Below are 55,294 nucleotides of genomic sequence, written 5' to 3'. Positions count from 1 at the left end.
CGATCGCGGCGGGCAGCGAACTGCGGCTCTTGCCGGCATCGGCGACGAGCGCGCAGATCACGCAGTGGAAAACCGATGCGCTCGCCTATTTCACCGGCAACATGCCGTCGAAATACCTGGGCAGCTCGTTCGACCCGAAGACGTTCAGCGTCGCCTTGAGCGGAACCCCTTCCACCGGCCAGCGCGTGACGATGTCCGCCCAATTGAAGCTGCCGCTCGTGAGCGCGGGGCTCCTCAAGCTCACCTCGATCACGATCCCAGCGTCGAACGAGACCGTGCGCACGACGCGCAGCAATCTCGAAGTCGCGCTCGTGCTCGACAACACCGGGTCGATGAGCGAGAGCGGGAAGATCACGAATCTGATCGCGGCATCGAAGGCGCTCGTCAAGGAAATGTTCAATTCCACCAGCACGGCGACGAACTCGTATATGGGGCTGGTGCCGTTCGCGACGACTGTCAACGTCGGCAATTCCGCGAGAACGCGGGCCTGGATGTCGAGCGCCGCGCCGGCCGCGTGGTCCGGCACGGGATACGGATGGTCGAACTGGGGCGGCTGCACCGTCGAGCCGCGCGCGTCCAACGGCGACATCGTGCTCCAGCCCGGCACGCCGTCCGGCCACAAGTTCAAGCCGTACTACTACCCTTACAGCGGCAAGGTCTATAACTGGGGTTGCGTCGCCCATCCGGTGACGTTCCTCACCGCCAACACCAGTACGCTCAACAATGCACTGACGGCGCTCGACCCGCCGGCTTACTCGACTGTCATTCCCGAAGGGTTGATGTGGGGCTGGCGCATGCTGTCGCCGACATGGAAAGGCGCGGCCGGCTGGGGCAGCTCGACGCTGCCCCAAGACCCCGCTGCCAACCCGTATCTCACGCGCGTCGTCGTGCTGCTGAGCGACGGCGGCAACGAAGTGATTTCCGCATGGAATCCATCGGATGTGGCGGACTACCCCGATGCGATATCGCACAACGGCATGAGCGGCGTCGGGCGAGACGATATTCCGCCTTACGGGACGACCGATTCGGGTAAGGTGAAGGACTACATGGGCGATCCGACCGATTTCGACAACATGCAACGAGACCTGTGCACGGCGATGAAGAAGGACGGCATCATCATCTACACGATCCGCTACGGTGCGACCGATACGCACGATCCAAACGCGGCGAAGGTCATGACCGACTGCGCGAGTTCGCCTCAAAACGCATTCTTTTCGCCCGACCCGACGCAATTGGCGAACATCTTCAGCACGATCTCGGGGTCGCTCAGCGAATTGCGTCTCGTGAAGTAAAGGACGCCGCATGATGACGCGTCGATGAAATGTGTAACACGGCGATACACGCTCTCCCCACCCGAGGCGCATAAGTCATTTCTTTTCATACCCTTATCGATTTTCGACTTAGGGTGCAACACGCTGAGACGCCCCGCCTTTTAAGTTTGGCTTAAGGCGCCGTGCGCACCATCGTCGCGCTGCAATTCGCGATGGAGGGCCGGCCCGATGACTGACTCGAACGAACACGCCACGCCGCGCAAGCGCACGATGCTGCGGCGCATCCTAAGCCATCACGAGATCGCCACGCTGCTGCTGTTGCTGCACTGCCCGATCGACGTTTCCGCCAAGCCGGAAATTCCGATGCTGCAGGAAGCGGGGCTCGTCGAGAGCGTCACCTCGGAATCGGGTCACACGCGCTTTCAATTGACCGAAGACGGCAATGCCGTGCTCCGCGGCCTCGGCCTGAGCTGACCTTCCCCGCGTTCCCAGCCGCCCGCGTCGGCTCCGGCCGGATGGCGCGCCCCGCCCCATAGGTGGCAAATGCGCTCACGCAAAGTGAGCGGCTTGAGCATCGAAAGCGGCCCGGCCGCTGCCTACACTTCGTCGCGTAGTCCATCGGCATGAGCCGCATCGAGCCGCCCAGGGTGGGCGACGCCGCGTAATCGGCGTATCGTCGTCCATCGAAGAGCATTGAACGAGCGCGCGCAAGAACGCGCCGACATGGCCAAAGCGATCGCACTTCTTCGTATCGATCGGGCGTCATAGGAGACAGCAACATGACCGCAGCACAGCGCTTTCTGACCGCGCGCGATTTTCTTTTGCGGCATCGCAGCGACTACGACCGTGCCTATCGCGACTTCGCCTGGCCGGCGCTCGACGAGTTCAACTGGGCCCTCGATCATTTCGACGCCATGGCCCGCGGGAACGACGCGCCCGCCCTGCTGCTGGTCGACGCCGGCACCGGGCGGCAGGCGCGATTTTCGTTCGCACAGATGTCCGAGCGCTCCGCCCGAATCGCGAACCACCTGCGCGGGCTCGGCGTCGAGCGAGGCGATCGCATCTTGCTCATGCTGCCCAACCGCGTCGAACTCTGGGACGCCATGCTCGCCGCGATCAAGCTCGGCGCCGTGCTGATGCCGGCCACCACCCAGCTTTCAACGGAGGATTTGCGCGAGCGGATCGCCATCGGCCAGCCGAAGTTCGCGATCGTCGATGCGAGCGAATGCGGCAAATTCGATGCGATCGACGCCGCCATCGTCAAGATCGCAGTCGGCGGCGGCGAGGAAGCCGCCCCGGGCTGGCGCCGTCTCGAGGACGGCTATGCGGCTTCGCCCGATTTCGTTCCCTCGGGCGCGACGCATGCGCGCGATCCGCTGCTGCTCTACTTCACCTCGGGCACGACCTCCAAGCCCAAACTCGTCGAGCATACGCACGAGAGCTACCCGGTGGGCAGCTTGTCGACGATGTATTGGATCGGCCTGCAGCCGGGCGACATTCATTGGAACATCAGCTCCCCCGGTTGGGCGAAGCACGCTTGGAGCTGCTTTTTTGCACCGTGGAACGCCGGCGCATGCGTTTTTATCCTGAACTACGCCCGCTTCGACGCGAAGACGACGCTCGAGACCCTCGTTCGCCACAAGGTATCGACGCTCTGCGCGCCGCCCACGGTTTGGCGCATGCTCGTACAGGAGCCGCTCGCCTCGTATGCGGTTTCGTTGCGGGAAATCGTCGGCGCCGGGGAGCCGCTCAATCCGGAAATCATCGAGCGCGTGAAGGCGGGTTGGGGCATCACGATCCGCGATGGGTACGGCCAGACCGAAACGACCTGCCAAATCGGCAACTCGCCTGGGCAAAACGTGGTTCCGGGGTCGATGGGGCGGCCGATGCCCGGTTATCGCATAGTCCTTGTCGATCCCGACGGGCGCCCGGCCGAGGAAGGCGAAATCGCCCTACCGTTCGGCTCGGACGTGGGTGACACAGGCGCCGGAGCCGATGCGCCGGCCGGGGAACGAGCGCTCCACCCGCTGGGCCTGATGACGCGCTACGCCAACAATGCCGACGCCACCGCGCACGTCATGCGTCAAGGCCGCTATCACACGTCGGACATCGCCATGCGTCGTCATGACGGGTATTACGTCTACATCGGCCGGGCCGACGACGTCTTCAAGTCATCCGACTATCGCTTGAGCCCGTTCGAACTGGAAAGCGCATTGATCGAGCACGAGGCTGTCGCGGAAGCCGCGGTCGTGCCGAGTCCCGATCCGCTGCGGCTGTCGGTGCCGAAGGCCTACGTGATGCTGCGTCACGGCTACTCGTTCAGCCCCGAGCTGGCCAAGAGCATCTTCGCGTTCTCGCGCGAGCGCCTATCGCCTTACAAACGCATTCGCCGGCTCGAAGCCTACGAGTTGCCGAAGACGATCTCCGGCAAGATCCGCCGAGTGGAATTGCGACGGCGCGAAATCGAGCGCGGCGACGCGATCGAGCGGTTGCCCGGCGAGTATTGGGAAGAAGACTTCCCGGAACTGCGCTGAGCGAGCCGATCGCCGAACATGAGTTTGTCCCGACAACCGACACAACCGACAAACCCGACACAACCGACCAGGAGCCAATCGATGAGCGCAACGTCTGCTGCCGGCGCCAACCAACCGACCGTCAAGCTGCTGATCAACGGAGAATTCGTCGAATCCGCCACGACCGAGTGGCGCGACATCGTCAATCCCGCCACGCAAGAAGTGCTTGCCCGCGTGCCGTTCGCCACGCGCGCCGAGGTGGACGCGGCCGTCGCCGCCGCGCAAGCGGCGTTCGCCCAGTGGAAAACGACGCCCATCGGCGCTCGCGCCCGCATCATGTTGAAATATCAGGCGCTGATTCGCGAGCACATGCCGCGCATCGCCAAGATCCTGACGGCCGAGCAAGGCAAAACGCTGCCCGACGCCGAAGGCGACATCTTTCGCGGCTTGGAAGTCGTCGAGCATGCGGCGTCGATCGGCACGCTGCAACTGGGCGAATTCGCCGAAAACGTGGCCGGCGGCGTGGACACCTACACGCTGCGCCAGCCGATCGGCGTGTGCGCCGGCATCACGCCGTTCAACTTCCCGGCGATGATCCCGCTATGGATGTTCCCGATGGCGATCGTGTGCGGCAACACGTTCGTGCTCAAGCCCTCGGAGCAAGACCCGCTCTCGACCATGGCGCTCGTCGAGCTCGCGATCGAGGCGGGCATCCCGCGCGGCGTCCTGAACGTCGTGCACGGCGGCAAGGAAGTGGTCGATGCGCTGTGCACGCACGAACAGATCAAAGCGGTCTCCTTCGTCGGTTCGACGGCCGTCGGCACCCACGTCTACAACCTGGCGAGCCAGCACGGCAAACGCGTGCAGTCGATGATGGGCGCGAAGAATCACGCCGTCGTGCTGCACGACGCCAATCGCGAACAGACGCTCAACGCACTCGTCGGCGCCGGCTTCGGCGCGGCGGGCCAGCGCTGCATGGCCACGTCCGCCGTCGTGCTCGTCGGGCAGGCGCGCGAGTGGCTGCCCGAACTCGTGGCGCGCGCGAAGACGTTGAAGGTGAACGCAGGCACCGAACCGAACACCGATCTGGGCCCTGTCGTCTCGAAGGCGGCCAAGGCGCGCATCTTGTCGCTGATCGAAAAGGGCGTGGATGAAGGCGCGACGCTCGCGCTCGATGGGCGCGACATTCGCGTGCCCGGCTACGAAAGCGGCAACTTCATCGGCCCGACGATCTTCACGGGCGTGACGCCCGAGATGTCGGTCTACCGCACTGAAATTTTCGGCCCTGTGCTGGTGGTGCTCGAGGTCGCCACGCTCGACGACGCCATCGCGCTCGTCAATGCCAATCCCTTCGGCAACGGCGTCGGGCTCTTTACCCAAAGCGGCGCGGCGGCGCGCAAGTTCCAAAGCGAGATCGACATCGGCCAGGTCGGCATCAACATCCCGATTCCCGTGCCGGTGCCGTTCTTCAGCTTTACGGGTTCGCGGGGCTCGAAACTGGGCGATTTGGGGCCGTACGGCAAGCAAGTCGTTCAGTTCTATACCCAGACGAAGACCGTCACGGCGCGCTGGTTCGACGACGAAGCCTCGGCCGGCGGCGTCAATACCACGATCAGCCTGCGCTGACCGGCGCGATCGAACCGCATCGAACGGAACCGCAGAGGGAGAGACTCGCCATGAAGATCGGATTTATCGGCCTGGGCAACATGGGCGCGCCGATGGCGCGCAACCTACTGAAGCACGGACACGCCCTGCAGGTGTTCGATTTGAGCGCGGCGGCATGCGGCGCGTTGGCCGATGCCGGCGCGGCCGTATGCGCGTCGCCCAAGGCCGCGGCGGCCGACGCCGAGCTCGTCTTCACGATGCTGCCCGCGGCCGCGCACGTGCGCGGCGTGTTGGCCGGCGAGCAAGGCGTGCTGGCCGGTATCGCGCACGGCGTCACGATCGTGGATTCGAGCACGATCGATCCCGCCAGCGCGCAGGAATTCGCCCGGCTCGCGCAAGCGAACGGCAATGCATTCGTCGATGCCCCGGTGTCCGGCGGCACGGGCGGCGCGGCGGCCGGCACGCTGACGTTCATGGTCGGGGCGAGCGAAGCGCTGTTCGCGAGCGTCAGTCCCGCGCTCGGCGCGATGGGCAAGAACATCGTTCGCTGCGGCGACACGGGCATGGGCCAAGTGGCCAAGATCTGCAACAACCTGCTGCTCGGCATCACGATGGCGGGCGTGGCGGAGGCGATGTCGCTCGGCGCCACGCTCGGCATCGATCCGAAGGTGCTCGCCGGCATCGTCAATACATCGACGGGCCGATGCTGGAGCTCCGACACCTACAATCCGTATCCGGGCATCGTCGAAACCGCGCCCGCGTCGCGGGGCTATACGGGCGGGTTCGGCGCCGATCTCATGCTCAAGGACCTGGGCCTAGCGGCCGAGGCGGCCCGCACCGCCAAGCAGCCGATTTTTCTCGGCGCCCTCGCCCATCAGCTTTACCAGGCGCTGAGCGCAAGCGGCCGGGGCGGGCTCGATTTCTCGGCGATCATCTCGCTCTACGAGCGGCACGGCGCGCAGTCATGAGCGTCGCCGCCGTGGGCCCAATCACATCCTTTTACGCATGAACAGGAGTCCCCGATGAATGCACGTGTTCAAACCTCGCAGGCCGCAAGCGACGGCGCCGCTAGCGCCCCGCCGCCGGCGCAGGGGCGCGTGCTGTGTCACGTCGTCAACGGCGTCGCCATCCTGACGCTCGACCGGCCGCATGCGCTCAATGCGCTGTCGCACGAGATGATCCGCGCGCTCGCCGAGCATGTGGAACGCTGCCGGACCGATGACGGCATCGTCGCGCTGGTCCTGCGCGGCAGCGGCGAAAAAGGGTTTTGCGCGGGCGGCGACGTCCGCGCGCTCTACCACGCCGCATCGGCCGGGCGTGCCGACGAGGAAGACGGCTGGAGACGCTTCTTCATCGACGAATACCGGCTCGACTTCGCCCTGCACGCGTATCCGAAACCGATCGTTGCGCTGGCCGACGGCATCGCGATGGGCGGCGGCATGGGCCTCGCTCAAGCGGCGTCGCTGCGGGTCACGACCGAGCGCAGCAAGATCGCCATGCCCGAAACGCGGATCGGCTTCGTGCCCGATGTCGGCGCCACGCGATTTTTGAGCGTGATGCCGGTCGAACTCGCGCTTTACGTCGGCCTGACGGGCGCGGTGCTCTCGGGCGCCGACGCGGTGCGCTGCGGCCTTGCCGACGTTTGCGTGCCCAGCGAACGGCTGCACGGCTTCGAATCGCGTCTCGCGAGCTTGCCCCCCGAGCACGTATGCGAACGGCTGCGGGACGTATTCGTGCCGCCCGCCGCACCGGCCGCGGCCGCCGTCATCGAAGCGGTGCTGCCCGAGATCGAACGGCATTTCGACGCCCGGCTATCGGTCGACGAGATGGCCGCGTCGCTGGCGTCCGCGTTGATCTCCAATCCACCGGCGGCGCTGCGCGCCTGGCTGCAAACGGCGCTAGATGCTCTGCACGGCTATTCGCCGACGATGCTGCACGTCACCCGCGAGGCGATCTTGCGGGGGCGGGACATCACGCTGGCCGACGCCTACCGCATGGAACTTGGCATCGCCACACGGGCCATTGAGGAAGGCGACTTCCGCGAAGGCGTGCGCGCGCATCTCGTGGACAAGGACCGGGCGCCGCGCTGGCGACCGTCCTCGCTGGCCGAAGTCAACCCGGAGCGCGTCGCGCATTTCTTGAACTCGCCGTGGCCGAGCGACCGGCATCCGCTGGCGGATCTAGGCGCGCTGCCGAGCCCGCGTGCATCGCGGCTGCCGTCGTAAGGCCCGCGGCCATCAGCAGGAGGCGATCAGCCCCATGGCGATCGCCTTGACGACCGCCTGCACCTTGTTGGTGGCATTGAGCTTCAACAACACGTTATTGACGTGAAAGTTGACGGTGCGCTCCGAAATATTGAGGATCTGGCCGATTTCACAGGCCGTCTTCCCTTCCCCGGTCCAGCACAGCACTTCGCATTCTCGCGGGGTAAGCACGACGCTCGCCTCGGGCGCGAGCCGCGGCACGAGAAATTCGCTCATGAGCGAATGCGAAAGATTGGCAAGCCAGCTTCCTTGCAGCGTCAGCTCGTCGATCTCCGCACTCGTCAGCGCATCGTCGCGCCGCGCCATGGTGAGCAGACCGTACACGCCGTGGGCCGCCCAGCTCGAGTGGGCGACGCCCACCCGCAGGCCGAAATCGCGCGCATCGGCCCATAGCTTGGGGGCGTTCGCCGAGGCTTCGGGCCATACGATCAGCCGCGAACTGGACATGCCTTCGCGCACGGTCGGGTCGACGTCGATGAAGTGGTTGTCCTGATAGTGCTTCATCCACCCGGACGGGTAGGTGTCGAAAATGGCGACGGACGGGTTCGACACCGGCAGCGGCACGCGAATTCCGTAGCAGCAATACTCGAAACCGAGCCGTTTCGCGAACTGAGCGATCCGCTCAAACAATTGCCGTTCGTCGGGCGCCGAGCGCAGTAGTTCGTAACTTTCTTGCCATCGCAACGGCAAATCCATGGCTACCCCAAAAAAACAGTCATCGGCCCGGAACACAAGGCTGTCATAGTTGCCAGGTCTCACGGCCGCTGCGGACTGCTACAGTCCGGCGCATGAGACATCCTTCCACCATGCCGTCGAGCCCCGGCCTCGACGGCTACGTTCGTCTTCCCGAACAGGCGCTGGCCGAACTCCAGCTCGTTCATATCAGTTCGGCGCTCGACGAAGGCCTGCTCGAGGACCTGCGCGCGGAAGGCATCGACGCCTGTAGCGCAGGTTACACCGAATGGCAGCGCGCGCGCGGCCCGGGCGCCGCCCACGTCACCCTCGGCTGGGACTGGTATGTCGATCGCGCGTCCGGCGCCTTGATCGTCGCCTGGGGCGACATCCGCAGCAACGTCATGTGCGTCGATCCACGCGGCCTCGACCTCGGCATGGCCCATACCACGCGGGCGCTCCTGCGGCGCGTCGCCGGCCTGAACTGGCCGAACGCAGTCGCACGGGCCGCGCTGGCCGCCTGGACTCGCCCCGCGACGCCAGGGCCCACGCTCCAATAAGGCCGAGCGGGGGCCGCCAAAGCGCCGGCCCGCGCTCGATTGATCGACTCACTCACTCACAGTGCTCATTTATAAGCAAATCGTCGGCTCATTTCAATCTTCCCATTAGTTGCGATCGACATGCCCTGGAGCGCGCACGCCCGCTCCGGCAGGGCTGGGGTTCGTCCCTAGTCCTGTCAACGTTGACAGTTACCGCCCCTCGGAGCGCGCTGTGTAATGCGCTCATCAAAAAACACACGCGAGGGATCTCATGCGGACTTCTGTTCACGGTGACGGGCGCATGCCTGAAGACCTCGATGCCGCACTCGCACATTATCGGCACCGGATCTTCGTCGAACAGTTGGGATGGAGCCTGCCGTGCGCCGACGACCGCTTCGAGCGTGACCAATACGATCGCGACGACACCGTGTATGTCGTCGCCCATGATGAATCGGGGGCCATTTGCGGTTGCGCGAGGCTGTTGCCGACAACACACGCCTATCTGTTGCAAGAGCTCTTTCCATTCCTGCTGGCGGACGGGATGGAGCCGCCGCGCGCTTTCGACGTTTGGGAATTATCGCGCTTTGCGGCAAGTACCGCCGAAGGAGCATTCGGCGAGGACAGCGGCGCCTGGGCGGTGCAGCCTATGCTCGCGTCGGTCGTGGAATGCGCGGTCAAGCTGGGCGCCCGGCAGCTGATCGGCGTGACGTTTCTCAGCATGGAGCGGCTGTTCCGGCGCATCGGCGTGCATGCGCACCGGGCCGGTCCCGCGCAGCGGATCGACGGTCGCATGGTCGTCGCCTGTTGGATCGACCTGGATGTGCAAACGCTTACGGCGCTTGGCATCGATCCCGCGTTGATCGAACAGCGCGACGACGCCACGGCCGCGCTGGAAGTCTGATCCCAAGCGCGCCGCGTAACGCGGCCGGCTGTTCGGAGATGCGTTCATGACGCCCACCGCACCGCCACCCGACCTGTCTCCCGTTTTCGGCCCGGACAGCGCAGCGCCAGGCGACCCGTCTCGTCTATCGGGGGGCGCCCTTTTCGAGAACGAGGTCCTTGCCGCGCTCCCTGTGCTCGAGCGAGACACCGCCTGGGGCATCGACGTATCGCCGCCGCTGCGAACGCTGACCACCCGCCTCGTCCGCCCGCGTTCCCACGCCGCGCACGAACCCTACGTCGCCTGGCTGGAACGGCTGTGCTCGGCGCGCACGATGGCGTCCCTTTCCGGCGCGGCTCGGGACTTGGCGTCGTCTCGTCTGGCGGCAATTCGCACTCGGGGGCGCACGACGTTCGACGCCGTCCAAGAAGTCGCGCGGCCGCTGTGGCCCGACTTGCTTGCCGCTTGGGCCGGGCTGCCCGATCAGCAGCGGCGGCGTCTGCACCATCTTGGGCCAGTCGTGCATGCGTTCGCCGAGCCGTGCGAACTGCCTGCGCACCGTCTCGCGGGCTTGGTTACCGCACTTGACGAACTTCGCAGAATATTTACGCAGGCGTATCGGCACCCGCGCTACGAACACGGGCTGCCGAACCTGTTCGCCGCCCTGGAAACCGGATGGACTTCGCGCCTCGGGCCGATTGCCGAGGAAGCGGCCGCGGCCGCCATCCAACTGCTGGTGACGGGCGGACGCGCGGCGTGCGAATTGACAGGGCCCGCGATCGATACGCTGGCCTCGCAACCTGAACTTGTCGAGCGGCTGCGCGCCACGCCGGGTTCGGCCGCGGCGTTCGTCGCAAAGGTCCAGGGGGCGCTGGCACCGCCGCCGGCGACGCTTTACGGCACGCGGGCGCGGACAAGCGATGCGTTCGAGCCCCTATCGCGCTTGCTCGCGCCCATGTTGGCCACGGCGGTAGTCGACGCGCTCATTGCGTCGCGCGCGCCCATTGCGCGCGACGAGCAAGGCGCTGGAGTGCACCTGCAACGCGCAACGGTTACGCCCCTCGAACATCTTGCATTACGTGCCGGTCCATGACGCCCGAGACCGAATACACCGGCCCGCGCCGTCACCTGGCCAGCATCATTAGAAGGAGAATCATCGTGCAAACCACTCGCCGCGTCCTCGCGCCTGCTTCAGACGAATTCGCCGCATGGATGCGCATCGGCGTCATGCAGGCCGGCCAACCGCGGCCGCTGCCCGTCTCACGGTTGGATCGCCACGGGCTGACCGCGGCAGTCGACGAAGACGTCGACCTCGCGCCGATCGGCCTGCCTCGCCGCGCGATGATCGCCTGCGACGGCGCGCCGCTTTGCGAACTTCGGCTCGTGACTCGCTCGGTTGCCCGCACGCCGGGGCGTGCGACCGAAGTAACGATGCAACCATCGCGCGCCGACGACCACACCCTGCTTTGGCAGGCATTGCGCGCGCATCAACTGCATATGGGCTCGCCTCCGACCGTCGATTCCCCGGTGTGGCCGGAGCACGGCGAGCGCATGGCCGGGGCAGCGCCCCACGGCCACGGCGCCGCTGCGCCCAATGAAGCCGCTGCCGCCCGCGCCGCTCGTGCCCCGGACCCTTCGGGTGGCCGAATCGGCGATGCCCGTGCGCTCGTATGGTGCGACACGGCCTTCACGATGGCGACCCATGACGATGCGTGGTTTTTCTCGCACTGGCTCGAATATCACTTTGCCGAAGTGCGTGCACGCACGCGCATGTCTTGCGCGACGGCCGATCTGCGCGACATGCACACGCGGATCGTCGACCACGAGGTCGAGGTACGCTTCCTGTTCGAATCGAGCGAACCGATGGTTCGCGCGTGCACCGAAGCCGGCTGCCGGTGGATCGCGGCCGAGGCGGCGCGGCAGATCGGCATGGAGGTCGAGCATTGGCTTTCGGCCAGCCCGTCGGTCGCGCGCGAGCCGCTCGCGGGTTGGCCGCGGCGGGCGACGTTCGCTTCTGGCGCGCGCTATTCGTCTTGAGGCGAGACGCTTATTTCGCGAAGAGTTGGCCGATATCCTTGAACGCCTTGAATTCCAGGGCGTTGCCGCACGGGTCGAGCAGGAACATCGTGGCCTGCTCGCCCACTTGCCCCTTGAAGCGAACATACGGCTCGATCACGAACTGCGTACCGTACGCCTTCAAACGCTCCGCGAGCGCCTCCCATTGGCCCCACTCGAGCACGATGCCGAAGTGCGGCACCGGCACGTCGTGTCCGTCGACGGGGTTGCTGCGCGCGTGCTCCTGGTCCGCCGTCTTGGCATGCTCGTGGATGACGAGCTGATGGCCATAAAAGTTGAAATCGACCCACTTCGTATCGGAGCGGCCTTCCTCGAGGCCGAAGACCTCCCCGTAGAAACGCCGTGCAGCGGGCAGATCGTGAACGGGGATGGCCAGATGGAACGGGGAAAGACTCATCGAATGCTCCGACGTCGATTTCGAAGCCGTCATTGTATGTCAGGCGCCGGCAGCGCCCACGGCGGGCAGCGGGCGCCCCGCGCCTCGGTCGAAGCGGCGCCGTAACGACCGGCTGCCTAGCGCGCTTGTGCGCGCGGCAGGTAAGGCTGCATCCATCCCAAGCCGTCCGAGGTGCCTGCTTTCGGACGGTATTCACAGCCGATCCAACCACGGTAGCCGAGCGTATCGATACGCTCGAACAAATACGGATAGTTCAGCTCGCCTGTATCGGGCTCGTGTCGGTCGGGAACGCCTGCGATTTGGATATGGCCGATGCCCGGCATATCGCGCTCGAGCTTCTTTGCGATATCGCCCTCGACGATCTGACAGTGGTAGCAGTCGAACTGCACCTGCAAGTTCGGCGCGGCGATTTCGCGGCGGATCGCCTGCGCGTCGTCTTGCCGGTTCAGGAAGAAGCCCGGCATGTCGCGCGGATTGATCGGTTCGATGACGATCGCGATTCCATCCGCGCTCGCCGCCTGCGCGGCGTATTCGAGATTGCGCAGATACACGTCGCGATGCCGCGACCGATCCGCACCCGCCGGCAAAACACCCGCCATGACGTGCAGCTTGTCATTGCCGAGCACACGCGCGTAGGTGAGCGCCGTGTCGAGGCCGCGCCGAAATTCGTCTTCGCGGCCGGGCAGCGAGGCAAGACCGCGCTCGCCCGCGGCCCAATCGCCCGGAGGCGCGTTGAAGAGCACTTGCGTCAGGCCGTGTGCTTCGAGGCGGGACTTCAGCTCGGCGGCCGCGAATTCATACGGGAACAGGTACTCCACCGCTTCGAAGCCATCGCGCGCGGCGGCGCCAAAGCGGTCGAGGAACGCGTGCTCGTTGTACATCATCGTGAGATTGGCGGCGAAGCGTGGCATGGGGGCGGATACGGAGCGAAAAGTGAAAGCATAGCCCACGGACCTGCATCACAAGCTACTCGTCAAATGACCGCCATCCACGACAAGAACGGTTCCCGTCATGTAGCGCGAGTCGTCCGAACTCAGTAGAAGCATGGGCCCGTCGAGATCCTCCAGCCGACCGAGGCGCCGCTGGGGGATGCGCTTGATGAGCGCCTCGCCAGCGGACGTCTGCCAGAACGCCTGATTGAGTTCGGTTTCGATGTAACCCGGCGCGATGGCGTTGACACGAACGCCATGCCGCGCCCATTCCAGCGCAAGCGACTTCGTCAACTGCACCACGCCAGCCTTCGAGACGGCGTAGGGCAGTACGTTGCCGGCCTGCCGAAGCCCGAGAATCGACGCTACATTGACGATCGCGCCGCCTCTCGCCTTTAGTGCTGAAAGGAGATCGGCCGCAACGAAGAACATCGCTTTCAAGTTCGTGTCGACCACGGTATCCCAGTCAGACTCGGTCTGCTGTATCGCGGGCCGGTCGATCACGACGCCGGCATTGTTCACGAGGACGTCTAGCTCGCCGATCGAATCGGCCAATGCCTTCCTGGACGCAGCGTCGTTCACATCGACCTGTCTACATGACGCCATGCCGCCTTCCGACCGAATGCGCTCGGCTTTCTCCTCCAGCACACCGATCCGCCGGCCGGCCAGAATGACGTCGGCGCCGCACGCCGCGAACAGCGATGCGAAGTGTGCGCCAAGCCCGCTCGATGCACCGGTTACTAAAACACGCTTGCTCCGCAGGTCGCGGCTTGTCGTTAAAAGCATCTCGTCTCCGACGGTTCGTATGGCTCGTGCATGACTGTCGTCGAGCAGCGCGGATGTATTCATCCGATCAATGCCGGCTCGCGGTCGCACACATTGGTATCCTTTTTTGGGATACCAGAATATTATTCCTAAACATGGCGATCTGAATAGTCGACCTCGTGCAAGGCGTCGATGCTGTGGCCGTGTCATCGGGTCCCTCATCGAAAGTCTGCATACGTCGGGCCTATTTCTTCCGTTCTGCCCTAGTGCATTCCCTTACATACGGCTCAAATATATACAGGCAGACTGATCTAAACGAAATACAGGCAGACTGATCAGGAGGAAACACGAATGAGCGAGCCCGCTGCAACGAATTTCAAAGAGCGCGAACCGATCGGCGTCGCCCCGATGGCAAACCAAAGCCCGTCACGCTCGGTGATTTGGACAGTACTACCGATTCTTGCAATCATCATGGTTGGGGTGGCCGCCCATGCGACCTCGAGTCTCAAACCCCTCATCGTCCAGGCTTTCGTGCATTCCGCGGGCTTCGACAAAGCAACATCCGGCTATCTACTGACGGCGGAGATGATCTCGACGAGCCTCGGGAGCATCGTTGCAACCGCCTTTCCGTTTGCGCTGCGCAGACGCAAACATCTGTTCGCCGCACTGAGCCTCATGATGCTGGCGAACCTGGCGAGCATTCCGTTCCGAGCCGATGCCGGCGCCGTGCTCTATGGTTTGCGCTGTCTATCAGGATTGGGCGCGGGCTTTGGCCTGGGCCGGCTGGGCATTCTTATCGCGCTTTCGGGGTATCCGGGCAGAACCGCCGGCATTTACTCGATCACCACTCAGCTATACGGCGCCGTAGCCGCCTTTGCCATGCCGTGGATCGACCGGGCTCTCGGGGCAAGCTCGATTTTCGTGATTCTGGCCGGCACCGTCCCCCTCGCCTTGCTCGTCATGGCGTGGGTGCCCGAAAGCCGTCACCTGCCGACAAAGAAGGAGTCGGTGCGTCACGACACCGCTCAGGCCTTGAGCCGCGTCGACAAGATCGTATTGGCGGCCAGTTTCTTCGTCTTCTTTATAGGCATCGGCAACTTCTGGCCGTTCATTTCCGTCTTGGGCGAAACGGCCGATGTGAATCGACTTCAGATGTCGACGATTCTAGGCTGGGGGTCGATCGTTAGCGCAATCGGCTCGGGAACCTCTATCCTCGCCGGAGACAGGAAGTCGTCCGTGCCGGTTCTCACGCTGTTCCTGATCGCGGTGTGCCTATCCGTCATCATGCAACTCGCCTTCCCCCGATCGTTCGATGTATTCGTGGCGTCCGCTTTACTGTTTGCGTTCGCCTACTACGTGATCAGCCCAATGTTCCTCGGCGTGTTGTCGAAGCTGGACGGTACCGGGCAAATGAACGCCGTCTTCTACATTGTCGCAGTGGGTGGCATCGCGATCGGGCCCGCGCTTGCCGGATGGATTTTGACTCATCAGCCGGACCGGTTCGCTAGCGCCACCGTTTTGCGAATCGTCAGTATCGGCCTCTTGGCCATCTCGGCATCGGTGCAAACCTACTATTTCTTTCGCGCGCGCCGCCTTCCGGACTAGCTGCTAATCGCGCCCACGTTGAGAACGAACGCTCCTTTCTCGCTGGCGGCAAATAGACGCCCTTAGGCGGTCCGCGAGCCCTTTTCTCCGTCACCAGGCTTGCGGACGTCGGCACCGTCGTCGCGCATCGATCGTCCCGTTCGTCAGCGAATGACCGAGCCTCCATTTTCAGATCGATTCACACACAAAAACCTTGGAGATATTTGCAATGAGAAAATCGCTAATTGCCTTTGCAGCACTTTGCGCCATTTGTCATGCCGCTCACGCGCAGAGCAGCGTCACGCTGTACGGCATTGTCGATGCCGGTATTGCCTACACGAACAATGTCGGTGGTGCGCATAATTTCTTCGCGAACAGCGGCAATTTGCAAGGCAGCCGACTGGGTTTCAAAGGCGCCGAGGATCTTGGCGGCGGAATGAAAGCCCTCTTCGTACTGGAGAACGGATACAACCTGTACACCGGTGCCTTGGGACAAGGCGGCGGATTCTTCGGGCGTCAGGCGTACGTCGCACTGCAATCCGCTCGATTTGGCACGGTTGCGCTAGGGCGGCAATACGACTCGGTGGTCGACTTCACCGGCGCCCTCATGGTCGCGAGCCAATGGGCGTCCGGGTTCGCGGCTCACCCAGGCGACCTCGACAACATGAACAACTCCAACCGGACGAACAACGCGCTCAAGTACATCAGCCCGACCTATGCCGGCTTCACGCTGAGCGGCGTCTATAGCCTTGGAGGACAGCCCGGGCAATTCAATCGCAATCAGGTATGGTCCGTCGGCGTGGGCTATGCCCGCGGTCCGCTCGTGCTGGGCGCGGGCTACTTGAATGTCAAGGATCCGAACTATTCGTTCTGGGGAGACAACGCGAACGGTCGCGCCGCGACGGCCACGCCGTCGGCGTCCAACTTTCCGACGAGCCGCGTCATTTCCGGCTATGCATCGGCCCGGACGTTTCAGGTCATTGCCTTGGCTGCCGCCTACACCTACGGGGCCGCGACGTTTGGAGTCACGTACAGCAATTCGCAGTACAAAGATCTGGGATCCGAGCCAGGTGCGGGCCTGACTCCTCCGGGTGGGTTCTCGAGCGGGACCGGCAAGTTTCACAACGCCGAAGTGAGCGTCAAATATCAGTTGACGCCCGCTTTGGTCCTTGGCGCAGCCTACGACTACACGAAGGGATATGGTCTTGGCGACGCCAAGTATCATCAAGCGATGCTCGGCGCCGATTACTCCCTCTCCAAGCGAACAGACCTCTACATTGACGGCGTGTACCAGCATGCTGGCGGGACCGATTCGACCAACCGCCCCGCCGTGGCCAACATCAATCTTCTATCGCCCTCGGCGACTTCCAACCAGGTTGCGGCTGTGATCGGCATGCGCCACAAGTTCTGAATCCGAGGACAAGATGCCTGCGCAGATCGCTCCAAGGGCGGACGCGCCGGCCTCCCCCACCCCATCAATCAGTCACGAATATATGTCCAAGTCCGCAATCGTCACCGGTGCAGCTTCGGGAATCGGCAGACGCGCCGTCGAGCGACTACTCCTCGAAGGATGGTCGGTCATTGGCCTCGATCTGGCCGACGCCGCCCTTGCCGAGCGCGATGAGTTAGCCGAGTGTCGTGCACGCTACACGTCGTTCACATGCGACATAGGAATCGGCGCCGATGTTCATGATGTATTCCAAAAGATCGCCGCCAGGATGCCGAAGCTCGATGCGCTGATCTGCTCGGCGGGTGTGGTGCGCTTTGGCGCGCTCGAGAATCACGAGAGCGAAGAACTCGACCTGATGTTCAGCGTCAACGTCAAAGGGCCTTGGGCCTGCATTCGTTCGGCGCTTCCTTTGCTCAGAAACGGGTCCAGCCCGCACGACCCCGCGAGAGTCGTGGTCATCGGGTCGATTGGCGGGATTCGACCCAAGGTCGGCAGCGGCTTTTATAGCGTGACCAAAGCTGCGGTGCATGTCCTCGCAAGCGTATTCGCCGTCGAACTTGCCCCGTCGGGCGTGACCGTCAATGTAGTCGCGCCGGGGACGATAGAAACGCCCATGACTCAGGGGCCCAGAAGCCGGGACGATGGAAGCTACAATCGGTCCGCCATGTCGCCGCTCGGCCGGATCGGACGTCCGGACGACGTGGCGGACGCTGTGTTGTATCTGCTCGGAGACGGCGCCAAGTATGTCAACGGCGTCGTCCTGCCCGTTGACGGCGGATCGCGAGCCGCTTTCACGAAGACCTGATCGAGCGATGTTGCGCACCGGTTCGCTGAGCGGTGTCCCGCCTATGTTAAAGTCGGCCCTGACATTTAACACCCATGGCGGCATTCGCTCAAAGCCTATAACCATGCAGAAGAATCGGGACTCCGCAGCCAGGCTGGCATTCGACCTTCGTGAGACCTTGAGCCGCGGCGCTCGGCTCATCCGAGTCGAGTCTGGGCCCCCTCTGTCGCAACTCACGGTGCTGGGACATCTGCAACGCCAGGGTGCAATGAGCACCAATGATCTGGCAGCAGCGGAACGCGTGCGCCCTCAATCAATGTCGATCACCGTCCGGGCTTTGGAAGACGCCGGGCTCGTAGGTCGACGCCCCCACCCGACGGATGGGCGGACCGTGCTGATTCAGCTCACGCGTAAAGGCGTCAAGACGCTTGAAGACATCTTCGCTGTTCGAGAAGATTGGCTCCATGCGGTGATCGTCGAAAAGCTGACTGAAGAAGAGCGACGAGAACTGCAGCGCGGCTTGACGCTCATCAAGAAAATCGTCGACACGAGGGAGTAACGCGGTTACGCGTGGCTGACGGCCGAGCGACTCATACGTAGATCAGGGACCGGAACGGCCCCCTCACGTATGCGGGTGCGCTAGCTCCGCTCGTGCATCGCTTTTAGCGCAGCCGCAATGCTATCCGCGTCGCTTACCTCGAATTTGCCGGGCGCCTCGGCCGCGAGCAGCTTGACCACGCCGTCTTCGGCCACCATCGCGTAACGCTGAGACCGGATGCCCATGCCGCGCCTCGTCAAGTCCTGATCAAGCCCGAGTGCACGCGCGAAAGCAGCGTTGCCATCGGCGATCATCTTCACCTTGCCCGCGGTTCCCAAGCTCTGCCCCCACGCGCGCATCACGTGCGCATCGTTGACCGAAACACACCAGATTTCGTCGACGCCGGCGTCGAACAACGCCTGGCTCGTTTGCACATACCCGGGCACATGACTGGCGGAGCAAGTCGGCGTGAATGCACCCGGAACGCCGAATATGACGATCCGCTTGCCTTGCGCGCGCTCCCGAACCGAGAACTCGGTCGGCCCTACACTGCAACCTTCCGCCGCTACGTCCACGAATTCAAAAAGAGGCACGTCAGGCAGGGTCTTACCGACTTCGATCATGTTCACTCCATCCAAGGTTGAGTGAGAAAGGATGCCACAGAAAAGGCGCCATTTTGAACCGCGACGCGGCTTTGATTCGGCTGCGTGCATCGCTCATCATGCTTGTCATGAACCTACCGCGGCTCGAACTTACGAAGACATCGGCGCCTCGCGACGGATCTCCCGGTCGACTTCGCGAAAGACGCGGGTACCTCGCTGACATATACGGCCCCTTTCGAGTCGATAGCAATAGCGTGCGGCGCAAGGAATTCAACGCCCGCACACTCGATTCGCCCGAGTAAATCGCCGTCCGAACTCAGAACCGAGATTCTTCCGGGCAACTCGCGTTCCGCACGCCCCAAACGCCAGGACTTCAAATCCATCGGCCCCCTCGCCAGTTCAGTCACGTACGCGTTTCCGAAACGATCGAAGGCCAGATCAGTGGGCCTTTGGACGTTGTCCCAAATCCCCAGCAACACGCCATCAGTCGTGAAGATTTGGATCCGATCGTTCTCGCGGTCGCAGACAAAGACGCGTCCATCGCGACTCATCGTGACGCTATGCGGAATGACAAACGATCCGGGCTCGGAGCCGGTGCCGCCCCACGACGTCACAAGCTCGTGATTCGCTGAAAACCGGTGAATTCGGCAATTGCGATAGCCGTCGCTGACGAAGAATTCGCCCTGTTTCCAAGGCGCCACCTTCGTCGGGCGATTGAACGGTGCGCCGCCGGAAATCGCTTCGAACGCCGCCTCCCGACTCTGTGCCCCAGCGTCATAACCGGTTACCGACGGGTTGCCGCTCCCGACGGCGTGCAATAGACGTCCGTTTGCATCGAAGATGAAGACGCGATGCGCGCCATCGTCGGCGACGTACACGCGCTCGTCATCGCCCACCGTCAAGAGATGAGGACGCGCGGAGAAACGCTCGCTCCGCCAACGGTTCAACTCCATGCCGTTCGGATCGAAGACGGTTACGGATGCGTCCCCCCCTCGGAGGATATAGACGCGATCGGCGGCGTCCACCGCCACGCCCGTTACGTCCTCGTCCCAGGACTGTGCGCCCCAACCTTCCACTTCGGCGAAGTTCATCGGCATGATCACTTGCCGGACGCGTGCACCCAGCGCGGCATGAGCGTTTGAGGTTCCGATGGGGCATTCTCCAGAAGCGCCGGAACGGGATCGTCATCCATGAACCAATCGGAGTAATCGTAGGATTGCCAAGCGACGTCCTGTTTGTTCCACGACGAAATCTCCAGCGGGTTGCCGCTCGGATCCGAGAAATAAATGGACGAAATGAACCGGTGGGTATTGTTCGCCCCCTTGCGCTCGGACACATCAGAGACCGCGATGCCGTTCGAAAGAAGATGCTCGCGAAACCAGACGACGTCGGCCTGCGTGGGAACGTCGAACGCCATGTGGTCGAGCTTCTGAGGTTCGACCGGGCGCACCCACTGACTCGTGCCATGGGCCGGCCACAACACCGAAACGATCGGTGCAGGCGGTTGCTTGCTGACCGCCGGCGTCTCGTACAGCGAGAACAGCTCGCCGTTGCCCATTTCGAAGAACACTTGGCGCACCGTCATGTTGGCCGAAACCGAAGACGGATCCGCCGAGCTGACGGCAAGGCCGCTCGAGTGATGAGCCGCGGAGCGCAGCCCTTCGGGCGTGGGGGTGAAGCGAATCGTTCTCACCACACGAAGGCCGAGCAGGTCCCGATAGAAGCGGACCCCTTCGTTCATGTCTCTCGTGAAGAGGACAAGATGATTGATGCCGGAGATACGACCGGCTGCCGGGCCCGACTCCTGAAGCACTCTACGGTGACGGGGAAGCTCGACCGGCTCAAGTACCTGCTCGTTCCTAGATTGAATCGTCGACATAGTCCAAATTCCTCGAATAAGAATTCATAACGGCCGACGCGTCGAACGCGATGCCTCCATTCGACATGCCGCCGGACGTATCAAATGCGCGCCGAGCGTCGCGCGGCGCGGTTGACGCTCAGGCGTCGAGCACCAAGCGCGCCGTGCACGAGCGCGAAACACACACCATGATGCTGTGTCCTTCTGCCCGCTCTTTCGCCGTGAGAACAGAGTCGCGATGATCGGGACGGCCCGAAATAACGCTTGTCTCGCATGATCCGCAAACGCCCTCCTGGCAGGACGACTCGATTTCGACACCGTGCTCTTCCGCGATCTCCAAGATGGAGCGTTCCGGCGGAACCGTCGCGACCACGCCCGATTTGGCGAACTCCACCTCGAATGTCGTCCCGCTGTTCTCGGCGACATCCGAACGTCGCGAAAACCGTTCGAAGTGAACCGTCGCGATCGATCTCCTCGCGCAGATGTCCTGAACCGCATTGAGCAAGCTCTCCGGGCCACAGCAAAAAATCGCGGTCTCGGGATGGCTCGCCGCAATCAGCGAATCGATATCCGCCACGCCATTGCGATTGCTTTCGTGCAAAGTCACGTTGTCCGTGCCCAGCTGTCGGACCCGCTCCGTGAACGCCATCGACTCGAGCGAGCGGCCGCAATACAGAAGACGCCAGTCGGGGCCCTTCGAAGGCAGGCTTTCTATCATCGCCAATATCGGCGTAATGCCGATGCCCCCGGCAATGAACAGGTAGCGTTGAGCGCCAACCAGCGGGAAGTTATTGCGCGGCCCCGTCACCCGCACACCGAGCCCTTGCGCAAAGCGCTGATGGATGTGTGACGACCCTCCCCGGCTATCAGGCGCGCGGTGCACGGCAATTTGCCAGCGATGGCGATCGGATGCGGGCCCGCACAGGGAGTATTGCCTGACATAGTCGATGCCCCCCGATGAGAAGTGCAGGTCGATATGCGCACCGGCTGTCCAGACCGGCAACTCACCGCCGTCCGGACGGACGAGTGTCAGACTCACCACGCCCGTCGCTACCGTCTCCATTCGCTCGATCACGAGTTCGAGCCCGTTTCCAGACATCATCGTTCCTTGAAATTGCGCGAGCGTCCGGCCAAAGCCGGGGCTCGCCCCGCAAGCGCCGCCTGCGATGAAAATACGAGCTCAGACTTCGAGAACGATCGTCGCGCCCTCGACCGAAACCGGGACGGTCTCCACTCCGGACTTCAGTCGTTCGAGTTCCTCCGCTGTCTCGACGGACACGGGATAGCTGCGCACCTTCTGCCGCGACTCGAAGATGGTGCGTCCGGTCTTGATATCGAACTCCCAGTGATGCCAAGGACACGAGACGATCTCACCCTGCCGGACCCAGCGAACCTCGGGCTGACAGTCGGCCGGCAATGCGCCAGCCGTCGTGCCGCGAATGCGGCCGCGGCAAAGGGGACCGCCCATGTGGGGACATGTGTTTTTCAAAGCGAAGAATTCGCCGTCGACATTGAACACACCAACGCCGCTCTTGACCTTGTCGGGATAGACGATGGTGGAAGAACCGGGCGGAAGCTCGGCAACCGGACCTACGACATAGCGCATGTTGTATCTCCTCTTGATCTCGTCAGTTCATTGACTCAGCTCTGCCGAAACACGCGCGGCGAGACGCGGATAGAAATCGATGGCGTTCTGCGCAAGGCATCGCGCGCGATCGCTGTCGGACCAGGAAACGAAGGCATCCTCCGCGCGCGCGCCGTCCCAATACGGATGTCGGCTGCCGTACAGCACGAGCGAAGCATTGTCTCCGCCGATCGTTCCGCTCGTGCGATGGCTGTGCGGCGAGATTTCGTCCTCGGCCTGACTGACGAAGCGCACGTGACGCTCCAGATATGTCGTCGGATCCTTGCTGACCCAGGGCACCTCCACGCGATCCGATTGCCAGTCCTTGTCGGTCCGAATCAACATCGAACGGCCCGCATGAACGCTTACATCGCCGAAGATCACCCGTAGTTCAGGGAGGCGTTCGAACACGCCGGCCACGATGAAACTGGCGAGATGAACGATGCCCGACAGCGGCCGAAGTGCATGGATTTCCGCGAAATGGCTCGGAAATCCCACCTGCGTCAGCGGCGGTTCGCACAGACTGCCGATATCGTCGTGAATGAAAATCGCCAATCCTCTTTCCACCGCGGTCTTGAAGATCGGGAAGAAGCGCTGCTCGCCGTAAGTGCCGAGCGCGCGCCCCGGCAGCACGAGCTGCACGAATCGTTCGTCGTCGGCCCAGCGATCGATCTCGCGCAAAGCAACATCCACGTCGTTGAGGGCAACCCGGATGGAGCCAAGGAATTTTCCTTCCGACTCCGGGGCGTCCAGCCACTTTCGGGCGAAGAGCGAGTTCGCCGCACGCGCGACTGCCGCGGCCTGCTGCGGGTTGGGCCAATAGCCGCGCGTCGTGGGGCTCAGTACCGCGTAGTCGACGCCTCGGCTACGAAGATGTTCGGCGAGCGCCGCCGGGCTGCAGGCTTGCTCGCGCGGCACGGCGAACTGGTCGAACGGTGCACGATAGCGGTCGCCGAAGAGGGGCGGCAGCTTCAGCAGGTTCCACGGGCCGCCGATTTCCCGGTTGAACTCTTCGTCGTCGAGGACGGGGTGAATCGCGCAATCAATGATCATTTCAGGCCTCCTGCTGCAAGGTCGAAGCGGTCGAGCGGACGTGTTTTCGGCAGGTCGTACAGCATGCAGGCGTTTTCGGAAAGAATGCGCTTCTTGACCTCCGCGTCCAGCGAGCGCGGCAGCGCCTTGCTGGGTGGGTCGTAGTCGTAGTGCGGGTAGTCGCTCGAGAAAAGCAGAAGATCTTCGGCATTCGCCTCTTCGAAGAGCTCGGCGATTTTTTGAGGATCGGTGTTCTCTTCGATGGGCTGAGACGCGAAGCGGAAATGATCCAGCACGTATTGCATCGGCGTCTTGATTGCGGAAAGTTCCTGTCCGGTCATTTTCCAATGACGCGTCAGCCGATCCACGAGCGGTCGATACCACAGGAAGCCGCCTTCGACGAAGATCACTTTCATCCCGGGATGGCGATCGAGAACGCCATTGCAAATCCAGCTCATGAGGTGCGCCGCATAAGCCATCGGCGCGATGAGCGAGTGATATTCGACGAAATACTGGAGGGGCCCCGTCGACGTCCAACCCAGCGGCTGCGTGGCGCCGCCGCGAAAGTGCATCGCGATAGGAAGGTCATGGCGCGCCGCCGCCTCCCAGATCGGATCGTACGAGGGGTGCCCGAAGGGGCGCGGCCCATAGTGTCCGATCATCACTTGCCTGAACCCCGGATGACCACCCCATTTATCGATCTCCTTCGCCGCGCCGGCCGGATCGTCGACGGAGACCGTGATCGAACCTACATAGCGATTTTCCGCGTTGTATTTCGACAGCCATGTGTCGGCGAGCCAGGTGTTCACGGCGCCGGCAAGCGCTGTGTCGAGCTTCGGGTCGGTAGTCAGGCCGCGGAAGCTCCATGGCAGCAAAATCGCATAGTCGATCGGATCGTCGACGAAGAGCTGACGCCCCACCATCTCGGGATCGGAGCCGATATCCCCACTCTCGGGATAGGCGTCTTTACGGCCGCCTCCATCGAGCGTCTTGTACGTCGAGCGGCTCCAAGGTACGGCATCGATCAAATTCGCCCGGTCACGCCAAGGCGCGTCCAAATACGGTATCAGTTCATCGAACGATCGAGGTTCGACGTGGACATCGGTGTCGATCACTTTGACCTCTACCGTATCCTCCCGACGCACCGGCGATTCAGGGCGGCTGAGTGTTGCTGTGCTCATTTGATTCCTCCCGACAGGGTAAAGCCGTCGTTGATCATGTTTTCTCTGCGACGACATGAGGTGTCGTCTCAATATTCAGTCTGCCTGTATAGTTTTTCGATGTCAATTGATCCGAGATCAGGAAAATCCCGCACGGGCAGCGCAACCGTGCGCGGGCGTGAACAGTGCTTCCGGCTAGAAACTGAATAAATGAAAGGCCACGGCCGATCCATACCCGAAAGTCGGGGTCTGGAATGCGCCGTCTAGATAAGCAGGTTTTATGAACAGTTGGCCTGCATATATGCCAGCGGTTATACCGTGGCGAGCAATTGCCAAAGTAGTACGAGGTTGAGCGAAACAATGCTCACCACGGATGACCACGCCGCAAGCAGCGTGAAGCGCTTGAGCCGGAAGGGGCCCATCAGTTGCGTGTCGGAAGTGAAACGTGCGAGAGGGATAACCGCCAGAGGAAGTTGCAAACTCAGAACGACCTGGCTTGCGACAAGCAACCGGTTCGAACCGTTTTCGCCGAAGAATCCCACTGCCAGGAGGGCCGGCCCCATTGCGAGGCTTCGGGTGAGGATCGCTCTGGCCCACTTCGGACTTTTCAGTTCAAGGAAGCCCTCCATCACCACCTGCCCTGCTAAAGTCCCGGTCAACGTTGCGTTCAAGCCGCATGCGAGCAATGCGGACGCAAACAAGAGGCTGGCCCAATGGCTTCCGACCAATGGGGCAATCAGCCGGTAGGCCTCGGCAAGATCGTCGACGGCGAAATGCCCGCTGGCGTTGAACACCGCCGCCGCGACGACGAGCAACGATGCATTGACGACGAACGCCAAGGCGAGCGATGCGAACGTGTCGATGTTCACGCCCGCTATCACGTCGCGCAACGCATCCGCGTCTTTCCCTTTTCCAAAGTCCTTCACGAGCGCGGAATGGAGATAGAGGTTGTGCGGCATAACGGTTGCCCCAAGGATGCCGGCTGCGAGCCAGATCATTCCGGTATCGCGGAGCAGCGATGCGGACGGCGCTACATTCACGAAGACATCGGCCCAAGACGGCCGCGCGAACACGATCTCGACGACGAAACAGGCGCTGACGAACAGAATCAAGCCTGTGATGACTAGCTTGAGCGGTCCCTGCCCCCTGCGCTGCAGGCCGAGCATAGCGATCGTTCCAATCGCCGAGAGAAGAACGCCTACGCTCAATGACACCCCTAGCAACAGTTGCAGCGCAACGGCGCTACCTACGACCTCCGCAATGTCACATGCAATGATGGCTACTTCGCAAGTTGCCCAAAGGAACAGCGTCACTGGACGACCGAATTGCTGCCGGCATAGCTGCGCGAGATCCTTGCCTGTTACCAGCCCGACTTTGGAAGCCACGCACTGGAGCAGCATTCCCATGAGACTCGACAGCAGCACCACCGATAGCAGCGCGTAGCCATACTTCGCCCCTCCACTCAAAGCGGTCGCCCAGTTTCCGGGGTCCATATAGCCGACCGCAATCAACGCCCCGGCTCCCATAAATGAGAACCACGGCCCACGACGTCGTGGCGCCCCCTGAGGCGAATCGCCTCTGAGCTCGGCGGTTCGCGCGGGAATCGACTTCCGCGCAGCCTGTTCAGCAGAACTCGTGTCGTTCGAAGAAAGAAGACGTGATTGCATTTCTTTTTGGGGATGCAGAGAGAGCGCCGACGGTTGCATCGGAATCTAGGATATTTATTCAGTCTGCCTGTATATTTTGAGGGTGTCAATCCGTGGGGGGATGAGGGAATACCCGTTTGACGGTGAGCTTGGCGGATCGGCGCAAGCGTAGGTGTGGCTCCGACTCACACACGGTTGGTGTATGAGCCGGAACGTGGCGCTGTGAAGCGCCGGACGACGATCAGCGTGGGTTTCGTAGGCCTACGCGATTTCGCGAGAAACCAGCTTCCCTACGTACCGTCCGCCGTCGCGAACGAGTTCGACTCCGGCCCCATAAGGTTTCGACAGCTCGTCGAGCCGCGCGAGAATGCGAGCGCCGTCCTCCACCGAAGCCAGTTGAGGGCTGCCGCGGCGGCTGCGCGGCGCCTCCCGGTTAAGGGTAATGGGAAGGAATTCGCTGTCCGCGAGCTTTCCGTTCTCGAAGGTGAAGCGGGCCAGAACCGACTCCCAAAAGAGCGGCTGCTTGCCATAGCCGTTGACCACGTCGAACAGGTCAGCCGCCGAAGCGTTCAGCGGCATGCCTTGCTGCTCATACACCTCGACAGGAAACGCCGAGAACGTCTCGACGTTGAAAATGAAATTGCCCAGCGAATAGCAGATCGGCCGACCTGCGTAGATCTCGACGCCTCGCAGCATATGTGGTCCGTGCCCGAAGATGGCATGCGCGCCGGCGTCCACGAGCCGATGCGCGAGGGGCTGGAGGAATTCCGCCGCCACATCGGTGTTCCACCTTCCTTGCAGACCCTCGTGACAGTGAAGTCCGACGAACACGAGGTCCGCTTGCCGCGATGCTTCGGATACCGAGTCGACGAGCGCCTGCACGTCGCGCTCCAATGCGTCGGTCTGAATACGCGAGTGGTCAGCCGGAGCGAAGTTCACGCCCTCGACGGCGAATCCCCCGGGGGGCGGCGGGTCGTACACGCCTTTGTCGGGATAGGGAAAATGAATCCCTGGCGCGGTCGTTCCCGTTGCGGAAACATTGACGCCGGCTTCCGCCATCATTTCGCGCAGCTCGGCGAAACGCTCTTTCCTGATGAAGTGGGTCTTTTGCAGTCTGATGGGGGCGATTCCAGGGCGTCCGACGTCGCCGACGCTAGGATCGGCGGCAAGACAGAGCCTCGAATTGCTGGAACCCGCGGCGATAAAGGCGACGCGACAACCTGGCGCATTGAAGTAACGGGGAGCGCGTGCCTCTCGTAAGGTCCGCCCCACCCCCGCGTAGGTGAAACCTCGTGCTTCCAGCGCTTCGATGGAGGACACCAGCCCTCCTACGCCATAGTCGCTCGCATGGTTCTGGGCCATGCCGTATATGTCGATTCCGAGCCATTCGAATTCGTTCAGGACCTCGGGGTCGGCGCCCAGCGGAATCCCATGCATGGTGGTGGACGCCATGCGCCCCCTGCCCGGAAACACCATTTCCACGTTCGTAATGGCGACGTCGGCGCGACGGATGACCTCGACCAGATCGAGAAAGTCGGCCTCTGGGTTCGATGAAAGACGTTGCGTAAGTATCGCGTCGCCGGTCGCGATAACACTGGTTTTCGGCATGCTGACTCCTTTGTTTGGGATACCATTTCGGAATACCTTGCGGTACATTGTCCGAGTATCCGAAGCGTGTTGTCAATGCGGACCGGGCGACTCCCTCGTTTGACAGAGCAGCCACTGCGTTGATATTGTATCCCCGTTTGGTATCCCACCGCCTTGATCGAACGATGGCTTTCCACGGGTTGGGCCGTGTGTCCAGCGCGTGATCAGCGCCGGAGAAAAAGGCGCGTCGGAACGGGGTATCGCAAGCGCTCAACGCGTACTTTGATATAGAGGACAAGATGGCAAGCAGGCGGAAGGTCATCATCACGTGCGCACCGACAGGTGCGATTCATACACCTTCGATGTCACCGCATTTGCCCGTGACGCCGGAGCAAATCGCAGCGGCCTCGCTGGCTGCGGCAAGGGAAGGCGCGGCGATCGTTCATCTGCATGCGCGCGATCCTCGGGACGGTCGACCGACTCAGGATCCGGGCGTCTTCGCGCAGTTTCTGCCTCGCATCAAAGCGGAAACCGACGCCGTCATCAATCTGACGACGGGCGGCAGTCCTCACATGAGCGTGGCCGAGCGGCTCGAACCGGCCCTGCACTTTCAACCCGAAGTCGCTTCACTCAACATGGGGTCCATGAACTTCGGGCTTTATCCCATGCTTGATCGTTTCAAGGACTTCCGCTTCGAATGGGAACGCCAGCATCTCGAGAGCAGCCGAGATCTCGTCTTCAAGAATACGTTCGCGGATATCGAGTACATCCTGAGACATTGCGGCGCCAATGGCACTCGCTTCGAGTTCGAGTGCTACGACATCTCTCATCTGTATAGCCTGGCTCATTTCGTCGATCGCGGCCTTGTCAAAGCCCCCTTCTTCGTACAAAGCGTCTTCGGGCTGCTTGGCGGCATCGGCGCTCATCCGGAAGATTTGGCGCATATGCGCCGCACCGCAGACCGTCTTTTTGGCGACGAGTATGTGTGGTCGATCTTGGGCGCCGGCCGCAATCAGATGACCTTGGGCTCGATGGGCGTTGCCCAGGGATCGAACGTGCGCGTGGGGCTGGAAGATTCGCTATGGATCGAGCCGGGCAAGCTGGCCGATTCGAGCGCGGAGCAAGTGCGAAAAATCAGACAGATCATCGAAGGCCTGTCGCTCGACATCGCCACGCCGGCCGACGCCAGGCAAATGCTCCAGCTAAAAGGCGCAAGCGAAACGAATTTCTAGCGTCCGCCGCAACGCCAGGCGCCCAGCAAGAAAGCGGGGCGATCATCTCTTTTCACCGAGGAATTATCGTCAATGTCCAAGGTTATTCTGATCACCGGTGCAAGCCGTGGCATTGGTCGCTCAGCGGCCATCTTAGCGGGTGCGCGCGGCTGGTCCGTGGGCGTCAACTACACGTCGAATCGGGCGGCCGCGCAGGAGACGGTCGCCGCGGTCCAAGCAGCAGGAGGCGCCGCCGTTGCGGTTCACGGCGACGTCAGCGACGAATCGGCCATCATCGCCATGTTCGATTCGACCGAGCAGGCGTTCGGCAAGCTCGATGGCGTCGTGAACAATGCAGGTATCGTCGCGCCCGGATCGCGGCTCGCCGACATGGACGTGGCTCGCGTGAAACGGATGTTCGACGTCAATGTGCTGGGCGCCTACCTGTGCGCCCGCGAGGCAGCCAGACGCCTGTCGACGGCCCGAGGCGGCCGTGGCGGTTCGCTCGTCAACGTCTCGTCTATCGCGTCGCGGCTGGGAGGGGCCGGCGAATATGTCGACTATGCCGGCTCGAAGGGCGCGATGGACAGCTTGACCCTTGGCCTCGCACGAGAGCTGGGGCCCGAAGGCGTGCGCGTGAATGCCGTCCGCCCTGGCCTCATCGACACCGAAATCCATGCAAGCGGCGGGAAGCCGGATCGCGCGCAGGTACTGGGAACGAGCACACCGCTCGGGCGGGCTGGAACGGCGGACGAGGTGGCCGAGTCGATCGTCTGGTTGTTGTCGGACGCATCGTCCTATGTCACGGCGGCGTTGCTCGACGTCTCAGGAGGACGGTAACCATCGCTCGCCTCCGATGCGCCCGAGGGGCGATGCCGCGTCGCCGACATGGTGTAGCCCCTTAGGCCGCGCACTCGCGCGATCTACGTTTTCGGCTACATGAGCTCTCGCGCTTCCCCGACGACGATCCCGCTTGCCCGCAATGTTCGCCGGTTGCCGTTCAGTGTCTTCAACAGCCGCTCGCAACTTCCGCGGACATGATCGCTCATCAACTGCGCGGCCTTGTCGGCATCGCCTTTGCGCAACGCCGCGACGATGGCTTTATGCTCGCTCCATCCTTTATTTTCGGTGCCCGTGTCCAGGTATCGAGCCCGCGACAGGCGGGTCATCGAATCGGAGATAGCGCGCTTGATGAAGTCGTTGCCTGCGATTTCGGCCAGACACGTGTGGAATTCCGTGCCAGACCGATGCGATTCGCCGGTCGAAGCACGCGGCGCGCAGTGACTGGCGAGCGAACGGAGAATCGACGCGCCTTCCAAATTCACCCGGTTGGCTGCCAGCCTGACGGCGGCAACCTCGAGCACTTCGCGAAACACGTAGAGCTGCTCGATCTCCCGAATGTCCAATGGCGCAACCATCCAACCGCGTCCCTCCCGGCGGATGAGCCCATCCGCTTCGAGCCGCAGAAGCGCCGCACGAACCGGTGTTCGAGATGCGCCGAATTGGCTCTCCGCCCAACGCTCCGTGACACGCTCCCCCGGCCCGAGTTGCATCTCGAGAATCATTTCCCTGAGCATGGCTTCAACACCGTTTGCTTGCGTCATTGTTTCCTCGTCAATATCGAACGCTTGTCCGCGCGTCAGAGATTGTATACGAGGCCGGTATCCCATGAGGTTCGAGTGCGACTGCAGGCTTGCCGGCTGACGGCGGCGTGCCATATTTACGTTTCGTTATCATTTGTATCGCACCGGGTGATATTAGAACGGTGGGTTTATTGTCTGTGCTAGTGACAAAAGCCACCTGCGGGAGACCGTACCGCTTGGTTCCCCTTCGTAGATTTCACTGAGGCGGCGGCGACTGTAAGCTTCGCTCGTGCCAGCAACCCGTTCTGGATGGTCTGCGACCGTCCCCGATTCTCAACGATCACACGACACCGAGGTTCTTATGAGTGAGCCGAATCTGAGCAGCATTTACCAGAACTATCTGGATTGCCTGAACCGGCGGGACTGGTCGTCTCTCGACCAGTTCGTCGCCGACGACGTGATTCACAATGGTCGGCAGATCGGCGTGTCGGGCTACCGCGAAATGCTGGAGGAGGATGTTCGCAAGATCCCAGATCTGCGCTTCTCGATCGAGATGCTGATATGCGAGCCACCCGCCATTGCGAGTCGTCTTGCGTTCGACTGCAGACCTGCCGGCCGTTTCCTCGGACTCCCCATCAACGGGAAGCGTGTCGTCTTCGCGGAAAACGTGTTCTACGCCTTTCGTAATGGGAAAATCGCGCAGGTGTGGTCGGTGATCGACAAGTCTGCAATCGAAATGCAACTGCAATGACGCCGCCGTGCGTCATCTCGTCGTGCTGCCTGAGCGGAAGCGGATTTTCCGCTATTCGTTTTCTTCGAAGTAATGAATGGGCCTTGTGCAGCAGACTTGTTTGATGAGACTTACGCCAAAACCTACGCCACTATGCCGTGGAATTCGCCGCCAGCGCCGCACTCCGCTTAATCCTCTCCACGCGCACGCTTCAACTCGAGGTAGTTTTGGTTTGCAACGGGATCGTCTGCCCTGTACGCAACATTCGGAGCACTGCGTTCATCCTCTCCGTTGAGGCCTCGCAGCGACATGAGATCCTCACGGAGATCGCCCCCGGCAATGGGAGCGATTACCAATGGCAGGAGATATGCGTCCAGGTGCTCGCCCTGGGGATTTTCCAGTTCCTGAGTAAGCGTTTCCAGGTAACCGTCTTTCTGGGACGCATTCCAGTTGATGGCGAACCCTGCGCGATGGCAAAGCTCGGCATGAACGAGGAGCATGGTGCGACCGTTCCCGTCGAGAAAGGGATGCCCCCAGGCAAAAGCGCCCATGACCATCCCCGGTTTTTCACGCATCGTCTTTGGATTGTTGCCTACGGACAGTCCCCATTCGACGGCACGCTGACACAACTCCGAAGCTTCGAATTGTATTCGCTGCCCCTTCCCAACCAGTCGCCCAACACCGAGACTGTGGCGATCCTGGCCCGCCCACGGGTAGAACTCGCTGAACAAAATCCGATGAACTTCAAGGACGTGCACGTAGGCAATAGGACCCTTGACCGCGTGAAGGTACGCCAATGCCGCCTCGAGGTTCGACTCGAAGAACCCATGTTCGATGTACTAGAGTTCCTCGAGATCCTTGATGCCGTCAACGTTACGCAGGTAGCCCCTGGTTTCGTAGTCTCCGAACGGGTCGAACACGCTTGACCTCCCTTATGTGGTTCGCCATCAATCGGGCAAACTGCCGGCCGTTAATCCGATCGTGCTTCTTGAGTGCAACCAGCAGTTTCCCCGTGGGATCGAGTTCGACATCGTCGCCCGCGGCTCGCGTCACTGCCTCCGCGAAATCATCGAGGCCCGAGCGCCGGTATTGAATGCCGTAGGCTTGCGCGAGCCGCTCGACAAACTTGCCGACATTTCGAGTCGGCAGCCTGTCGACATCCGTTGGCAGCTTGGGCACTACTCCCATTCGCGGTCTTTCATGTTGGCCGACATACCGCACCGTGACGTTGCCCCACCCAAGCTTGCGAGAAATCCGGCTCTTGCCGGTGTCAACCAGACAAACGGAGCGACCGTTTTCCTGCGCAATTTTCACATCGAGCACCTCGACGCCCAGTTTCCCGAGAGCCTCGCGCAACAGTACCTCATTACCAACGGCCGATCGCGCGTTGCCCTCCAGATTCAGACCAGTCTTGGCATAAACGCCCGCGCCAAGTCGAATGATGCGTCCGTCGGCAACGAGATGCTGAAGCGCAGCGCTCAGGTGTGACGGACTCCCGAGGCCAGCCAGTTCACGTCGAAGCACGACGTTGCCCGAGCGCTTCTTCAACGACATCAAAAGCTTACTGTCAAGGTTCATCCATCACCTCCCACATCGGGCGTACAAGGTTCCGTTATAAACCGGATAAAAATCGTTATCTCACAATCAGTTAGCGACGCAAACACTGCCGAACGGACAGCATCCTTCGGTGGCTAGATACGCCAGCCTTTTCGCGCGGTTGTTCGTGATCAATTGAGGGATTCGCGAGCTCCCGGTTTCAACGATGGGTCCGATGCAACTCAGCCCAGCATCGCGGCGGCGCGCGGAAGATTGCAATCCGATCCCTGGCGTAGGTTTTGGCGGAAAAAGAGCACACGGCGTAGGTTTTTGCGAAACGAGGAAAAAACCTACGCCAGCGTCGTCCCTAAAGCATGGGATCATGAGCCGAAATCCATCGTCCAAGTGTTTGGATCTGAGCGACGAATCTCTTCTAAATCAACCAACGAAGAACGACGATCGCATCGCTTTTCACGAAGCGGGCATTACTGTCGGTCATTGTTGGAGTAGTCGGCCACGCCCGCGCCGCCAGATCACTCCGCGCCGAAGAAATTCGTTATATATCAAACGATTATGGCGCAACACCCAAGCGCAGATGGACTCTCTCCATCCAAGCCAAAACTACTCGTTTTCGTCGAAGTAATGCCCGAACTTGACCTGCTTGGTTCGGATATACCGCTCGTTTTCGTCGCGCACCGGAATCGCGAGCGCCACGCGCTCGCACACTGGAATACCGTGCTTGGCCAGCGTGTCGAACTTCTTGGGATTGTTGCTCATGAGCCGCACGGACGTGACGTTCAGTTCGCGCAGAATCGCGGCGGCCGAATCGTACTCGCGCGCGTCGTCGGGCAGCCCCAGCTCCAGATTCGCTTCGACCGTATCGAGCCCTTGCTCCTGCAGCGCATAGGCGCGGATCTTGTTCGACAAGCCGATACCGCGGCCCTCGTGTCCGCGTAGATAGACGAGCACGCCCCTGCCCTCCGCGGCGATATAGCGCAACGCCAGATCCAATTGCTCGCCGCAATCGCAGCGGTAGGAACCGAGGACGTCGCCGGTCACGCACTCCGAATGCAAGCGTGTGAGCACCGATGCCTGGCCGCTCACGTCGCCCATGACGAGCGCCAGATGTTCGGCATCCCCCGTCCCCACGCGGAAAGCATACGAGGTAAAGGCGCCGTACCGGGTGGGCAAAGTGGCCTTGGCGGCGAGCGTGACGCATTGCGTACTGTTGTCGCCGTCGAGCTGCGGCGGCTGGGAAGACGTGGGCATGACTTCGTGTGATTGTTTACGGTTCGTCCGCGCACCGACAGCCGGCGCGCGCACCAGGAGTTTACCGCTATTCGCCCTTCGCGGCCCGGCGCTCGCCCCGCCGGGCGCGCCGCCAACGCCTATACTGGAAGACAGCCCCGCGCCGCGCACGGTCGCGCGCGGGCGCCGATCCCCGCCCCCGAACGAGAAGACGGAGACTCACATGCCCAACGTAGCGCAGATCCTGAAGTCGAAGCTGGACGATCCCCAAGCGGCAAAACGGATTGCGGAGCAGCCGGTCATCACGATCGACGCCGACGCTTCGGTATTCGAGGCGGTCAAGACGATGTCGCAACATCAAATCGGCGCGCTAATCGTCACGGAGGGAAGTGAGAAGAAAATCGCGGGAATCATCACCGAGCGCGACTACGCCCGCAAGATCGTCCTCATGGACCGGTCGTCGAAATCGACGCGCATCGGTGAAATCATGACCAAGCAAGTGCTGCACGTTCGTATGAGCGACACGGCCGAAACCTGCATGGCCTTAATGACCGAGCACCGGATGCGCCACCTGCCGGTGATCGACAATGGCCGGCTAGTCGGCATGGTGTCGATCGGCGATCTGGTCAAAACCATCATTTCCGAACAGCAATTCACCATTCAGCAACTCGAACACTACATTTCGGGCGTTCATACCTGAGACGGCGCGTCGACAGCCGCCCCCGTCGCCGCCGCTGCTCTCTCAATCGTGGCGTTGCCGTGCGGCTGCGGTCATACGCCGAAGTAGATCGATGCGGGCCCTTTCGGCTCCCGCGCGCCGGACTCGCTCTGGGGGCCCCGTTGCGAGCCATAGCCGCTCGTGTCCGCCGGCGCCCCTCGCGCTTGCTGCTCGCCCGCGCGCAACTGCGCCGCTTGCACGTCCGACGGATAGGTCGTTTCGTCGCCTCTCCCGCGATAGCCGGCGTCGGCCAGTAGGCGCGCCTGAGCTTGCACCTGAGCGCGCGTCGGCGCTGTCGCTTCTTGAGCAAGCGACAACGCGGGCGCGGCGGTCGCGCCGACAATCAAGACGGCAGCCAGAATCGTTTTCATCATAGTGTCCTCCAGTATGGGTTCCGCTCGTCCGGCGCCAGCGCCGAACTCCGGAGGCAGTCTACGTTCGACAGCCAATCTCAAAAATGCCGATTTTGGCTAATCACTTTTGCAAGAGTCGCAAATATCGCGTGACGAACACCCACCTTCAATCCAGTTATTATCGCAATCGCGATCGAATGGAAACGGTTTGTCGCCCAGCCAACTACGATAAATGGGTATGGATATTTTCATTTACGCAACCATACCCACGCTTGATCGGAAATCGATTTCAAGCGCTCCCCCATCGAAGCTCTATTCCAAAATACACCATCGACCACGGATTGCATCGTCGTCCGTTAAAAACAAGCGGATAACATTTCAACCGTCTGTTATGATTTCAAAAAAAAGGGACTGCCCGAATTCACGTCAGGTAGCAAGGGCCGCTTACCTGATTCGGGCAAGTAATATTTTCGACACGTGAGGACATATGCCACGCCAATTTATTGAGTCGATGTCGCCACTATGGCGCGCGACCGACGAGCGATCATGGTTCGAGGCGCTTGCATTGCTTGGGAGGAAATACGGCTTCGACCACACGCTATTCGCGGTGGTCCCGCGTCCGGGCATGCGGTTTAGCGATGCCTACTTGCGCAGTACCTACGACGAGAGCTGGCGCCAGACATACGACGAGCGCGCGCTGTTTCGAATTGATCCCACGGTCGCGCATTGTCTCACGCAAACCTCGCCGCTGATTTGGACCTCCTCCCATTTTTCAGAAAGCGACCAGCAAGAAATGTATGAAGAGGCCTGCCAACACGGGCTTTGTACCGGCATCTCACTGCCGATCCATGGCCCCAAGCAAGAGGTCGGCATGCTGTGTTTCGTCCGCAGCGACGACACACAGCAAGCCCTCGATGCGCACGTGCAGCGCAGTTTGCCGATGCTGACGCTGCTGCGCGACGTCGCTTTCGATTCGAGCCAGCGGTTCCTCGACGGCTATACCGAAAGGCTTGTTCCCAAGCTGACGCCGCGCGAATACGAGTGCCTCAAATGGACGGCGCAGGGAAAATCGACCTGGGAAATCGCCAAAATCTTCGGCTGCTCCGAAGCCACCGTGAATTTTCATATGACAAACATTCGCAGCAAATTCGGGGTCAGTTCGAGGAGCGCGGCAGCCGTCAAGGCAACCCGAATGGGCTTGATAGATCCGGACTAGCCAAGGCCGACCGGAGCGCCGGCATTCGCTTTTGCGAGACACTGCGAATGTCGTCATCCGAAATGCGCGCCTCGAAATAGAGACGAAGCAGGATCATCACGGGTTTTGGGATATTTGCGCCCAGTTCGAAACGACTCCCGCGAGATTGCGTCACGCCAAAACGGGACCAGAAAGTCTTTTGACTTTCTTTCACTTGCTTTCGATAAGCCTGAATGAAGGCGCTGTCTATTTCTGCCCGAAGCGGCCGGATCGCATCTTCAGTTTGCGGCTGACGAATATCGGCGATTGACATGATTTTCACCTGAGTGGTGGGGGCGTACTCGATACCTGCATCATCCCAACTGTCGCCGATATTTTGTACCTATCTTGCTTGACAGTTACACCTAGCACGCAAACTGCATATGGTCTATGCCCCTTAGGTGAAGTAACAACCCTGGAGAGCGAGATGAATGCGAGGATCACGATCGACAAACAGCGCAGTTTCGATCTCGGCGCCCTGGCGCAGATGTACCGGCTGCGCGCCAAGGTTTTCGGCGAGCGTATGGGATGGGAGGTCGCCGTTCTGTCAGGCATGGAGATCGATTACTACGACGCACAGTCGCCCTATTACATGCTCATCCGCGACGAAGCGGGCGCACTGTGCGGCTGTTGGCGGCTGCTGCCGACCGAGGGGCCCTATATGCTGCGCGACACCTTCCCTGAACTGCTGCACGGCGGGCAAGCGCCGCAGTCGCCTCACGTCTGGGAATTGAGCCGATTTGCAATCGTGTCGCCCGAGCAAGCCGCGTACGGTTTCGGGGAGTTGGCGCTCGAGGCCATGCGCGCAGTGGTGGAATTTGCCGATCGCCACGGCCTGACGAGCTATGTGACCGTCACGACGACCGCCGTCGAGCGGCTGCTGGCCCGCGCTCGCATCGAGATGCGTCGCTTCGGTCCGCCGGTACGAATCGGCGCGGTCAACGCCGTCGCGTTGACGATCGATCTGGGCGAGCAAACGCACCGGGCGCTGTTCGGCCGAGCGCAGCGGTTCGCCTTAGCGCGCGAGGGGTTCGAGCAAGCGCTTGGGGCCGCTGACGAATGCGCTTCCGGGCTCGTAAAAGCGCAGCAGTTCGTGCATTTCTCGCGACAGGCCGATGCGCTTGGTCGCTGCGACGCGGGCGGCGGACGGATCGTTCCCGCTTAGCCGCCCTATCCAAAGCGCGCCGCCGGCGCACAGGTCCGCGCCGTCCCATTCCGGGCCGATGCCGAAGGCGGCGCACAGGCGCCCAGGGCCTCGGGCGAGATCGACCGGCTTTACGCCCGGCCGCCTCGCTTGCATGAGCGCCAGGCCGTCCAGGGGCTCCACCGAGCGAAAGAGCACGGCCGCGCCCTCGCCTTCGCGCTCGGCCGACATATTGATCATGTACGACGCGCCGTAGACGAGCCGAACATAGGCATGCCCTGGGGCCCGAAACAGCGCTCCGTTGTATGGACGCAGGCCGCGAAACGCATGGCTCGTCGAATCGCCTAGCGGATAGGCTTCGGTTTCCACCAGGCGCCCGCTCATGCGGCCTTGCGGCGTATCGTGCACGAGATATTTGCCGACCATGAATCGCGCGAGTTCGATGGTGTCGACGGGCAACTCGTCGCGCGTCAGGGCGCAAATGCACGATGAAAGATCGCTCATTAGCGTCGCGTCGAATCGATCATACCGATGGCATAGGCGCGGTCAGCGCAGCGTGGCGCGTGCGACGCGGCACGCCGCCAAATCCCACGCGGCGCATCCGACGGATTTGAAGACGACCGGGTTCGGCGGTTGGGCCTCGCCGGACGCGCTCCCCGCGCATACGCCATCCGCAAGCGACGCGACACGCGCCCAGTCGACCCCTGCCTGGATGAAGTCGCCGGCTTCGTGCCGAGCCCCGGGCAAATCGTCGACGTACAGCGCGCTTTCTCCGAGCGTGCGCGGACCGATCTCCGCCATCTCGGGCGTAAACGCGCCCACCCCGATGACGAGCCGATCGAGGCGTGCCGATTCGTCGTACACGGGCGCCCTACTCGTCGTCACCGTGATGACCGTATCGATCGAATCGGGAATCGCATCGCCCTCTTGCGGCTGCATCCGCATGCCCTGTGAATGCTCGGCGCAAAAGTCCCGTGCCCGCGCCGCCGAACTGCCCCGAACGATGACTCGAGCGTTCGGGTAGACCGCGGCCAGCGCCCGAGCGTGATGCACGGCCTGCGTACCCGTGCCGATAAGCAGAATGTCGCTTGGCGCCCGGCGCGAAAACGTACGAATCGCCAGCAGCGTGACAGCCGCCGTGCGGCGCCCGGTCAACGTGGGCCCGTCGAGCGCGAACAGCGCTTCCCCCGTATCGGGATCGCAAACGCTCACCTGTCCGTGAATGGTTGGCAGGGCGCGCGTCCGATTGGCCGGACATACCGTCACCAGCTTATGAATGGCCAAGTCGCGTGCCGCGGCGGGCATCGACAACATGGAGCCGCCTTGGTTGAGCGGCACGACGAGCCGGGCGGGGCTCGCGATCTCGCCGCGCGCCGCTTCGAGGCAGGCTTGCGCCAGCGCATCGACGAGCGCAGGGAAAGGCGTCAACCGCGCCGTTGCCTCGGCGTCGAAAAACTGCATGGTCATAGGGTTTTCTCCAATTCGCGGCACGCATACGGCCACGCGCCGCGCGCCACACTCATACTTTTGCCATTGACTACCAGTAACGAACGTAACCTGTCGATACACATTTGACGCGGGCGCGCGCCGTGTTGCCCGTTAAAATACGCCCGCCTACCCATTTTTAAACGCCGCGGCATGAGCGACGCGTCGGCGCGGGCCAAGCGCCAACGAGAGCCGCCTATCGCCGTGACCGCAGCCGACACCGAAGCGCCCAACGAGCAGCATGACCACTGAAGCCACCCTAGCGGACTCTCTCACCGTTGCCGATCGCGTGCGCGCGCTGATGGTTCGCCATGGCATCGGCAAGCGGCAACAGACCACCGAGCTTTGCCGCATCCTCGATCTGAGCTTCTCTCAAGGGCACCGCAAGTTGCGCGGCAGCAGCCCATGGACGCTCGCGCAGATCCGCAAGGTGGCCGAAGCCTTCGGCGAGCCGCCCACGCAGTTGTTCGGCACGCAAGAGAACGGGCTGGGAGCGACCGCTGCGCAGCCGCGCGAAGCCATGCTCAACATGGGCGCGTTCGAAGGGCCGTGCGTCGCATGGATCGGCGAGCCGCTCGGGCCTTACGAGCGCGCGGAATTCGTCGCGTACGGAGAGGGCGATCGATGGCGTATCGTCCGGTGCGACGGCGTGGCCGGCGAGCACGCGCACGAGGTGCTCAAGATCGAAATTCACCCGCGCAGAGGCGAAGCGCAGCGCGCGACCATCGCCGTCGTCGACGCCGATCGGGCCGCCGCCGAAGCGCTGTGCGACTATCTCACGCAAAACGGCTTCGCGGCCACCGCTTTCGACAGCCTCGCGCTATTCACCGATGCGCTTCGAACGCAAACGTTTGACGCGGTCGTGACCGATTGGCTGTTCGGCGAACACACGGCTGCATGGGCGGTCGAAGCGGTCCGCCGCTCTTCCCGCCCCGATGCGACGATCTTTCTGCTCACGGGCGATCTGCTGACGGGCAAAGCCAGCGAGTCGGAGATCAGCGAGGTCATCCGCCGCTTCGACGTCGCCTGCTACGAAAAACCGGCGCGCTTGGCAATTCTCGTCGCCGATCTCTCGAAGCGCCTCGGCCGCGCTTGAACCCCGCCCATTGCAACGGCGGGCGCCGGCGCCTCTATCGGGAGCCGGCGCCCGCCCGCGCACGCTAGGGCGCGCACGCGCTCACACGTCGAACTTCACGCCTTGCGCGAGCGGCAACTCGCGGCTGTAGTTGATCGTGTTCGTTGCGCGGCGCATGTAGCTCTTCCACGAATCGGAACCCGATTCGCGGCCGCCGCCCGTTTCCTTCTCCCCACCGAACGCACCGCCGATCTCGGCGCCGCTCGTGCCGATGTTCACGTTGACGATGCCGCAGTCGCTGCCGGCCGCCGACATGAATTGTTCGGCCTCGCGCATGTCGTTCGTGAAGATCGCCGACGACAACCCTTGCGGCACGGCATTGTGCACCGCCAAGGCTTGCTCGAAGTCGTCGTAGACCAGCACGTACAAGATGGGAGCGAACGTTTCGCGTTCGACCACGGCCGTCTGCGCCGGCATCCGCACGATCGCGGGACGGACGTAGTACGCGCCTTCATGGCCGACATCGACGCGCTCGCCGCCCGTGACCTGCCCGCCGTCCTTGCGCGCGTCGGCCAACGCGGCTTGCATCGCGTCGAACGAGCCGCGGTCGATCAGCGGACCGACGAGCGTATCACCCTGCAGCGGATCGCCCACCTTGACCGAGGCGAACGCTTTTTCAAGCCGCGGCAGCAGCGAATCGACGACGCTGCGGTGCACGATCAAGCGGCGCAGCGTCGTGCAGCGCTGGCCCGCCGTCCCCACCGCCGCGAATGTCACGGCGCGCACGACGAGATCGAGGTCGGCGCTGGGCGCGACGATCATGCCGTTGTTGCCGCCCAGTTCGAGGATGCTGCGGCCCAGGCGTTTGCTCAGCGTCTGCGCGACTTCCATGCCCATGCGGACGCTGCCCGTCGCGCTCACGAGCGGCACCTTGTGCGAGCGCGTCAGCGCTTCGCCCACGTCACGGCCGCCGAGCACCAGCTGCAGCAGCCCTTCGGGCGCGACGCCGGGATGCGCGGCGTTGAATTCGCGCACGGCCTGTGCGAACAGCGCCTCGCAAGCGACAGCCGTGAGCGGCGTCTTCTCCGACGGTTTCCAAACGATGGGATCGCCGCAGACGAACGCGAGCGCCGCATTCCACGCCCACACCGCGACCGGGAAGTTGAACGCCGAAATCACGCCGCATACGCCGAGCGGATGCCACGTTTCCATCATGCGATGGCCCGGACGCTCCGAGGCGATCGTCAGACCGTAGAGCTGACGCGAGAGGCCGACCGCGAAATCGCAGATGTCGATCATTTCCTGCACTTCGCCGAGGCCTTCCGAGCGGATCTTGCCGGCTTCGAGGGTCACGAGCTGGCCCAGCGCGTCCTTGTGCTGACGCAGCACGTTGCCGAACACGCGAACGAGTTCGCCGCGCAACGGCGCGGGCACGGTGCGCCATTTCAGGAACGCGGCATGAGCGGCGTCGATCTTGCGCTCGGCGTCGGCCGCCGAATCCACGGCAAGCGTGGCGAGCGTCGCACCGTCGCGCGGCGAGCGCGCGGTCAGAGCGTCGCCCTTCCAAGCAGAAAGGTCCACGTTGAGCGCTGCGAGAATGTCGTTGACTACCATCACGTCCTCTTTAGGTCGAATCGAATTCAGTCTGATGAGACTACTAATAGGGCGGCCTCACCCGCCATCGTGTGGCGGAAGGCGCGCCCGTACTTCAGCGATTGAAACGCGTTCGAGCCGCATGCGCAAGCGGCGCATGCGGCTCGGATCTACCCTTGCGAGAGCGCCGACGCGAGCCGGCGCGCCCCTTCGAACGCCTCCGCCTCGCTCGGCGCCGCGAACGACAGGCGCAAGCTGCATACGTCCGGCTCACGCACGTAAAACGCGACGCCGGGGACGAACATGACGTTTTGTTCGATGGCGCGCTTGAGGATCTCGCCTGCATCGCGGCCGCCCGCGAGTCTCGCCCAGACGAACATGCCACCCTCGGGCGCGGCGAACCGCACGTCATGCGGCGCGAAATGAGTAAGCGCATTGAGCAGCGCTTCGCAACGCGACCGATAAGCCCCGACGATCGAACGCAGGTGCGGCTCCAAGCTTCCGCTGTCCAGATAATGGCGCGCCGTTTCCTGAGCGAGCGGCGCCGTGCACAAATCGCTCGTTTGCTTGGCGACGATCATCCGGCGCGCGATAGCGGCCGGTGCAACGGCCCAGCCGATGCGCAAACCCGGCGCGACGATCTTCGACAGACTGCCGAAGTAGACGATCCAGTCGCGCGCGCCAGGACATTGTTCGGCCAAGGCGAGCATCGGCGGCACGCTCTCGCCCGAGAAACGCAGCTCGCCGTAGGGATCGTCTTCGACGAGGACGATGCGATGCGCGGCCGCCAGCCGAACCAACGCTTCGCGCCTGACCCGCGGCAGCGTCGCTCCGGTCGGATTGGCGAAAGTCGGGACGGTGTAGAGCAGCTTCGGCTTGTTTGCTTCGGACCACGCGTCGAGTTGGGCGGCGAGCGCTTGCACGTCGATGCCGTCGCGGTCGGTGCGAACCGTCACGATGTTCGCGCCCGCGAGCCGCAGTGCCTGAATCGCGGCCGGATACGCCGGCTCCTCGATCAACGCCGTATCGCCCGGGGCGATCAAGGTGCGCAGCAACAGATCGAACCCTTGCTGCGAACCCGTCGTCACCATGATGTCGTCGGCTTCGCACCGCACGCCGCGCGCCGCCATCAACCGCGCCAGCGATTGACGCAAACGCGGCGCACCGGCCGTGTCGCCGTATTGCAGACACGCGATCGGATCGTCGCGGTAGGCGGCCTCGAGCGCGCGCCCGAGGCCTTCTCGATCGAACAGGTCCTTGGACGGATAGCCGCCGGCGAACGAAATCATGCCCGGACGACCGACGTACTTGAACAGCTCGCGGATAGGCGAACCCTGCGGCGCCCGAAAAGGCGCCGTGAATTCGTAGGTTGCCTCGTGCGCGGCAGAATGCGTCGCGTTACTGGAAGTCATCGCTCTTGCTCATGTGCGGGCGGCGCTCGGTGGGAATCACGCGGCCGCGGTCATCTTGAAGATGCCGGTTGCATTGCCCGCATCGAAGCCCAGGTCGAGTGAAACGCGGCCCGTCGCCTCATCGACGTAGGTATCGCGCGTAATGAATTCGTAGAACGAGCCGGGCACGTCGCGCCGCACTTGCGCGCCGTGCTCGTCGATGAAGACGCGCGAGACCGGATCCGCTTGAAACGCCGTTTGCTTGACGCGGCCCGACTTCGACACTTCCACGCGCTCCTTGATGGGCCGGCCCAAGGCGCGCTGCGCGTCGGCAACCGCAAACACGTCGGCGACGCGATCGGTCGCGTGATTGAAGGCGTTGCCTTCGGTCGCGATCCACGCCATTTCGGCGGATTCCGCGAGCAACGCCTGATAGTCGGCAAGCCGAGGTGTCGCGTGCTGGCGGTCGAAGCAGCGCACGAGAATCGGCAGCAGCGCGCAGGCATCGGCGAGCGGCAATGCGGCGTCGCGCTCGAGTTCCGAAAGCCATGCGGCCGCTTGCGGCGTCAGCGGATCGACCGAGGAACTCACGACGTTCGTCACGGCCTGCTGAAACTCGCGCGAGAAGCGTTCAGGATGCAATTCGCTGACGAAAAACTGCGCGATATGCTCGGGCGCGTCCAAATGTGCGTACGAGCGCCCTGTCATCTTGATCCGATCGAGCGGATACGTGCCGTTCAAGCGATAGCCGAGCGGCTTCAGGATGCGCGTGAACGCGGCTTCGCCCGGCGGCAGCGCACCGCAGTGCGGCCAGCGCACCGTCCGCAGCGCGCCGTGGTCGAACTCGACGCGCCCGCCTTGGCGAACGACGTCGTCGGTATAGGCTCGGCCCGTCGGGACCCTTTCGAGCAGACCGTCGAACAGCGCCATGTCGAGCGCCTGCGCCAGCTCGGCGCGGGTCACGACGCCGGCTTCGCAGCGAGCCAATGCCGGCGCAACATTCATCAATTTCACTAACCGCTGGGCGGCGCCCGGGCCGCAAGCGGCTTCGAGCAAGGCGTCGAGATTGCTGTTCATCGAATCATTCCCCGTTTTCCGTTCAAGGCCATGCCTTTAATGGCGCGCGTCGGACTTTTCGTCAGACGCCTGGCAATATGCCGATCGAATGCGATTGTCCTCGCTGCGCGCCGAGGCCACAATTGATTTAAACTCACCACTTCATTCCAAAAAATCACCAAGTCACCCGGAACTGCCCTTCGCCGGCATGGCATACATCGATGAGAAAAGGCATCCCGAATCTAGCCGCGCTGCAGGTTTTCGAAGCGGCGGCGCGCCACGAAAGCTTTACCCGCGCGGCTGACGAGCTTGCGCTCACGCAGAGCGCCGTGTGCCGTCAGGTGGCGGCGCTCGAGACGCGGCTCGGCGTCGCCTTGTTCCTGAGAATCAAGAAGCGCGTCGTGCTGACGCCCCACGGGCGTCACTACGCCGTGCAGATTCGCAAAAGCTTGGAGCGGATCGAGCGAGACACGCTCGAACTGATGGCGCAGCGTGGCGTGGGCCGTGTGCTCGAACTGGCGGTCGTGCCGACTTTCGCGAGTCAATGGCTGATCCCGCGCCTGCCGCAGTTTCGCGCACTGCGGCCCGATATCACGGTCAATCTATCGATCCGCACCGAACCCTTCCTTTTCAGCGATTCGCCGTTCGACGCCGCCGTCTATTTCGGGCGTTCGGTTTGGCCGGGCACGCAAGGGGCTTTGCTCTTTCAAGAAGGCAACGCGGTACCTGTCTGCAGCCCGGCGCTCTTGGCCGATTGCGGGCCACTGACGCGTGAACGCCTAGTCGAGATGCCCTTGCTGCACCTGTCGACACGCCCCGACGCGTGGCGCGACTGGTTTCGCGGCCACGGCTTGGGCGAGGACGCGCGCGCCGTGCGCGGCCCGCGCTACGAGTTGTTCACGATGCTCTCGAGCGCCGTGTTCGCGGGCATGGGCGTGGCGCTGATGCCGGAAATCCTGATCGCCGACGAGCTCGCATCGGGCAGGCTCACTGCCCCGCTCGACATGCCGCTCGCGAGCGATGCCGGGTACTACCTCGTGGCGCCGGATGCGGTCGCGAACGACGAACCGTTCGTCGCGCTGTCGCAATGGCTGATGTCGCTCGTGCCGCAATCGTCGCCGGTCGATCAAGAAGCGTGACGATCGGCAAGCCTCACCGCCGGCCATCCCACGCATGACCCGCTGCGGCCCGCATGCGTCACGCCGCGGCCTCGGCTACGATCCAATCGCGAAACGCTTGCATGGCCGGCGTCGTTCGCTTCGATTTGACCCACGTAAGCCAATAGCCGCCGGTATTGACTTCGAGATCGAACGTCCGCACGAGCCGCCCCGATTGCAGCTCCCGCTCGAACATGCGCGCCGGCGCCAGCGCGACGCCCGCCCCCTGCATCGCCGCCTCCACCATCAGGCGCGACGAATCGAACACGGGCCCCCGAATCGCCCCGACCGGCAGGCCCGCTTGCGCGAACCAGAGCGCCCATTCATCGGCCCGGTAGGAGCGAAGCAGCGTTTCAGCCGCCAGATCGCGCGGCGAACGGATGCGCGCGGCGAGTTCGGGCGCGCACAGCACCGTCAATGGCGCATCGAGCAGCGCCGCGGCCTGCGTACCGGGCCAATTGCCGTCGCCGAATCGAATCGCCAGGTCGAACCCTTCGGCCGCGAAATCGACGAGATTGTTGTGCGTCAGCAGGCGAAGCTCGACGAACGGATGCGCCGTGCGAAACCGTTTCAATCGCGGCATGAGCCAGCCGACGGCGAACGTCCCCACCACCCCCACCGTCAGCACCTCGTGGAAGTGCCCCCCCTCGAACTGCTTGAGCACGGCGTCGATTCGATCGAAGGCGTCGGACACGGCGGGCAAAAGCGCCATCCCTTCATCGGTCATGCCGAGCCCGCGCGGCAAACGCTTGAACAACTGAGCGCCCAGCCGCTCCTCGAGCGCGCGCACTTGCTGACTGACGGCCGCCTGCGTCACATTCAGTTCGCGTGCGGCGCGCGTGAAGCTCAGATGTCGCGCCGACGATTCGAAGGCGCGCAATGCGTTCAGCGGCAGATGCCTGACCATGCTCCGAAACCCAAAAGAAATAGTAATGCGTCCGAAAAGTTATCATCGTTTGTCCTCTTGGAGGGAAAACGCGATATTCATCGCTCTTTCAACGGAGCGAACGAAATGCAAAGAAGGCGATTCCTCGGTACCGCGACGGGCGGGATCATAGCTGGTCTATCGGCTCCCGTGTGGGCCGGCTCGGCGCCGAAGGCGCGCGGCGGCGAGCACCCGATCCCCGGCCATTCCAACGCCCAATCCCCGCAAGCGGCCCAGCGCTCGCGCGCGATCGAATTCGAGTTGGCCGCCATCGAGAAAGGCGTCGACGGCAGGCTCGGCGTCGCCGTTCTCGATCTCGAAACCGGCCTGCGGGCTGGACATCGCACCAATGAGCTGTTTCCGATCTGCAGCACCTTCAAGCTTTTGCTGGCGGCGAACGTGCTAGCTCACGCCGACCGCCGCGAACTCGATTTGGACCGCCGCGTCGTGTTCACTCCGGCGCAGCTCGAGACGTACTCGCCGGTCACGAAACACCACACGGGCCAGCCCGGCATGACGTTGCGTGAGCTGTGCGAAGCGACCATGACCTTGAGCGACAACACCGCGGCCAACCTGCTGCTCGGCGAAACGGGCGGGCCCGCCGGCTTCACGGCGTTCGCGCGCCTGTTGGGCGACACCGTCACCCGGCTGGATCGCACCGAGCCGGCGCTGAACGAGGCGATTGCCGGCGACCCGCGCGACACGAGCTCGCCGCTGGCGATGCTCGACACGATGCGCAAGGTGTTGCTCGGCCATGCACTGTCGCGGGAATCGCGCGCTCAGCTGCTTGCATGGGGCGTGGGCAACCGTACCGGGGACGCGCGTTTGCGCGCAGGCGTGCCCGACGGCTGGCGAGTCGCCGATAAGACCGGCACGGGCGAGCACGGATCGACGAACGACATCGGGGCGTTGTGGCCGCAAGATCGAGCGCCGGTTCTCGTCACCGTCTATTTGACGCAGACTAGCGCGCCGGCCAGTGCGCGCGACGCCGCGATAGCCGAGGTGGCTCGCGCGGTCACGCGTCACGTCGCCTAAAAAGCGCTAAAAATGCGTTTCAGCCGGACCCTAGCCGCACATCTAAAGGAGCAGTTTGCATGCAACCATCCGCCCCGAGTTTCTACGAGGCCACGGCAAGCCGTACAGTACGGCCCGCGCTAACTACCCGCAACGAGGAAGCCGAGGTTTGTATCGTCGGCGCCGGGTTCGCGGGCCTTGCCACCGCGCTTGGGCTCGCGGAGCGCGGCGTGCGCGATGTCGTCGTGCTCGAAGCGCAGCGCGTGGGCTATGGCGCCTCGGGGCGCAACGGCGGCTTCGTGTTCGGGGGCTACAGCCTCGAATGCGCCGATTTGCTGCGCATTCTCGGTCCGCAAGACGCCCGCGCGGTCTATCGTTTGACGCTCGATGCCGTCGATCTCATCCGCACGCGGGCCGCGCGCTATGCAATCGACTGCGACATCGTCAACGCGGGCGTCATCCTCGCCGATTGGTTCGGGCGCCCCCACGCCCTCGCCGCGCAACGCGACTTGATGCGCCAGTCGTTCGGCGTTGAATGGGAGCCGATTTCGAAGGCCGCGCTGCGTGATCGCTTGAAGACCGACCGCTATCACGGCGGCTTGCACGAGCGGCACGGCTTCCATTTTCATCCGCTCAAATATGCGCTTGGGATCGCGCGTGCGCTCGACGCGGCCGGTGTCCGCATTTACGAACGCAGTCCGGTGCTTCGCATCGAGCGCAGCGGCGATCGCCATATGATTAGCACCCCTAACGGATCGATCGTTGCGCGTCATGTCGTCGTGGCCGGAGGCGGTTATATCAAGGGCGTCTATCGGCCCGTCGAGCGCGCCGTATTGCCGATCGCAACCTATGTCGTGACGACCGAACCGCTCGGCGCGCGCCTATCCGACGCCATCGCGTGCGATGCGGCCGTCTACGACACGCGCTTCTCCTTCGACTATTACCGTCCGCTGCCCGACACGCGCATTCTGTGGGGCGGGCGCATTTCGATCTTCGAACGCAATGCGCGCGACATCGCGAGGCTCTTGATGCGCGACTTGCTGCGCGTCTATCCCCAGCTCGAGGGCGTGAAGCTCGATCACGCGTGGGGCGGCTTCATGAGCTACGCTCGCCACAAGATGCCGCAGATCGGCCGCTGCGCGGACGGCATATGGCATGCGATTGCATTCGGCGGCCATGGCGTTGCACCGACGACAGCCGCGGGAGAAATGCTGGCGGCCGCGATCGCGGGCGAGCGGCCGATTCCCGCGCCGTTCGCCCGCTTCGGGCTCGAGCCCATGTACGGCCGGCTAGGGCTGGCCGCTGCCGAAGCAACCTACCTGTGGAAGATCGCGGGCGACGCGCTCGCGCAGCGTCGGAGCCGATGATCGGAAAAAGACAGGCGTCTCGTTGCAAGCCGGAAGCGACCCGAGCAAGACACGCGGCCGTCGCGCGGCCGAGGCGATCAAGGCCGCCTCGGCCATACCGCGATCAACCTCATTGCACCATTGGCACTTGAACGTTGTCGGGCCCCGGGCCCGCGGGCGCGGCGGCCGCCCCCGATTCGATGATGGCGCGGTCGACGAGCGCCTTCGCCTCCGTGCTGCTGGCGTCGACCGACAACGCCGAGCCCGCGTTATGCCACACGCAGTTCCAGCGCGACTGAACGACGCAAGCACGCGCGGCATTCAACGCCGTATCGCGCGCTTGCTCGCGCGATACGAGCTGATCGCGCAACGATTGCGCATAGCCGTTGCGGGGATCGGAAGCCAGCACGCTCGATAAGGTGGCCCGCGCGCCCCGCAAGTCGTTCTTCGCTAGCCGAGCTTGCACGCCGTCCAGCGCACGCGCCACGCTGGCGCGTCCGCTCTTGGCATCGTTTTGCGCAGCGGGCGGCGCAGCCTGCGCACGAGCCGACGCAGTCGTCTCGACCGACGGCGCTCGTGCATCGTTCGCCCGTGCGCGCGAATGGGCCGGTGTCTGCACGTACGCCTGGACCGGCGCGCTCGGCTGAGTTTGGGGCGCAGCGTCGCCCGGAGCCGCCCACTGCCCCGCACTCTGCGACGTAGGCGGCGGCTGAACTTGCCGCGCAGCGTCCGCGGCTTGCCGCGCAGCGTCCGCGGGCGAGACCGACAGCCCCGCACTCTGCGATGTCGGCTGCGGCGGCGTTTGCACCGCCGCCACGGGAGGAGCCGTCGACGTCACCGGCGGCGGCAACGAGGCGATCGACATATCGGGCGGCGCCGCATCGTCATGCTTCGGGGTTGCAGCCGCGGGTGCGAGCTTGTTACCACCGGTCCCGGCAATGGAGCCTTCGACCGATCTCGACGAATTGTCTTGCGGTATCGTGGGCGGCGAATTTTGATCGTAGCGATGCAGCAAAACAGCGCTGCCGTAGATCACGACGAATGCGCCCAATATCAGCGCGGTGCCGCCCTTCACGCTCCACTGACGCGAACCGCGAAATGCGGGCGCGCGCATCTCGCCGTACGGATCGCCATCGGGCGATGCGAACAACGGAGTGGGCGGGCCCGGCCACGGCGGGTCCAAATCGCCTTCGAAATCCGATGATACGTAAGCGCGTGTGGAAGGCTCGGCGCGCTTGGGCGTAGCCGCGCCGCGCCGCGCGTGCGACGCATCGCCTGCCAGTGCGAAGCGCGCATGCGCGCCGCAGTGAGGACAGAAGGCAACGGGTTCGGAAATCCGGCCGCCGCAACGGGCGCATGTAGCCGGAAACCTTGGATTGCGAGCGGTTTGATCACGCATGTCCGCACTCCTAACGCGCGGACGAAGCAGACGTGGCGCCTCGCTTCGATTGGGCGCTCGCCGGCGGGAGCGCGACTGACCGCTCGATTCGACAGAAAAACTTGATCATGACATCGACTAACCGAATCGAATCAAGGGCCCACTATGGTGGAGCGGCTCATGGGCGTCAAGGCGCCGTGGCGAATTCGCGCCAGCCAAATCGGCCAGAAGTTCGTGGATCAGTGCCAATCGGGTTCGACGCCAATTGCACTCGCACGCCGAAAAATGCGGGCCATTGCATCGCGCGCACGCTTTAACGCGCGCTCGTTCCATGCAGCAACATGCGGTATTCGCTAGGCGTGACGCCGACCGTCGCCTTGAATTGACGCGTAAATGCACTGTGATCGGTGTAGCCGCACAGCGCGGCCACGTCGGTGACCTTGTCGCTCGATGCAAGTAAGGCGGTGGCCGCGTCCAGGCGGGTTTTCAACAGTACCTGTCGCGGCGTCAAGTGAAAGACCTTATGGAAATATCTTTCGAGCTGCGCGACCGACATGCCGGCCATTTTTGCCAGATGCGTCAAATTCAGCGGCTGAACGTAGTTTTCCTGTATGTACTGCACGACTTCGGCAAGCTTCGTATAAGCGGGGTGCGTGCGTTCGTTCGCCTTTAAGTCGCGCGATGCGCCGGCAATGCCTACGATGTCTCCCGCACGATTGCGCAGCGGCACCTTCGAGGTCAAACACCAGCCCGGTTGGCGGCCCGGATAAAGATGGAGCTCGAGTTGATCGATCATCGGCGCCCCTCCGTCGACGATCGCCCGGTCCTGCTCCATATAGGCCGTGCCGAATCGCGAGGGGAACACTTCCTCGGTCGTGCGCCCGACGATGCCGCGTTTGTCCTTGCAGCCGCAACGCATGGCAAGCGTTCGGTTGACGAGCGCATAACGCGTGTCGCGATCCTTCACGAAGAAGACGACGTCGGGCAATGCATCGAGCACCGGCTCGATCTGCGCGTAATACGGCAGCAGGTCGGCGAGCGTCTCGGCGTCGGGCATTTGCGGTAAGGGAATCGTCGGCGGCATCGTCACGGGCGGAAAAGCGGCGCGGCATGGGCGCGCCGCGCAAAGCGCCTCGATTATAGGCGAGCGTCGCTCTCTTGCCGCGCTTCGAGCCATGCGCCGATGCGCGTAGGCCCGAAGGGCGGCCGAGGCGCCGCGGCGTCCCAACCGAAGTAGGTTTGCGCCGCCGCACCGCAGATGCGTCCTTGGCAAGGGCCCATGCCGCATCGCGTGTGAAGCTTCGCGTCGCGCCACGTCGCATGCGAGGCGACTTCGCCGAAAGGCACGTCCTCGCACCGGCACAAGACCGTGTCCGCGCTCGGCCGTTCGCGCGCACGCGCGCCGAGCGCAAACGAGCGCGCCACACGATGCGCGAATCGGCGCCAACGATCGCGTTCGCGCACGAGCCGCTCCGGTATCGGTGCGCCACAGGCGGCAAGGCCCGCGATCTCGCCTTCCACGCGCGCGAGTTCCATCCCGCCGATGCCCGTGCATTCGCCGGCCGCCCACACGCCAGCTGTCGATGTGCGCTGCAAGTCATCGACTTCGATCGAGCCGTCTCCGATCGCGCAATCGAGCGCTTGCGCGAGCGACACGTTCGGCACGAGCCCATATCCGCAAGCGATGCGATCGCATGCCAGCGTCACCTCGTTCGCGCCTCGGCGAACCACCGCTGCTTCGACGCGACCGGATCCTAGGGCCTGGCGCACAACGCTGTCGGGCCAGTACGGCGTGCCTAGAAAACCGCGCGTCAATCGAGCCGCCTGCCATGCCTTGGACGGCGTCGCGGCGAGCGACAGCGCAAATTGCATCAGTGCCCGGCGTGGGGCTTGCTCGAGCACGGCGACGATGTGCGCGCCGGCCGCACGCGCCGTCGCCAACGCGGCGATGAGCAAAGGGCCGCTGCCCGCAAGCACCACACGCTCGCCGTGCACCGGCATGCCGCCCTTGATCAGCGCCTGCAAGCCGCCTGCCCCCGTCACGCCGGGCAGCTCCCACCCGGAAAACGGCAGCATTCGCTCGCGCGCGCCCGTGCAAATGATCAGTTCTCCGAAGGAAATGGAAACACCGCCTTCGATCGGTAAATCGACGATCACCTCGCGCGGGCCGGCGAAAGCCGACACGCGGGCGCCTGGGTAGTGCGTGAAATCAGGCGCGCCGCTCAGTTGTGAAAGCGTATCGCGCAAAGCACGAGGCGCGGCCGTCGCCGGTCCTTGGCGCCATATTTGGCCCCCTGGCCGCGCATTGTCGTCGACGAGCGCAACGCGCACGCCGGCTGCCGCCGCGGCGCTCGCGGCGGCCAGTCCGGCCGGCCCCGCACCAACGATGACGATGTCGTAGTTTGCCTTCATGACGCCGAATGCTCCGTCCCGATCACCATGCCGTCTCGGCATACCGTTTGACAGGCCAACACGTGCTCGCGCCCGTCTATCGTCATGCGGCACTCTTGACACACACCCATCCCGCAAAGCGCGGCGCGCGGCTGGCCGCTAACGGATGAGCGGGTACCGCGGATACCATGAAGGATGAATACCGCGGCCGCGGCGCTCGTGTAGGCGGACACTTCGAGCGGCACGCCGTCGATCGTCACGACGACTGTCTCGTCACGCGCCGCGAGGCGACTCGCATCAAGCGCCATGTCCCGCCTCCACGGCAAAACGATCGGTGCGATAGGGTGCGACGTCGATCGCCGCTCGCGTCCCGAGGATCTGCGCGGCCAGCAACTTCGCTGTCGCGAGCGAAGTCGTGACGCCTAGCCCTTCATGCCCCGCCGCAATCCAGACACCACGCAGCCCATCGCCGGCCGGACCGATGATCGGCAAGCCGTCGGGCGTGGCGGCGCGAAAGCCCGTCCACGCGCGCATGGCGTTCAGCGTGGGCAACGCCGGCAAATAGCAGGCGGCGCGCTCGATCATGCGCGCGAGCACCGACCACTCGGCAGCGGGATCGACTGTGTCGAACTGGCGTGACGAACCGAGCAGAATCTGTCCCGTCGGCCTTGGCTGCGCGTTGAAAGCGACCGACGCACCCTGCGTTTGATGCGCGCTTTTGATATAGCCGAGCTCGAGAATTTGATGGCGAATGTAGCCCGGATAACGATCCGTGATCAGCAGATGGCCCTTCTTCGGCGCAATCGGCAACGACGGCACGAGGCGCTGAGCGGCCAACCCATTCGCCACGACGATGAGACCGCCGCCAATGCGCTCACCGTTCGCCAGCCGGACTTCCCCGCGCGATACCGCCGTCACCTCGCAGCAGAGCCGAACGCGAATATTTTGGGCTCCTAACGAATGCTCGAGCAGCCACTGCGCTGCGCGCGGCGCATAGACGATGGCGTCATCCGGCACGAGCAAGCCGCCGGCCATCGGCGCCAATGCGCCCTCGCATTGGTGCAGCGCCTTTTCGTCCAGCAACTCGGCCGCAATGCCGGCTTCGGTCAACGCGCGATGCAGCGCCCGAGCCGCGTCCCGCTCCTCGTCGTCGGCGGCCACCCACAGTGTGCCGCAACGCGAAAACGCGTCGGCCGCGCGCATGGACGGCGCGAGTTCAAGCCACAACTCGCGCGAATAGCGTGACAGCGCCAGTTCGGCGGGCGAATCGTTCATGACGACGATGTGGCCCATGCCGGCCGCCGTCGCGCCGCCGCCGATACCCGCTGAATCGACCACGGTCACGGTCATGCCTTGTGCGGCGAACTCGGCCGCGCAGGCCGCACCGACGATGCCCGCGCCGACCACGACTGCGTCGGGCGTCATGCCGGATGCACGCCGGGAATACCGAGGGCGAACGGGTCGTCGGTCTCGAACAATAGCTTTCCTTCAGCCATGACGTGCGCGCGGCCCGTGATCGTCGGCTCGATCGCCCGCTCCCCGGTCGCCGCGCCTTCTGCTTGGTCGCACCACTCGTACCGGCCTTCGAAGACGCTGCCGATGATGCTTTGCTGACGCCACGCTTGGCCCGGTGCGAGCTTGCCGTCGGCCGCCAAGCAGGCGAGCTTCGCGCTCGTGCCCGTGCCACAGGGCGAGCGGTCGTAAGCGTCGCCCGGACACAGCACGAAGTTTCGGCTGTCGATTCCCGCCTCTTCCGTCTGCGCGAACAATTCGATGTGGTCGATGAGCGCGCCGTCGGCGCCTGTGACGCCCTGCTCGATCAACGCATTCCGAATCTCGTGCGTGAACGCTGTCAGCTCACCGATTCGAGCGGGTTCGAGGATTCGGCCGTGATCGGCCACGAGGAAAAACCAATTTCCCCCCCAGGCCACGTCGCCCGTCAGTTTCCCTACGCCGGGCACGTCGACCGACACAGCGCTGCGATAGCGATAGGCCGGCACGTTGCGCACCGATACCTGGCCGTCTTCGTTGAGCGTGGCTTCGACGATGCCCACCGGCGTCTCGATCCGGTGCCGTCCGGGCGCGAGCCGGCCCATGTACGCCAGCGAGGCGACGAGCCCGATCGTGCCGTGCCCGCACATGCCGAGATAGCCGACGTTGTTGAAGAAAATGACGCCCGCGGCACAACTTGGATCGAACGGTTCGCATAGCAGCGCGCCCACGATGACGTCCGACCCGCGCGGCTCCGTCACGACGCTCGCCCGCCAATCGTCGTGCCTCGTACGCAGGATGTCGAGCCGCTCCGCGAGCGGGCCGCTGCCCAAGTCGGGACCGCCTGCCGTCACGAGACGCGTCGGTTCGCCGCCCGTATGGGAATCGATGATCTGGATGGTTTTCATGGGGCCCATCTTAGGAACGGCGAGGCGCTGCGTCTTGGCGCCGGTGCGCGGCTCGAATGACGATTTCGGCATAGCCGCTACCCGCTCTTCGTCGGAAGCGGCGCGCGCTGACATCTCACCCCGACCGCAGCAAGACAATGAGTTCGTGCGATTGATTAGGAATGCTATCGAATTCGAGCGCCTATTGCGGCCGCAGTGAAACAGCTGTCTGAAGCGACTTTCAATGCCGTTTCGCTACGCTTGCTCGTCCCCTTCCGCACGACAAACATTCGCTGTTTGCCGCCGCGCCGCACGCCAAGATCTAGCGGCCGATCGTTGCGTGAGCAACGTTTTTTCACCCTTGTTCTTCACACAAATAAGCCGCTATCTTCGGATAATTAGCATTTATTTCCATGTAACATCGCGCTTCTTTTCAACCGACCGAGAGGAAGAGACGTGACGTTCAGACGATTTAGAACCTTCTCCAAACTCGCGGCTTCCGCGCTGATGACCTGCGCGATGGCCCTGCCCCTGGCACAATCCGCGCACGCGCAGGCGGAAACCCCGAAAGC

General features: G+C 63.2%; 54 protein-coding genes and 1 pseudogene (1 of these 55 cut by a window edge). 24 read left to right on the top strand and 31 right to left on the bottom strand.

Features of this window, described 5'->3' with window-relative positions:
* From ACTHNR_RS00770 to ACTHNR_RS00745, 6 genes are all read left to right on the top strand, one after another.
* Nucleotides 1-1,292 carry the 3' portion of a TadE/TadG family type IV pilus assembly protein gene (locus ACTHNR_RS00770; protein ID WP_440545477.1) on the top strand. Its footprint begins 148 nt before the window's first position, so only the last 1,292 of its 1,440 coding nucleotides appear in the window; its start codon lies off the left edge, out of view; it ends in the stop codon at nucleotides 1,290-1,292.
* A 207-nt stretch (nucleotides 1,293-1,499) separates the two neighbouring features.
* A complete protein-coding gene (locus ACTHNR_RS00765) occupies nucleotides 1,500-1,745 on the top strand; it encodes a hypothetical protein (protein WP_440545476.1) in 246 nt (81 codons plus the stop codon).
* A 305-nt stretch (nucleotides 1,746-2,050) separates the two neighbouring features.
* Entirely contained in the window at nucleotides 2,051-3,805 is a 1,755-nt protein-coding gene (locus ACTHNR_RS00760) for an AMP-binding protein (protein ID WP_440545474.1), read from the top strand.
* 81 nt (nucleotides 3,806-3,886) lie between these two features.
* Entirely contained in the window at nucleotides 3,887-5,410 is a 1,524-nt protein-coding gene (locus tag ACTHNR_RS00755) for a CoA-acylating methylmalonate-semialdehyde dehydrogenase (RefSeq protein ID WP_440545473.1), read from the top strand.
* 50 nt (nucleotides 5,411-5,460) lie between these two features.
* A complete protein-coding gene (gene mmsB, locus ACTHNR_RS00750; protein ID WP_440545472.1) occupies nucleotides 5,461-6,357 on the top strand; it encodes a 3-hydroxyisobutyrate dehydrogenase in 897 nt (298 codons plus the stop codon).
* Nucleotides 6,358-6,411: 54 nt separating this feature from the next.
* Nucleotides 6,412-7,614: an enoyl-CoA hydratase/isomerase family protein gene (locus tag ACTHNR_RS00745; RefSeq protein ID WP_440545471.1), complete on the top strand. Its 1,203-nt coding sequence runs from the start codon at nucleotides 6,412-6,414 to the stop codon at nucleotides 7,612-7,614.
* Between the two features lie 12 nt (nucleotides 7,615-7,626).
* On the opposite strand, the gene ACTHNR_RS00740 is transcribed toward ACTHNR_RS00745, so the two are convergent.
* Nucleotides 7,627-8,343 carry an autoinducer binding domain-containing protein gene (locus ACTHNR_RS00740; RefSeq protein WP_440545530.1) on the bottom strand — a complete coding sequence of 239 codons (717 nt, stop codon included), beginning with the start codon at nucleotides 8,341-8,343 and terminating at the stop codon, nucleotides 7,627-7,629.
* A gap of 98 nt (nucleotides 8,344-8,441) precedes the next feature.
* On the opposite strand from ACTHNR_RS00740, the gene ACTHNR_RS00735 reads away from it, so the two are divergent.
* From ACTHNR_RS00735 to ACTHNR_RS00720, 4 genes are all read left to right on the top strand, one after another.
* Entirely contained in the window at nucleotides 8,442-8,885 is a 444-nt protein-coding gene (locus ACTHNR_RS00735) for a DUF4902 domain-containing protein (protein ID WP_440545470.1), read from the top strand.
* 250 nt (nucleotides 8,886-9,135) lie between these two features.
* Nucleotides 9,136-9,765, top strand: a complete 630-nt coding sequence (locus ACTHNR_RS00730; protein WP_440545469.1) for an acyl-homoserine-lactone synthase — start codon at nucleotides 9,136-9,138, stop codon at nucleotides 9,763-9,765.
* Between the two features lie 46 nt (nucleotides 9,766-9,811).
* On the top strand, nucleotides 9,812-10,837 hold the full coding sequence (locus ACTHNR_RS00725; protein WP_440545468.1) for a hypothetical protein: 1,026 nt from the start codon (nucleotides 9,812-9,814) through the stop codon (nucleotides 10,835-10,837).
* A 65-nt stretch (nucleotides 10,838-10,902) separates the two neighbouring features.
* A complete protein-coding gene (locus tag ACTHNR_RS00720) occupies nucleotides 10,903-11,781 on the top strand; it encodes a hypothetical protein (protein ID WP_440545467.1) in 879 nt (292 codons plus the stop codon).
* A 10-nt stretch (nucleotides 11,782-11,791) separates the two neighbouring features.
* Here ACTHNR_RS00720 and ACTHNR_RS00715 read toward each other — a convergent pair whose 3' ends face one another.
* From ACTHNR_RS00715 to ACTHNR_RS00705, 3 genes are all read right to left on the bottom strand, one after another.
* Nucleotides 11,792-12,217, bottom strand: coding sequence for a VOC family protein (locus tag ACTHNR_RS00715; RefSeq protein WP_440545466.1), 426 nt, complete (start codon nucleotides 12,215-12,217; stop codon nucleotides 11,792-11,794).
* Between the two features lie 116 nt (nucleotides 12,218-12,333).
* Nucleotides 12,334-13,128, bottom strand: coding sequence for a 2-oxo-tetronate isomerase (otnI, locus tag ACTHNR_RS00710; RefSeq protein WP_440545465.1), 795 nt, complete (start codon nucleotides 13,126-13,128; stop codon nucleotides 12,334-12,336).
* 48 nt (nucleotides 13,129-13,176) lie between these two features.
* Nucleotides 13,177-13,932, bottom strand: a complete 756-nt coding sequence (locus tag ACTHNR_RS00705) for an SDR family NAD(P)-dependent oxidoreductase (RefSeq protein ID WP_440545464.1) — start codon at nucleotides 13,930-13,932, stop codon at nucleotides 13,177-13,179.
* Nucleotides 13,933-14,262: 330 nt separating this feature from the next.
* On the opposite strand from ACTHNR_RS00705, the gene ACTHNR_RS00700 reads away from it, so the two are divergent.
* From ACTHNR_RS00700 to ACTHNR_RS00685, 4 genes are all read left to right on the top strand, one after another.
* A complete protein-coding gene (locus ACTHNR_RS00700) occupies nucleotides 14,263-15,516 on the top strand; it encodes an MFS transporter (protein WP_440545463.1) in 1,254 nt (417 codons plus the stop codon).
* Between the two features lie 208 nt (nucleotides 15,517-15,724).
* Nucleotides 15,725-16,906: a porin gene (locus ACTHNR_RS00695; RefSeq protein WP_440545462.1), complete on the top strand. Its 1,182-nt coding sequence runs from the start codon at nucleotides 15,725-15,727 to the stop codon at nucleotides 16,904-16,906.
* 13 nt (nucleotides 16,907-16,919) lie between these two features.
* A complete protein-coding gene (locus ACTHNR_RS00690) occupies nucleotides 16,920-17,750 on the top strand; it encodes an SDR family NAD(P)-dependent oxidoreductase (protein WP_440545461.1) in 831 nt (276 codons plus the stop codon).
* Nucleotides 17,689-18,288 (top strand): MarR family winged helix-turn-helix transcriptional regulator, encoded by a 600-nt coding sequence (locus ACTHNR_RS00685; protein WP_440545460.1) that lies wholly within the window; start codon nucleotides 17,689-17,691, stop codon nucleotides 18,286-18,288. The genes ACTHNR_RS00690 and ACTHNR_RS00685 overlap by 62 nt, the downstream gene beginning before the upstream one ends.
* 80 nt (nucleotides 18,289-18,368) lie before the next feature.
* Here ACTHNR_RS00685 and ACTHNR_RS00680 read toward each other — a convergent pair whose 3' ends face one another.
* The 9 genes from ACTHNR_RS00680 to ACTHNR_RS00640 all read right to left on the bottom strand — a co-directional run bounded on the left by ACTHNR_RS00680 (nucleotide 18,369) and on the right by ACTHNR_RS00640 (nucleotide 27,845).
* Nucleotides 18,369-18,890 (bottom strand): peroxiredoxin, encoded by a 522-nt coding sequence (locus tag ACTHNR_RS00680; protein ID WP_440545529.1) that lies wholly within the window; start codon nucleotides 18,888-18,890, stop codon nucleotides 18,369-18,371.
* A 113-nt stretch (nucleotides 18,891-19,003) separates the two neighbouring features.
* On the bottom strand, nucleotides 19,004-19,747 hold the full coding sequence (locus ACTHNR_RS00675; protein ID WP_440545459.1) for a hypothetical protein: 744 nt from the start codon (nucleotides 19,745-19,747) through the stop codon (nucleotides 19,004-19,006).
* Between the two features lie 221 nt (nucleotides 19,748-19,968).
* A complete protein-coding gene (locus ACTHNR_RS00670) occupies nucleotides 19,969-20,748 on the bottom strand; it encodes a VOC family protein (protein WP_440545458.1) in 780 nt (259 codons plus the stop codon).
* A gap of 118 nt (nucleotides 20,749-20,866) precedes the next feature.
* Nucleotides 20,867-21,829, bottom strand: coding sequence for a PDR/VanB family oxidoreductase (locus ACTHNR_RS00665; RefSeq protein ID WP_440545456.1), 963 nt, complete (start codon nucleotides 21,827-21,829; stop codon nucleotides 20,867-20,869).
* A gap of 78 nt (nucleotides 21,830-21,907) precedes the next feature.
* Nucleotides 21,908-22,333 carry a Rieske (2Fe-2S) protein gene (locus tag ACTHNR_RS00660; protein WP_440545455.1) on the bottom strand — a complete coding sequence of 142 codons (426 nt, stop codon included), beginning with the start codon at nucleotides 22,331-22,333 and terminating at the stop codon, nucleotides 21,908-21,910.
* 27 nt (nucleotides 22,334-22,360) lie between these two features.
* The gene (locus ACTHNR_RS00655) at nucleotides 22,361-23,404 is read right to left on the bottom strand and encodes an amidohydrolase family protein (protein WP_440545453.1); all 1,044 of its coding nucleotides are present in this window, start codon (nucleotides 23,402-23,404) and stop codon (nucleotides 22,361-22,363) included.
* On the bottom strand, nucleotides 23,401-24,564 hold the full coding sequence (locus ACTHNR_RS00650; RefSeq protein WP_440545451.1) for an amidohydrolase family protein: 1,164 nt from the start codon (nucleotides 24,562-24,564) through the stop codon (nucleotides 23,401-23,403). The genes ACTHNR_RS00655 and ACTHNR_RS00650 overlap by 4 nt, the downstream gene beginning before the upstream one ends.
* Before the next feature lie 290 nt (nucleotides 24,565-24,854).
* On the bottom strand, nucleotides 24,855-26,210 hold the full coding sequence (locus ACTHNR_RS00645; protein WP_440545528.1) for an Nramp family divalent metal transporter: 1,356 nt from the start codon (nucleotides 26,208-26,210) through the stop codon (nucleotides 24,855-24,857).
* 240 nt (nucleotides 26,211-26,450) lie between these two features.
* Nucleotides 26,451-27,845: a CapA family protein gene (locus ACTHNR_RS00640; protein WP_440545449.1), complete on the bottom strand. Its 1,395-nt coding sequence runs from the start codon at nucleotides 27,843-27,845 to the stop codon at nucleotides 26,451-26,453.
* 230 nt (nucleotides 27,846-28,075) lie between these two features.
* Here ACTHNR_RS00640 and ACTHNR_RS00635 point away from each other — a divergent pair, with 230 nt between their 5' ends.
* On the top strand, nucleotides 28,076-29,008 hold the full coding sequence (locus tag ACTHNR_RS00635; protein WP_440545447.1) for a 3-keto-5-aminohexanoate cleavage protein: 933 nt from the start codon (nucleotides 28,076-28,078) through the stop codon (nucleotides 29,006-29,008).
* A gap of 72 nt (nucleotides 29,009-29,080) precedes the next feature.
* Nucleotides 29,081-29,827 carry an SDR family oxidoreductase gene (locus ACTHNR_RS00630; RefSeq protein WP_440545445.1) on the top strand — a complete coding sequence of 249 codons (747 nt, stop codon included), beginning with the start codon at nucleotides 29,081-29,083 and terminating at the stop codon, nucleotides 29,825-29,827.
* Between the two features lie 95 nt (nucleotides 29,828-29,922).
* Here the strand turns inward: ACTHNR_RS00630 and ACTHNR_RS00625 are convergent, their stop codons facing one another.
* Entirely contained in the window at nucleotides 29,923-30,591 is a 669-nt protein-coding gene (locus ACTHNR_RS00625) for a GntR family transcriptional regulator (RefSeq protein WP_440545444.1), read from the bottom strand.
* A gap of 340 nt (nucleotides 30,592-30,931) precedes the next feature.
* Here ACTHNR_RS00625 and ACTHNR_RS00620 point away from each other — a divergent pair, with 340 nt between their 5' ends.
* On the top strand, nucleotides 30,932-31,321 hold the full coding sequence (locus ACTHNR_RS00620) for an ester cyclase (protein ID WP_440545442.1): 390 nt from the start codon (nucleotides 30,932-30,934) through the stop codon (nucleotides 31,319-31,321).
* A 167-nt stretch (nucleotides 31,322-31,488) separates the two neighbouring features.
* Here the strand turns inward: ACTHNR_RS00620 and ACTHNR_RS00615 are convergent, their stop codons facing one another.
* From ACTHNR_RS00615 to ribA, 3 genes are all read right to left on the bottom strand, one after another.
* A complete protein-coding gene (locus ACTHNR_RS00615; RefSeq protein WP_440545527.1) occupies nucleotides 31,489-32,058 on the bottom strand; it encodes a Fic family protein in 570 nt (189 codons plus the stop codon).
* A gap of 115 nt (nucleotides 32,059-32,173) precedes the next feature.
* Complete coding sequence (locus ACTHNR_RS00610) at nucleotides 32,174-32,878, bottom strand: hypothetical protein (RefSeq protein ID WP_440545440.1); 705 nt, start codon at nucleotides 32,876-32,878, stop codon at nucleotides 32,174-32,176.
* Between the two features lie 579 nt (nucleotides 32,879-33,457).
* Nucleotides 33,458-34,105: a GTP cyclohydrolase II gene (gene ribA / locus ACTHNR_RS00605; RefSeq protein WP_440545438.1), complete on the bottom strand. Its 648-nt coding sequence runs from the start codon at nucleotides 34,103-34,105 to the stop codon at nucleotides 33,458-33,460.
* A 202-nt stretch (nucleotides 34,106-34,307) separates the two neighbouring features.
* Between ribA and ACTHNR_RS00600 the strand changes: the two genes are divergently transcribed.
* Nucleotides 34,308-34,784, top strand: a complete 477-nt coding sequence (locus ACTHNR_RS00600; RefSeq protein ID WP_440545526.1) for a CBS domain-containing protein — start codon at nucleotides 34,308-34,310, stop codon at nucleotides 34,782-34,784.
* A gap of 71 nt (nucleotides 34,785-34,855) precedes the next feature.
* Here the strand turns inward: ACTHNR_RS00600 and ACTHNR_RS00595 are convergent, their stop codons facing one another.
* Complete coding sequence (locus ACTHNR_RS00595) at nucleotides 34,856-35,176, bottom strand: DUF4148 domain-containing protein (protein ID WP_440545437.1); 321 nt, start codon at nucleotides 35,174-35,176, stop codon at nucleotides 34,856-34,858.
* 490 nt (nucleotides 35,177-35,666) lie between these two features.
* Here ACTHNR_RS00595 and ACTHNR_RS00590 point away from each other — a divergent pair, with 490 nt between their 5' ends.
* A complete protein-coding gene (locus tag ACTHNR_RS00590) occupies nucleotides 35,667-36,371 on the top strand; it encodes a helix-turn-helix transcriptional regulator (RefSeq protein ID WP_440545525.1) in 705 nt (234 codons plus the stop codon).
* On the opposite strand, the gene ACTHNR_RS00585 is transcribed toward ACTHNR_RS00590, so the two are convergent.
* Entirely contained in the window at nucleotides 36,334-36,663 is a 330-nt protein-coding gene (locus ACTHNR_RS00585; RefSeq protein ID WP_440545435.1) for an XRE family transcriptional regulator, read from the bottom strand. The two genes, ACTHNR_RS00590 and ACTHNR_RS00585, sit on opposite strands and share 38 nt — an antisense overlap.
* Before the next feature lie 153 nt (nucleotides 36,664-36,816).
* Here ACTHNR_RS00585 and ACTHNR_RS00580 point away from each other — a divergent pair.
* Nucleotides 36,817-37,386, top strand: a pseudogene (locus tag ACTHNR_RS00580) (acyl-homoserine-lactone synthase); the annotation flags it as partial.
* Nucleotides 37,387-37,404: 18 nt separating this feature from the next.
* Here the strand turns inward: ACTHNR_RS00580 and ACTHNR_RS00575 are convergent.
* Nucleotides 37,405-38,037: a DNA-3-methyladenine glycosylase gene (locus ACTHNR_RS00575; protein WP_440545434.1), complete on the bottom strand. Its 633-nt coding sequence runs from the start codon at nucleotides 38,035-38,037 to the stop codon at nucleotides 37,405-37,407.
* A 42-nt stretch (nucleotides 38,038-38,079) separates the two neighbouring features.
* Nucleotides 38,080-39,000: a bifunctional Delta(1)-pyrroline-2-carboxylate/Delta(1)-piperideine-2-carboxylate reductase gene (gene lhpI / locus ACTHNR_RS00570; RefSeq protein WP_440545433.1), complete on the bottom strand. Its 921-nt coding sequence runs from the start codon at nucleotides 38,998-39,000 to the stop codon at nucleotides 38,080-38,082.
* A gap of 259 nt (nucleotides 39,001-39,259) precedes the next feature.
* Between lhpI and ACTHNR_RS00565 the strand changes: the two genes are divergently transcribed.
* Complete coding sequence (locus tag ACTHNR_RS00565) at nucleotides 39,260-40,114, top strand: helix-turn-helix domain-containing protein (RefSeq protein ID WP_440545431.1); 855 nt, start codon at nucleotides 39,260-39,262, stop codon at nucleotides 40,112-40,114.
* An 81-nt stretch (nucleotides 40,115-40,195) separates the two neighbouring features.
* Here ACTHNR_RS00565 and amaB read toward each other — a convergent pair whose 3' ends face one another.
* From amaB to ACTHNR_RS00550, 3 genes are all read right to left on the bottom strand, one after another.
* Nucleotides 40,196-41,707: an L-piperidine-6-carboxylate dehydrogenase gene (amaB, locus tag ACTHNR_RS00560; protein ID WP_440545430.1), complete on the bottom strand. Its 1,512-nt coding sequence runs from the start codon at nucleotides 41,705-41,707 to the stop codon at nucleotides 40,196-40,198.
* A gap of 149 nt (nucleotides 41,708-41,856) precedes the next feature.
* Nucleotides 41,857-43,098: a PLP-dependent aminotransferase family protein gene (locus ACTHNR_RS00555; protein WP_440545429.1), complete on the bottom strand. Its 1,242-nt coding sequence runs from the start codon at nucleotides 43,096-43,098 to the stop codon at nucleotides 41,857-41,859.
* A gap of 36 nt (nucleotides 43,099-43,134) precedes the next feature.
* Nucleotides 43,135-44,154: a DUF1338 domain-containing protein gene (locus ACTHNR_RS00550; RefSeq protein ID WP_440545427.1), complete on the bottom strand. Its 1,020-nt coding sequence runs from the start codon at nucleotides 44,152-44,154 to the stop codon at nucleotides 43,135-43,137.
* 200 nt (nucleotides 44,155-44,354) lie between these two features.
* Here ACTHNR_RS00550 and ACTHNR_RS00545 point away from each other — a divergent pair, with 200 nt between their 5' ends.
* The gene (locus ACTHNR_RS00545) at nucleotides 44,355-45,272 is read left to right on the top strand and encodes a LysR substrate-binding domain-containing protein (RefSeq protein WP_440545426.1); all 918 of its coding nucleotides are present in this window, start codon (nucleotides 44,355-44,357) and stop codon (nucleotides 45,270-45,272) included.
* A 58-nt stretch (nucleotides 45,273-45,330) separates the two neighbouring features.
* Here the strand turns inward: ACTHNR_RS00545 and gcvA are convergent, their stop codons facing one another.
* The gene (gene gcvA, locus ACTHNR_RS00540; protein WP_440545425.1) at nucleotides 45,331-46,197 is read right to left on the bottom strand and encodes a transcriptional regulator GcvA; all 867 of its coding nucleotides are present in this window, start codon (nucleotides 46,195-46,197) and stop codon (nucleotides 45,331-45,333) included.
* A gap of 105 nt (nucleotides 46,198-46,302) precedes the next feature.
* On the opposite strand from gcvA, the gene bla reads away from it, so the two are divergent.
* Together bla and ACTHNR_RS00530 are read left to right on the top strand one after the other, a co-directional pair.
* Nucleotides 46,303-47,250 (top strand): class A beta-lactamase, encoded by a 948-nt coding sequence (gene bla / locus ACTHNR_RS00535; protein ID WP_440545424.1) that lies wholly within the window; start codon nucleotides 46,303-46,305, stop codon nucleotides 47,248-47,250.
* Nucleotides 47,251-47,309: 59 nt separating this feature from the next.
* Complete coding sequence (locus tag ACTHNR_RS00530; protein ID WP_440545422.1) at nucleotides 47,310-48,596, top strand: NAD(P)/FAD-dependent oxidoreductase; 1,287 nt, start codon at nucleotides 47,310-47,312, stop codon at nucleotides 48,594-48,596.
* Nucleotides 48,597-48,705: 109 nt separating this feature from the next.
* On the opposite strand, the gene ACTHNR_RS00525 is transcribed toward ACTHNR_RS00530, so the two are convergent.
* From ACTHNR_RS00525 to ACTHNR_RS00500, 6 genes are all read right to left on the bottom strand, one after another.
* Nucleotides 48,706-49,974, bottom strand: a complete 1,269-nt coding sequence (locus tag ACTHNR_RS00525) for a hypothetical protein (protein ID WP_440545421.1) — start codon at nucleotides 49,972-49,974, stop codon at nucleotides 48,706-48,708.
* A gap of 292 nt (nucleotides 49,975-50,266) precedes the next feature.
* Entirely contained in the window at nucleotides 50,267-51,010 is a 744-nt protein-coding gene (locus tag ACTHNR_RS00520) for a helix-turn-helix domain-containing protein (protein WP_440545420.1), read from the bottom strand.
* Nucleotides 51,011-51,090: 80 nt separating this feature from the next.
* Nucleotides 51,091-52,365 (bottom strand): FAD-dependent oxidoreductase, encoded by a 1,275-nt coding sequence (locus ACTHNR_RS00515; RefSeq protein WP_440545419.1) that lies wholly within the window; start codon nucleotides 52,363-52,365, stop codon nucleotides 51,091-51,093.
* Nucleotides 52,362-52,652 (bottom strand): (2Fe-2S)-binding protein, encoded by a 291-nt coding sequence (locus ACTHNR_RS00510; RefSeq protein WP_440545418.1) that lies wholly within the window; start codon nucleotides 52,650-52,652, stop codon nucleotides 52,362-52,364. Before ACTHNR_RS00510 ends, ACTHNR_RS00515 begins: the two co-directional genes overlap by 4 nt.
* A complete protein-coding gene (locus ACTHNR_RS00505) occupies nucleotides 52,642-53,769 on the bottom strand; it encodes an NAD(P)/FAD-dependent oxidoreductase (protein ID WP_440545417.1) in 1,128 nt (375 codons plus the stop codon). The genes ACTHNR_RS00510 and ACTHNR_RS00505 overlap by 11 nt, the downstream gene beginning before the upstream one ends.
* Nucleotides 53,766-54,752 carry a 4-hydroxyproline epimerase gene (locus tag ACTHNR_RS00500; protein ID WP_440545524.1) on the bottom strand — a complete coding sequence of 329 codons (987 nt, stop codon included), beginning with the start codon at nucleotides 54,750-54,752 and terminating at the stop codon, nucleotides 53,766-53,768. Before ACTHNR_RS00500 ends, ACTHNR_RS00505 begins: the two co-directional genes overlap by 4 nt.
* Nucleotides 54,753-55,294 lie beyond the last annotated feature (542 nt).

It is taken from the genome of Trinickia sp. (genome assembly GCF_051954495.1).
Classification (GTDB): domain Bacteria; phylum Pseudomonadota; class Gammaproteobacteria; order Burkholderiales; family Burkholderiaceae; genus Trinickia.
This window is presented reverse-complemented; position numbering and strand designations above follow the sequence as displayed.

Bases quoted from the DNA above. Each gene is read 5' to 3' on its own strand.
- mmsB (WP_440545472.1), top strand. From the start codon at position 5,461: ATGAAGATCGGATTTATCGGCCTGGGCAACATGGGCGCGCCGATGGCG.
- ACTHNR_RS00760 (WP_440545474.1), top strand. From the start codon at position 2,051: ATGACCGCAGCACAGCGCTTTCTGACCGCGCGCGATTTTCTTTTGCGG.
- ACTHNR_RS00665 (WP_440545456.1), bottom strand. From the start codon at position 21,829: ATGATGTCTGGAAACGGGCTCGAACTCGTGATCGAGCGAATGGAGACG.
- gcvA (WP_440545425.1), bottom strand. From the start codon at position 46,197: ATGGTCAGGCATCTGCCGCTGAACGCATTGCGCGCCTTCGAATCGTCG.
- ACTHNR_RS00530 (WP_440545422.1), top strand. From the start codon at position 47,310: ATGCAACCATCCGCCCCGAGTTTCTACGAGGCCACGGCAAGCCGTACA.
- ACTHNR_RS00680 (WP_440545529.1), bottom strand. From the start codon at position 18,890: ATGATCGAAGTCGGTAAGACCCTGCCTGACGTGCCTCTTTTTGAATTC.
- ACTHNR_RS00655 (WP_440545453.1), bottom strand. From the start codon at position 23,404: ATGATCATTGATTGCGCGATTCACCCCGTCCTCGACGACGAAGAGTTC.
- otnI (WP_440545465.1), bottom strand. From the start codon at position 13,128: ATGCCACGCTTCGCCGCCAATCTCACGATGATGTACAACGAGCACGCG.
- ACTHNR_RS00565 (WP_440545431.1), top strand. From the start codon at position 39,260: ATGACCACTGAAGCCACCCTAGCGGACTCTCTCACCGTTGCCGATCGC.
- ACTHNR_RS00700 (WP_440545463.1), top strand. From the start codon at position 14,263: ATGAGCGAGCCCGCTGCAACGAATTTCAAAGAGCGCGAACCGATCGGC.
- ACTHNR_RS00725 (WP_440545468.1), top strand. From the start codon at position 9,812: ATGACGCCCACCGCACCGCCACCCGACCTGTCTCCCGTTTTCGGCCCG.
- ACTHNR_RS00730 (WP_440545469.1), top strand. From the start codon at position 9,136: ATGCGGACTTCTGTTCACGGTGACGGGCGCATGCCTGAAGACCTCGAT.
- ACTHNR_RS00645 (WP_440545528.1), bottom strand. From the start codon at position 26,210: ATGCAATCACGTCTTCTTTCTTCGAACGACACGAGTTCTGCTGAACAG.
- ACTHNR_RS00505 (WP_440545417.1), bottom strand. From the start codon at position 53,769: ATGACGCCCGACGCAGTCGTGGTCGGCGCGGGCATCGTCGGTGCGGCC.
- ACTHNR_RS00600 (WP_440545526.1), top strand. From the start codon at position 34,308: ATGCCCAACGTAGCGCAGATCCTGAAGTCGAAGCTGGACGATCCCCAA.
- ACTHNR_RS00595 (WP_440545437.1), bottom strand. From the start codon at position 35,176: ATGATGAAAACGATTCTGGCTGCCGTCTTGATTGTCGGCGCGACCGCC.
- ACTHNR_RS00545 (WP_440545426.1), top strand. From the start codon at position 44,355: ATGAGAAAAGGCATCCCGAATCTAGCCGCGCTGCAGGTTTTCGAAGCG.
- ACTHNR_RS00690 (WP_440545461.1), top strand. From the start codon at position 16,920: ATGCCTGCGCAGATCGCTCCAAGGGCGGACGCGCCGGCCTCCCCCACC.
- ACTHNR_RS00610 (WP_440545440.1), bottom strand. From the start codon at position 32,878: ATGAACCTTGACAGTAAGCTTTTGATGTCGTTGAAGAAGCGCTCGGGC.
- ACTHNR_RS00520 (WP_440545420.1), bottom strand. From the start codon at position 51,010: ATGCCCGACGCCGAGACGCTCGCCGACCTGCTGCCGTATTACGCGCAG.
- ACTHNR_RS00695 (WP_440545462.1), top strand. From the start codon at position 15,725: ATGAGAAAATCGCTAATTGCCTTTGCAGCACTTTGCGCCATTTGTCAT.
- ACTHNR_RS00685 (WP_440545460.1), top strand. From the start codon at position 17,689: ATGTCAACGGCGTCGTCCTGCCCGTTGACGGCGGATCGCGAGCCGCTT.
- ACTHNR_RS00515 (WP_440545419.1), bottom strand. From the start codon at position 52,365: ATGAAGGCAAACTACGACATCGTCATCGTTGGTGCGGGGCCGGCCGGA.
- ribA (WP_440545438.1), bottom strand. From the start codon at position 34,105: ATGCCCACGTCTTCCCAGCCGCCGCAGCTCGACGGCGACAACAGTACG.
- bla (WP_440545424.1), top strand. From the start codon at position 46,303: ATGCAAAGAAGGCGATTCCTCGGTACCGCGACGGGCGGGATCATAGCT.
- lhpI (WP_440545433.1), bottom strand. From the start codon at position 39,000: ATGACCATGCAGTTTTTCGACGCCGAGGCAACGGCGCGGTTGACGCCT.
- ACTHNR_RS00670 (WP_440545458.1), bottom strand. From the start codon at position 20,748: ATGTCGACGATTCAATCTAGGAACGAGCAGGTACTTGAGCCGGTCGAG.
- ACTHNR_RS00575 (WP_440545434.1), bottom strand. From the start codon at position 38,037: ATGAGCGATCTTTCATCGTGCATTTGCGCCCTGACGCGCGACGAGTTG.
- ACTHNR_RS00715 (WP_440545466.1), bottom strand. From the start codon at position 12,217: ATGAGTCTTTCCCCGTTCCATCTGGCCATCCCCGTTCACGATCTGCCC.
- ACTHNR_RS00585 (WP_440545435.1), bottom strand. From the start codon at position 36,663: ATGTCAATCGCCGATATTCGTCAGCCGCAAACTGAAGATGCGATCCGG.
- ACTHNR_RS00640 (WP_440545449.1), bottom strand. From the start codon at position 27,845: ATGTACCGCAAGGTATTCCGAAATGGTATCCCAAACAAAGGAGTCAGC.
- ACTHNR_RS00625 (WP_440545444.1), bottom strand. From the start codon at position 30,591: ATGACGCAAGCAAACGGTGTTGAAGCCATGCTCAGGGAAATGATTCTC.
- ACTHNR_RS00755 (WP_440545473.1), top strand. From the start codon at position 3,887: ATGAGCGCAACGTCTGCTGCCGGCGCCAACCAACCGACCGTCAAGCTG.
- ACTHNR_RS00660 (WP_440545455.1), bottom strand. From the start codon at position 22,333: ATGCGCTATGTCGTAGGTCCGGTTGCCGAGCTTCCGCCCGGTTCTTCC.
- amaB (WP_440545430.1), bottom strand. From the start codon at position 41,707: ATGGTAGTCAACGACATTCTCGCAGCGCTCAACGTGGACCTTTCTGCT.
- ACTHNR_RS00555 (WP_440545429.1), bottom strand. From the start codon at position 43,098: ATGACTTCCAGTAACGCGACGCATTCTGCCGCGCACGAGGCAACCTAC.
- ACTHNR_RS00525 (WP_440545421.1), bottom strand. From the start codon at position 49,974: ATGCGTGATCAAACCGCTCGCAATCCAAGGTTTCCGGCTACATGCGCC.
- ACTHNR_RS00630 (WP_440545445.1), top strand. From the start codon at position 29,081: ATGTCCAAGGTTATTCTGATCACCGGTGCAAGCCGTGGCATTGGTCGC.
- ACTHNR_RS00620 (WP_440545442.1), top strand. From the start codon at position 30,932: ATGAGTGAGCCGAATCTGAGCAGCATTTACCAGAACTATCTGGATTGC.
- ACTHNR_RS00550 (WP_440545427.1), bottom strand. From the start codon at position 44,154: ATGAACAGCAATCTCGACGCCTTGCTCGAAGCCGCTTGCGGCCCGGGC.
- ACTHNR_RS00650 (WP_440545451.1), bottom strand. From the start codon at position 24,564: ATGAGCACAGCAACACTCAGCCGCCCTGAATCGCCGGTGCGTCGGGAG.
- ACTHNR_RS00705 (WP_440545464.1), bottom strand. From the start codon at position 13,932: ATGCTTTTAACGACAAGCCGCGACCTGCGGAGCAAGCGTGTTTTAGTA.
- ACTHNR_RS00735 (WP_440545470.1), top strand. From the start codon at position 8,442: ATGAGACATCCTTCCACCATGCCGTCGAGCCCCGGCCTCGACGGCTAC.
- ACTHNR_RS00510 (WP_440545418.1), bottom strand. From the start codon at position 52,652: ATGGCGCTTGATGCGAGTCGCCTCGCGGCGCGTGACGAGACAGTCGTC.
- ACTHNR_RS00590 (WP_440545525.1), top strand. From the start codon at position 35,667: ATGTCGCCACTATGGCGCGCGACCGACGAGCGATCATGGTTCGAGGCG.
- ACTHNR_RS00500 (WP_440545524.1), bottom strand. From the start codon at position 54,752: ATGGGCCCCATGAAAACCATCCAGATCATCGATTCCCATACGGGCGGC.
- ACTHNR_RS00635 (WP_440545447.1), top strand. From the start codon at position 28,076: ATGGCAAGCAGGCGGAAGGTCATCATCACGTGCGCACCGACAGGTGCG.
- ACTHNR_RS00765 (WP_440545476.1), top strand. From the start codon at position 1,500: ATGACTGACTCGAACGAACACGCCACGCCGCGCAAGCGCACGATGCTG.
- ACTHNR_RS00745 (WP_440545471.1), top strand. From the start codon at position 6,412: ATGAATGCACGTGTTCAAACCTCGCAGGCCGCAAGCGACGGCGCCGCT.